Origin of the sequence: Paraburkholderia franconis, assembly GCF_009362735.1 — a bacterium.
GTDB lineage: Bacteria > Pseudomonadota > Gammaproteobacteria > Burkholderiales > Burkholderiaceae > Paraburkholderia > Paraburkholderia franconis.
Genome location: NZ_WHNP01000006.1, coordinates 50,347 through 107,204 on the forward strand (window position 1 = coordinate 50,347; position 56,858 = coordinate 107,204).

Annotated in this window: 54 protein-coding genes, 2 tRNA genes and 1 pseudogene (1 of these 57 running past the window's edge); 27 read left to right on the top strand and 30 right to left on the bottom strand. The window is 63.5% G+C overall.

All coding sequences use genetic code 11. The annotated features are described in order from the left end of the window. Positions 1–164 precede the first annotated feature (164 nt). The 8 genes and pseudogenes from GCT13_RS08420 (at position 165) to GCT13_RS08450 (ending at position 3,614) form a co-directional block, all read left to right on the top strand. Entirely contained in the window at positions 165–1,193 is a 1,029-nt protein-coding gene (locus GCT13_RS08420; RefSeq protein ID WP_152756871.1) for a hypothetical protein, read from the top strand. Next, positions 1,186–1,449 carry a hypothetical protein gene (locus GCT13_RS08425; protein ID WP_152756873.1) on the top strand — a complete coding sequence of 88 codons (264 nt, stop codon included), beginning with the start codon at positions 1,186–1,188 and terminating at the stop codon, positions 1,447–1,449. The genes GCT13_RS08420 and GCT13_RS08425 overlap by 8 nt, the downstream gene beginning before the upstream one ends. A 76-nt stretch (positions 1,450–1,525) precedes the next feature. Then, positions 1,526–1,726 (top strand): annotated as a pseudogene (locus tag GCT13_RS51145) (hypothetical protein); the annotation flags it as partial. 87 nt (positions 1,727–1,813) lie between these two features. Next, complete coding sequence (locus GCT13_RS49120; RefSeq protein ID WP_227746775.1) at positions 1,814–2,200, top strand: hypothetical protein; 387 nt, start codon at positions 1,814–1,816, stop codon at positions 2,198–2,200. Then, positions 2,197–2,460 (top strand): hypothetical protein, encoded by a 264-nt coding sequence (locus tag GCT13_RS08435; RefSeq protein ID WP_152756877.1) that lies wholly within the window; start codon positions 2,197–2,199, stop codon positions 2,458–2,460. The genes GCT13_RS49120 and GCT13_RS08435 overlap by 4 nt, the downstream gene beginning before the upstream one ends. Beyond that, complete coding sequence (locus tag GCT13_RS08440) at positions 2,457–2,849, top strand: hypothetical protein (protein ID WP_152756879.1); 393 nt, start codon at positions 2,457–2,459, stop codon at positions 2,847–2,849. Before GCT13_RS08435 ends, GCT13_RS08440 begins: the two co-directional genes overlap by 4 nt. Continuing rightward, positions 2,833–3,270, top strand: coding sequence for a hypothetical protein (locus GCT13_RS08445; protein ID WP_152756881.1), 438 nt, complete (start codon positions 2,833–2,835; stop codon positions 3,268–3,270). Before GCT13_RS08440 ends, GCT13_RS08445 begins: the two co-directional genes overlap by 17 nt. Next, a complete protein-coding gene (locus tag GCT13_RS08450; protein ID WP_321574256.1) occupies positions 3,267–3,614 on the top strand; it encodes a DUF4031 domain-containing protein in 348 nt (115 codons plus the stop codon). Before GCT13_RS08445 ends, GCT13_RS08450 begins: the two co-directional genes overlap by 4 nt. Positions 3,615–3,651: 37 nt before the next feature. Here GCT13_RS08450 and GCT13_RS08455 read toward each other — a convergent pair whose 3' ends face one another. Beyond that, complete coding sequence (locus tag GCT13_RS08455) at positions 3,652–3,924, bottom strand: hypothetical protein (RefSeq protein ID WP_152756883.1); 273 nt, start codon at positions 3,922–3,924, stop codon at positions 3,652–3,654. An 83-nt stretch (positions 3,925–4,007) separates the two neighbouring features. On the opposite strand from GCT13_RS08455, the gene GCT13_RS08460 reads away from it, so the two are divergent. Both GCT13_RS08460 and GCT13_RS08465 read left to right on the top strand, forming a co-directional pair. Continuing rightward, positions 4,008–4,244, top strand: a complete 237-nt coding sequence (locus GCT13_RS08460; RefSeq protein ID WP_152756885.1) for a DUF4224 domain-containing protein — start codon at positions 4,008–4,010, stop codon at positions 4,242–4,244. Further along, complete coding sequence (locus GCT13_RS08465; RefSeq protein ID WP_152756887.1) at positions 4,241–5,335, top strand: tyrosine-type recombinase/integrase; 1,095 nt, start codon at positions 4,241–4,243, stop codon at positions 5,333–5,335. Before GCT13_RS08460 ends, GCT13_RS08465 begins: the two co-directional genes overlap by 4 nt. 114 nt (positions 5,336–5,449) lie before the next feature. Here GCT13_RS08465 and GCT13_RS08470 read toward each other — a convergent pair. From GCT13_RS08470 to GCT13_RS08540, 15 genes are all read right to left on the bottom strand, one after another. Continuing rightward, positions 5,450–5,526, bottom strand: a tRNA-Pro gene (locus tag GCT13_RS08470). 69 nt (positions 5,527–5,595) lie between these two features. Continuing rightward, a complete protein-coding gene (locus GCT13_RS08475; protein WP_193727610.1) occupies positions 5,596–5,994 on the bottom strand; it encodes a MerR family transcriptional regulator in 399 nt (132 codons plus the stop codon). Between the two features lie 55 nt (positions 5,995–6,049). After that, the gene (locus tag GCT13_RS08480; RefSeq protein ID WP_152757291.1) at positions 6,050–6,460 is read right to left on the bottom strand and encodes an integration host factor subunit alpha; all 411 of its coding nucleotides are present in this window, start codon (positions 6,458–6,460) and stop codon (positions 6,050–6,052) included. A gap of 54 nt (positions 6,461–6,514) precedes the next feature. Continuing rightward, positions 6,515–8,947, bottom strand: a complete 2,433-nt coding sequence (gene pheT, locus GCT13_RS08485; protein ID WP_152756891.1) for a phenylalanine--tRNA ligase subunit beta — start codon at positions 8,945–8,947, stop codon at positions 6,515–6,517. A 167-nt stretch (positions 8,948–9,114) separates the two neighbouring features. Further along, positions 9,115–10,128 (bottom strand): phenylalanine--tRNA ligase subunit alpha, encoded by a 1,014-nt coding sequence (pheS, locus tag GCT13_RS08490; protein ID WP_193727611.1) that lies wholly within the window; start codon positions 10,126–10,128, stop codon positions 9,115–9,117. Positions 10,129–10,287: 159 nt separating this feature from the next. Further along, the gene (rplT, locus tag GCT13_RS08495; RefSeq protein ID WP_004192938.1) at positions 10,288–10,647 is read right to left on the bottom strand and encodes a 50S ribosomal protein L20; all 360 of its coding nucleotides are present in this window, start codon (positions 10,645–10,647) and stop codon (positions 10,288–10,290) included. Positions 10,648–10,677: 30 nt separating this feature from the next. Next, positions 10,678–10,875 carry a 50S ribosomal protein L35 gene (gene rpmI / locus GCT13_RS08500; protein ID WP_090872017.1) on the bottom strand — a complete coding sequence of 66 codons (198 nt, stop codon included), beginning with the start codon at positions 10,873–10,875 and terminating at the stop codon, positions 10,678–10,680. Positions 10,876–11,145: 270 nt separating this feature from the next. After that, the gene (gene infC / locus GCT13_RS08505) at positions 11,146–11,670 is read right to left on the bottom strand and encodes a translation initiation factor IF-3 (protein WP_081767593.1); all 525 of its coding nucleotides are present in this window, start codon (positions 11,668–11,670) and stop codon (positions 11,146–11,148) included. A 48-nt stretch (positions 11,671–11,718) separates the two neighbouring features. Next, positions 11,719–13,626 (bottom strand): threonine--tRNA ligase, encoded by a 1,908-nt coding sequence (thrS, locus tag GCT13_RS08510; RefSeq protein WP_152756895.1) that lies wholly within the window; start codon positions 13,624–13,626, stop codon positions 11,719–11,721. A 273-nt stretch (positions 13,627–13,899) separates the two neighbouring features. After that, positions 13,900–13,976, bottom strand: a tRNA-Val gene (locus GCT13_RS08515). Positions 13,977–14,096: 120 nt separating this feature from the next. After that, positions 14,097–16,337 carry a RelA/SpoT family protein gene (locus GCT13_RS08520; RefSeq protein WP_152756897.1) on the bottom strand — a complete coding sequence of 747 codons (2,241 nt, stop codon included), beginning with the start codon at positions 16,335–16,337 and terminating at the stop codon, positions 14,097–14,099. Positions 16,338–16,437: 100 nt separating this feature from the next. Further along, complete coding sequence (locus tag GCT13_RS08525; protein ID WP_152756899.1) at positions 16,438–16,791, bottom strand: RidA family protein; 354 nt, start codon at positions 16,789–16,791, stop codon at positions 16,438–16,440. 121 nt (positions 16,792–16,912) lie between these two features. Beyond that, a complete protein-coding gene (locus GCT13_RS08530; protein ID WP_152756901.1) occupies positions 16,913–17,833 on the bottom strand; it encodes an alpha/beta fold hydrolase in 921 nt (306 codons plus the stop codon). A gap of 223 nt (positions 17,834–18,056) precedes the next feature. Continuing rightward, entirely contained in the window at positions 18,057–18,698 is a 642-nt protein-coding gene (locus GCT13_RS08535) for a CoA transferase subunit B (protein WP_152756903.1), read from the bottom strand. 2 nt (positions 18,699–18,700) lie between these two features. Further along, the gene (locus GCT13_RS08540; protein ID WP_152756905.1) at positions 18,701–19,405 is read right to left on the bottom strand and encodes a CoA transferase subunit A; all 705 of its coding nucleotides are present in this window, start codon (positions 19,403–19,405) and stop codon (positions 18,701–18,703) included. Between the two features lie 290 nt (positions 19,406–19,695). On the opposite strand from GCT13_RS08540, the gene GCT13_RS08545 reads away from it, so the two are divergent. After that, positions 19,696–20,241 (top strand): PAS and helix-turn-helix domain-containing protein, encoded by a 546-nt coding sequence (locus GCT13_RS08545; protein ID WP_152756906.1) that lies wholly within the window; start codon positions 19,696–19,698, stop codon positions 20,239–20,241. Between the two features lie 62 nt (positions 20,242–20,303). Here GCT13_RS08545 and GCT13_RS08550 read toward each other — a convergent pair whose 3' ends face one another. Both GCT13_RS08550 and GCT13_RS08555 read right to left on the bottom strand, forming a co-directional pair. Beyond that, complete coding sequence (locus GCT13_RS08550; protein ID WP_193727612.1) at positions 20,304–20,732, bottom strand: acyl-CoA thioesterase; 429 nt, start codon at positions 20,730–20,732, stop codon at positions 20,304–20,306. A 242-nt stretch (positions 20,733–20,974) separates the two neighbouring features. Continuing rightward, positions 20,975–21,751 carry an SDR family oxidoreductase gene (locus tag GCT13_RS08555; protein WP_090872002.1) on the bottom strand — a complete coding sequence of 259 codons (777 nt, stop codon included), beginning with the start codon at positions 21,749–21,751 and terminating at the stop codon, positions 20,975–20,977. Between the two features lie 186 nt (positions 21,752–21,937). Between GCT13_RS08555 and GCT13_RS08560 the strand changes: the two genes are divergently transcribed. Then, a complete protein-coding gene (locus tag GCT13_RS08560) occupies positions 21,938–23,611 on the top strand; it encodes an electron transfer flavoprotein-ubiquinone oxidoreductase (RefSeq protein ID WP_152756910.1) in 1,674 nt (557 codons plus the stop codon). An 80-nt stretch (positions 23,612–23,691) separates the two neighbouring features. Here the strand turns inward: GCT13_RS08560 and GCT13_RS08565 are convergent, their stop codons facing one another. The 4 genes from GCT13_RS08565 to GCT13_RS08580 form a co-directional block, all read right to left on the bottom strand. Next, entirely contained in the window at positions 23,692–25,155 is a 1,464-nt protein-coding gene (locus GCT13_RS08565) for a tetratricopeptide repeat protein (RefSeq protein WP_152756912.1), read from the bottom strand. A 58-nt stretch (positions 25,156–25,213) separates the two neighbouring features. Beyond that, on the bottom strand, positions 25,214–26,314 hold the full coding sequence (gene aroC, locus GCT13_RS08570) for a chorismate synthase (RefSeq protein ID WP_152756914.1): 1,101 nt from the start codon (positions 26,312–26,314) through the stop codon (positions 25,214–25,216). A 143-nt stretch (positions 26,315–26,457) separates the two neighbouring features. Continuing rightward, complete coding sequence (locus GCT13_RS08575) at positions 26,458–28,395, bottom strand: MFS transporter (protein ID WP_152756916.1); 1,938 nt, start codon at positions 28,393–28,395, stop codon at positions 26,458–26,460. Between the two features lie 189 nt (positions 28,396–28,584). After that, entirely contained in the window at positions 28,585–29,052 is a 468-nt protein-coding gene (locus GCT13_RS08580) for a CBS domain-containing protein (protein ID WP_152756918.1), read from the bottom strand. A gap of 377 nt (positions 29,053–29,429) precedes the next feature. On the opposite strand from GCT13_RS08580, the gene GCT13_RS08585 reads away from it, so the two are divergent. The 3 genes from GCT13_RS08585 (at position 29,430) to GCT13_RS08595 (ending at position 32,091) form a co-directional block, all read left to right on the top strand. Continuing rightward, positions 29,430–30,791 carry an O-acetylhomoserine aminocarboxypropyltransferase gene (locus GCT13_RS08585; RefSeq protein ID WP_152756920.1) on the top strand — a complete coding sequence of 454 codons (1,362 nt, stop codon included), beginning with the start codon at positions 29,430–29,432 and terminating at the stop codon, positions 30,789–30,791. Next, positions 30,788–31,633: an alpha/beta fold hydrolase gene (locus GCT13_RS08590; protein ID WP_152756922.1), complete on the top strand. Its 846-nt coding sequence runs from the start codon at positions 30,788–30,790 to the stop codon at positions 31,631–31,633. Before GCT13_RS08585 ends, GCT13_RS08590 begins: the two co-directional genes overlap by 4 nt. Before the next feature lie 134 nt (positions 31,634–31,767). Further along, positions 31,768–32,091, top strand: a complete 324-nt coding sequence (locus GCT13_RS08595) for an Mpo1-like protein (protein WP_152756924.1) — start codon at positions 31,768–31,770, stop codon at positions 32,089–32,091. 79 nt (positions 32,092–32,170) lie between these two features. On the opposite strand, the gene GCT13_RS08600 is transcribed toward GCT13_RS08595, so the two are convergent. Continuing rightward, positions 32,171–33,490: a YihY family inner membrane protein gene (locus tag GCT13_RS08600; RefSeq protein ID WP_193727613.1), complete on the bottom strand. Its 1,320-nt coding sequence runs from the start codon at positions 33,488–33,490 to the stop codon at positions 32,171–32,173. 211 nt (positions 33,491–33,701) lie between these two features. Between GCT13_RS08600 and wrbA the strand changes: the two genes are divergently transcribed. The 4 genes from wrbA to GCT13_RS08620 all read left to right on the top strand — a co-directional run bounded on the left by wrbA (position 33,702) and on the right by GCT13_RS08620 (position 37,178). Further along, positions 33,702–34,304, top strand: a complete 603-nt coding sequence (wrbA, locus tag GCT13_RS08605) for an NAD(P)H:quinone oxidoreductase (RefSeq protein WP_152756928.1) — start codon at positions 33,702–33,704, stop codon at positions 34,302–34,304. A 2-nt stretch (positions 34,305–34,306) separates the two neighbouring features. Continuing rightward, positions 34,307–34,735, top strand: coding sequence for a DUF2069 domain-containing protein (locus tag GCT13_RS08610; protein WP_152757293.1), 429 nt, complete (start codon positions 34,307–34,309; stop codon positions 34,733–34,735). Positions 34,736–34,871: 136 nt separating this feature from the next. Beyond that, the gene (locus GCT13_RS08615; RefSeq protein WP_152756930.1) at positions 34,872–36,299 is read left to right on the top strand and encodes an FAD-binding oxidoreductase; all 1,428 of its coding nucleotides are present in this window, start codon (positions 34,872–34,874) and stop codon (positions 36,297–36,299) included. A gap of 27 nt (positions 36,300–36,326) precedes the next feature. Next, entirely contained in the window at positions 36,327–37,178 is an 852-nt protein-coding gene (locus GCT13_RS08620; protein ID WP_152756932.1) for a metallophosphoesterase, read from the top strand. Between the two features lie 42 nt (positions 37,179–37,220). Here GCT13_RS08620 and GCT13_RS48250 read toward each other — a convergent pair whose 3' ends face one another. Then, positions 37,221–37,379 carry a hypothetical protein gene (locus GCT13_RS48250; protein WP_193727614.1) on the bottom strand — a complete coding sequence of 53 codons (159 nt, stop codon included), beginning with the start codon at positions 37,377–37,379 and terminating at the stop codon, positions 37,221–37,223. 214 nt (positions 37,380–37,593) lie between these two features. Then, a complete protein-coding gene (locus GCT13_RS08625) occupies positions 37,594–38,532 on the bottom strand; it encodes a LysR family transcriptional regulator (RefSeq protein WP_152756934.1) in 939 nt (312 codons plus the stop codon). A gap of 162 nt (positions 38,533–38,694) precedes the next feature. Here GCT13_RS08625 and GCT13_RS08630 point away from each other — a divergent pair, with 162 nt between their 5' ends. Genes GCT13_RS08630 through GCT13_RS08650 form a run of 4 tightly spaced genes read left to right on the top strand, consistent with a single transcriptional unit; the run spans position 38,695 to position 43,598 of the window. Next, positions 38,695–40,284 carry an efflux transporter outer membrane subunit gene (locus GCT13_RS08630; protein WP_321574257.1) on the top strand — a complete coding sequence of 530 codons (1,590 nt, stop codon included), beginning with the start codon at positions 38,695–38,697 and terminating at the stop codon, positions 40,282–40,284. Positions 40,285–40,299: 15 nt separating this feature from the next. Further along, positions 40,300–42,531, top strand: coding sequence for an FUSC family protein (locus GCT13_RS08640; RefSeq protein WP_152756936.1), 2,232 nt, complete (start codon positions 40,300–40,302; stop codon positions 42,529–42,531). Then, on the top strand, positions 42,521–42,721 hold the full coding sequence (locus GCT13_RS08645; protein WP_152756938.1) for a DUF1656 domain-containing protein: 201 nt from the start codon (positions 42,521–42,523) through the stop codon (positions 42,719–42,721). Before GCT13_RS08640 ends, GCT13_RS08645 begins: the two co-directional genes overlap by 11 nt. A 13-nt stretch (positions 42,722–42,734) precedes the next feature. Next, a complete protein-coding gene (locus tag GCT13_RS08650) occupies positions 42,735–43,598 on the top strand; it encodes an efflux RND transporter periplasmic adaptor subunit (RefSeq protein WP_152756940.1) in 864 nt (287 codons plus the stop codon). An 11-nt stretch (positions 43,599–43,609) separates the two neighbouring features. Here GCT13_RS08650 and GCT13_RS08655 read toward each other — a convergent pair whose 3' ends face one another. The 3 genes from GCT13_RS08655 to GCT13_RS08665 form a co-directional block, all read right to left on the bottom strand. Further along, positions 43,610–44,479, bottom strand: a complete 870-nt coding sequence (locus GCT13_RS08655) for a nucleotidyl transferase AbiEii/AbiGii toxin family protein (RefSeq protein ID WP_152756942.1) — start codon at positions 44,477–44,479, stop codon at positions 43,610–43,612. Beyond that, positions 44,472–45,539: a type IV toxin-antitoxin system AbiEi family antitoxin gene (locus GCT13_RS08660; RefSeq protein ID WP_152756944.1), complete on the bottom strand. Its 1,068-nt coding sequence runs from the start codon at positions 45,537–45,539 to the stop codon at positions 44,472–44,474. Before GCT13_RS08660 ends, GCT13_RS08655 begins: the two co-directional genes overlap by 8 nt. A gap of 180 nt (positions 45,540–45,719) precedes the next feature. Then, positions 45,720–47,390: a methyl-accepting chemotaxis protein gene (locus GCT13_RS08665; protein WP_152756946.1), complete on the bottom strand. Its 1,671-nt coding sequence runs from the start codon at positions 47,388–47,390 to the stop codon at positions 45,720–45,722. A 15-nt stretch (positions 47,391–47,405) separates the two neighbouring features. Here GCT13_RS08665 and GCT13_RS08670 point away from each other — a divergent pair, with 15 nt between their 5' ends. The 3 genes from GCT13_RS08670 to GCT13_RS08680 all read left to right on the top strand — a co-directional run bounded on the left by GCT13_RS08670 (position 47,406) and on the right by GCT13_RS08680 (position 51,352). After that, positions 47,406–47,612 carry a hypothetical protein gene (locus GCT13_RS08670; protein WP_152756948.1) on the top strand — a complete coding sequence of 69 codons (207 nt, stop codon included), beginning with the start codon at positions 47,406–47,408 and terminating at the stop codon, positions 47,610–47,612. A gap of 240 nt (positions 47,613–47,852) precedes the next feature. Beyond that, positions 47,853–49,118: an MFS transporter gene (locus tag GCT13_RS08675; protein ID WP_152756950.1), complete on the top strand. Its 1,266-nt coding sequence runs from the start codon at positions 47,853–47,855 to the stop codon at positions 49,116–49,118. A 317-nt stretch (positions 49,119–49,435) separates the two neighbouring features. Then, positions 49,436–51,352 carry a propionate--CoA ligase gene (locus GCT13_RS08680; RefSeq protein ID WP_152756952.1) on the top strand — a complete coding sequence of 639 codons (1,917 nt, stop codon included), beginning with the start codon at positions 49,436–49,438 and terminating at the stop codon, positions 51,350–51,352. 37 nt (positions 51,353–51,389) lie between these two features. On the opposite strand, the gene GCT13_RS08685 is transcribed toward GCT13_RS08680, so the two are convergent. Then, positions 51,390–52,181, bottom strand: a complete 792-nt coding sequence (locus tag GCT13_RS08685; protein ID WP_152756954.1) for a 5'-methylthioadenosine/adenosylhomocysteine nucleosidase — start codon at positions 52,179–52,181, stop codon at positions 51,390–51,392. Further along, positions 52,178–54,544, bottom strand: a complete 2,367-nt coding sequence (locus tag GCT13_RS08690; protein WP_152756956.1) for a UvrD-helicase domain-containing protein — start codon at positions 54,542–54,544, stop codon at positions 52,178–52,180. Before GCT13_RS08690 ends, GCT13_RS08685 begins: the two co-directional genes overlap by 4 nt. A 372-nt stretch (positions 54,545–54,916) precedes the next feature. Between GCT13_RS08690 and GCT13_RS08695 the strand changes: the two genes are divergently transcribed. Further along, a protein-coding gene (locus GCT13_RS08695; RefSeq protein WP_152756958.1) for a valine--tRNA ligase crosses the window boundary here: on the top strand, positions 54,917–56,858 show its 5' portion. 932 nt of this gene lie beyond the right edge of the window; only the first 1,942 of its 2,874 coding nucleotides appear in the window; its start codon is at positions 54,917–54,919; its stop codon lies beyond the right edge, outside the window.

Sequence of the window (56,858 nt, forward strand, 5' to 3'; positions counted from 1 at the left end):
CGAGCTGCGCGCTGATGCATGACTGCGCGATGACTGGGCCGCGCCTGACGGAACGCGTTCAGGTGGGATCGACGCTCTACGAGAAGGGCACGCTGGCATCGCTCGCAATCGAAGCAATCAAGCGCGCTAGCCGCCTGATCTGATCTACCGCAAGGACAACGACTATGACCACCTACCCAACACTCGATGCCAACCTGGCAACGCTCCGCAATGCCATCGAAGGCGGCGTAAAGGCCGACTCCATGCAGGGCCTGAAACTGATGGAACTCGTCGACGCAATCGGCGAGCAGTTCAAAAGCGAATTGGCTGACGTCGCAGCAGTGGCGCCAGCCGTCGATGCGGGAGCGCTGACGTTCGATCAGTGGTGGTCGGGAATCGCGAAGGTGTTCACGCTGGGCAGCTACGACGAAAACATCGTGTTGGCCGCGAAGATCCTCACCGAGAACGCAGCGCGACGAGCATGGGAGAGCGCATATCGGCGTGGCTTCATGGCCGGATGGAATGGAGAAGGAGAGGCGCTATCTATTCGCGCATCCGACGCGGCGGCAGGCGAGCCAGATTGGCGTGAACTGTGCCGCCGTCTGTACGTTGAACTGTTCCACTGCAATCAGCAGATGACGCAGCATCGCGACGAGAACGGCGACGCCGTCTGGACGGTCGGCGTCCTAGTGCTCAACGCCCTAAGAGACGCGAGGGCCGCGCTGGAATCCCACCCCGCCAGCGAGCCGAAAGCGCCTTACCTGCCGTGCCCGATCTGCAATGGCGTCGAGGGTTGCGACCACACTGTGCCAGAGCGCAAACGAGCCAGCGAGCCGAAAGCGCCCTATTACCTTATCGAGCGCCGCAATAGCACGCCAACAATATGGTGGAAAGGGCCTCGTTGGGGCGATTTCACAGACGAGTCTGCAAAGGCAACGCGTTACGGCAGCAGAGCGGCAGCAGAACGACAAATGCGGGTTTGGGATGACGATAGCCTGTTCGTCACTGAGCATCTGGACATGGCCAGCCGGCCGAAAGCGCTGACGGATGAGCAGCGCGAAGCGCTTAAGCATCTCGTCGCACGAGGCTCGACATTCCCGGATCACAACGGTAGCAAGGGCCCGGTTACTCGTGTTGACTATGTGCGGCTTCAGGTAGCGGCCAAGGTGCTGAGCGAACTTCTGCGCGAATCGGAGAAATCCAACCATGCCTAAGATCCTCGGCCTGATCCACAACTGCAAGGACTGCCCAAGCTATCAGTATTACAGCGGAGGCGCATACGAGTGCTCGCAGGTTCGCCAGCGCCTTCCGGCAAACGAAGCGATCCCCGCATGGTGTCCGCTTCCGGATCACCCAGCCGTGGCAATGGTCCAGCAAGCGAACCGCATCCGCGAGCTTGAGCGCCGTCTTACCAAGCCGGAACCCATCCGCGAACCCGGCTATGACATCCACGGAGACAGACTCGGATGACCCTCCTAGCCGCCATCCTAATCGCAACGGTCATGGTTTATGGGCCGCAATGGAAGTATGCAGAGGAGCAAGCATGATGAGTGACGCAACGAAACTTCTGCCGTGCCCGTTCTGCGGTGGACCTGTCGAACTGGAGCGATGCGGCGATACACGCGATCCGATTTTGGGCGTGCGTAAGTGGTGGGGTGTGACGTGCCGTAACACTATCAATCGAGGCGGCACATGCGCGATCGAACAGGTCCCCAGCGCCAGCGAAGAAGCTGCAATCGCGAGATGGAACCGACGCGCACCTATCGCTGCCAATGGCGCGGAGCCGGTGGCTGGGTCGCCTGCATTCGCTCTGCGCGGCCTGTACAAGCCAGCGATGGAGTATTTCATCGATGGCAAACCGTCCACGCCCGACGAATACATCGCATGGCAAGCCGGGATCATCGAGGCTGTCACGCGGGCGAAGTTGCCTGATCCGAAATACTACGGCGGCTCTGCCGAAGAAGGCGACCAGCACGAAGTGAAGTGTGCCTACGTGGACGGCTGGAACAACTGCCGAGCTTCGATCCTCGCCGCCCCTGTCGATAGCGCGATGGCGAAGGATGCTGAGCGGTATCGGTGGCTGCGAACTCAGGTCGCATATGAAGGCTCCAGCGAATGGACGATTTCAGTTTGGGGAAGATACGCATCGTTCGAAGAAGCGCTTGACGCCGCTATCGCCGCGCAGATCGCGGCATCCGCAGAGAAGGGAGATAAGGCATGACGGTCGACGTTCAATTCTGGCTCGCGGAGCTTGACCAACACGGCAATCCGAAGCTCGTCGATGGCGCGCACAGCGCACGCGAGGGCGCCGATAAGGCGGCGTATCTCTACCAGCAACTCGGCTTTGCCAGGGGCAAGCGTCTGGCCGTCGCGCGCGTCGAGTTGAGCGAGCCGACGCCCAGCAGCAAGGGCGTCAATCAGGAAGCGCTCGCAGCGTGCCAAGGGATGATCGCGGCCACGAAATCGGGAGATAAGGCATGAAGGTGCGACACATCGCAGCGCGCGCCTCGATGCTCTCGCGTCGCATTGCAGCCGCATTCGAGCAACCTTTCGACTGGCATCCCAGCTACATCGAAGGCGGATGGGACGATGACGAGCGGTATTACGACGACAGCTGGGACGATTTCGACGACGCATGCCCGCATGGGCGCCTGTACTGCGAAAACTGCGAAATCTGCGACGACGTGGACATCGACGTCGACACCTGCACACGCTGCGGACGCGCATTTGGCGTGCACGCTGGCTTGTCCGCATGGGATCGCGATCGGGAAGGCAGTGTCGCGCCGCAGCTTTGTCATCGATGCTGGCGTGATCAAGGGTATTCGTGGCCGGAGGCACTGACCGGAGGATGCGATGCCAATCAAGCCTGAGAACCGCGGCCGCTACCCGGCGAACTGGAAAGAGATCCGCGAGCGCATCTTGCGTCGGGCTCTGCACTGCTGCGAGCAATGCGACGCGCCCGACGGCGAGATCATAGTCCGCGGAAAAGGAAAGGACGCCGGCACGTACATGAACCACGAAGCGAAGGTATTCGACGCTGAGACGGGCGAATACCTTGGTCAGTGGCGCATGTCCGATTACGAGTGCAACGGGGATGGCGTGAAGATCGTGTTGACCATCGCGCATCTCGACCACGTTCCGGAGCATTGCGACGACAGCAATCTGAAGGCGCTGTGCCAGCGCTGTCACCTGGCATACGACGCCGAGCACCATCGCGCGAATGCTCAAGCAACGCGACGCGCGCGCAAAGCAATCGGCGATCTTTTCGAATCCCAAGGAGGTGCGGCGTGACGGTCTATGTCGACGACATGAAAGCGAAGTACGGTCGCATGGTCATGTGCCACATGATTGCGGATACCGACGAAGAGCTGCACGCGATGGCCGATCGGATCGGCGTCGCGCGCCGCTGGTGGCAGGCCCCGCCGAGGCACGACAGCCACTACGACATTGCGCTGAGCAAGCGCGCCGCAGCGATCGCCGCCGGCGCCGTCGAGATCACTTGGCGCCAGTGCGGGGCTATGAACATGCGGCGACGTATCACGGGCGAACTCGGGTCGCATGCAGATGCGATGGACTGGCAGACGAAGTATTTCGCGGCGCGCCGAGAAGCGAATCTTCAGGGGCAAACGATATGAGCATCCGCACGCTGATTGAGATCCGCCACGACCGGGGTCACTGCCGCACGAGAATCTGCACCCAACTCGCTACGGCTGCGACCGCAGTCGCGATGGCCGCCCACATCGCCCAACGTGCAGCATCACGCGAGGCACGGGCCGCCGCCAGAGCAGTGTCGAGCGCAACCTTTTGCCGCTCCATTTCTTTGCGATACAGCCAAGCCTGGACGACGGGAGTATTGCCTCCCCAGTTTCGCTCATCGTTCAGACCGCGTACCTCCGCTTCGTCCATTCCGTCCAGTTCGCGATACAGGGAAGCTTTGTTATCCACGGCACCTCCAAAAAACAGAAATCTAGCATGACCGAAACAGCACAACGAGTAATCGAAACAACGAGAAAACACTGGGGTGTCACATGGCAGCAGTCCTAGATCAACCGCTTGAATTGACCGAGACAGAGATTGTCCGGATGACAGGGTATAAGCGCCCGACGAAGCAGATCGAATCGCTGAAATCCCTTGGCATCCCCGCGCGCAAGCGCCCGGATAACAGCGTGCTCGTGCTGCGTGTGCACTGCCTCTATCCGATCGCATCGCCAGAGCGCATCGCCGCCGACAAACCAAAACTCAAACCCATCGCGCGCAAGAAATGAATCGTCGCCGCAAAACACATCGAGGCCTGCCGCGCCGCGTCCAGGCCAAGCACGGTGCGTACTATTTCTTCGCGCCGGCACCGACGCGCAACCCGTGGACGGGGAAGTTTCAGACGTGGATTCGTCTGTGCTCGATCGCCGATGGCGAGCCCGTCATGTATTCGAAGCTCGGCGAGCTGATGGGCGACAAGAAGCTCGTCGACGGCACTATGCCGAGCCTGTGCGCCGACTGGAAGGATCGGAAGCTCGATCGCTACAGCGACGAGGTGCAGAAGGAATATCGGCGCATGGCCGATGTGATCGCAACGGCTTTCGAGGATTACACCGTCGCCGATGTCACGACGAAGGATTGCGCCGACTTCCTGCGCGACAACTTCCGCTCGAAGCACAACACCGCGCAGAAGTACGCGAATGTGATGCGGAAGATTTTCAAGTTCGCGATCAGCGAGCGCGGATTCCGCCAGGACAACCCGTGCGATCAGCTCGACCTGACCGACTATCAAACGAAGCGTCGCGAAGTGCTTCCCGCTCACGAAGCGATCAAGGCTATTCGCGAGGCTGCGCTGATCGGTAAAGACGGGTTGCCGACCGAGTCGGGTCCGATGTTCCAGTGCATCGTCGACATGTCCTATCTGGTGTGGCAACGCGCAATCGACATCCGGACGCTACTTGAAACGCAGATCGACACGAACACGATTCGCTTCAAGCCATCGAAGACGGCCGGCACCAGCGGAAAGGTGCTCGACGTCGAGATCACGCCTCAGATCCGCGCGGTGATCGAGCGCGCGAAGGCGATCAAGAAGAAGTATCGAATCATCAGCCCATTCCTGTTCCCTACGCAGAAAGGCGGAGCGTATTCGAAGACGGGGCTGCACTCGATGTGGCGCCGCGCGAAAGAGCGCGCCAACGTGACCGACGGGATTCAGTTCAAGGATCTGCGCGCGCTGGGCGCTACGGACGCGGCGAAGGCCGGAAAGGACAGGGCAGAAATTCAGACGCGACTCGCCCACACGACGGGCAAAACGACCGAGATCTACATCAAGGAAGCCATACCCGAAAAGTCTGGACTGGACCTGAAATTGCCTTGGTGAGCGCTCTGAGTTTTAGACAAACGTCTAATATTCTGTCTAAAAACCACTGTACGGACGAACAGTACGCAGAAAAGAAAAAACCCGCGACAGCCTTAACTGACGCGGGTTTCATTCTGGTCGGGGCGAGAGGATTTGAACCTCCGACCACCTGCACCCCATGCAGGTACGCTACCAGGCTGCGCTACGCCCCGAAAGCGTGAAAGTATAACAGACACTTCACGCGAATAGAACTGCAACAATCGACAACCGCAATAAATTCTTCAGTGCCCGAGCAGGTCGATCACCTGCAACAACTCCTTGCGCAACTGATCGACGTCGACGTTAGCGGTGGTCGGCTGGACGACTGTGCCTTCGACTGCCTCGTCCTCGCCTTCCGGGCCCTGCACGGCGCCATGCGAATCGAGCCGGTTGCGCGCACCGTTGATCGTGAAACCCTGCTCGTACAACAACTCGCGGATTCGCCGGATCAGCAGCACTTCATGATGCTGATAGTAGCGCCGATTGCCCCGGCGCTTCACCGGACGCAACTGCGTGAACTCCTGCTCCCAGTACCGCAGCACATGTGGCTTCACGCCGCACAGTTCGCTGACTTCACCGATCGTGAAATAGCGCTTCGCGGGAATCGGAGGCAAGACGACTTTTTCCATCGTCGCTGTCATCGTCAGTTAGCGGTCGGTCAGACCGTCGTAGTGGTTGCGCGGACGCGCGATGCGATCAGCGCGCGAAAGTCTCTTCGGCGCCGTTCTCAACCAATGCCTTCAGCTTTTGACTTGCATGGAACGTCACGACGCGGCGCGCGGCGATAGGAATTGCCTCGCCCGTTTTCGGATTTCTGCCGGGACGCTGCGGCTTGTCGCGCAACTGGAAGTTGCCGAAGCCGGACAGCTTCACGCTGTCGCCGCTCTCCAGCGCGTCGCGAATCACCTCGAAGAACGCTTCGACCATGTCCTTCGCTTCCCGCTTGTTGAGCCCGACATTGTCGAACAGCAGCTCGGCAAGCTCAGCCTTGGTGAGCGTCGGTGCTTCGACCGACGCGGTGGAGGTCGATGAAGGAATATCGCGAATCATGGCGCTACGTTGCGCCGAAAGAAGGGCTTCGAAATCACTCGAGTTCATTTCATTCATATCTGTCAAATGGCGCGTCAACCACAACGGAACATGCGGAGCAACCGTTATCGGCTATCCGCGCAACCGGGCGCCATACACTCGAGCAAGACGATCCACCAAAGTCTGAATGGCCAAATCGACCGTTTCATCCTGAAGGGTCCCACCAGTATCTTGCAAGGTTACACGGAACGCAAGGCTTTTCTCGTGCGCCGCCAGCCCGCCGGAAGTATTTGATTTTGCACGAAATTCATCGAAGAGCGCAACCCTCTGAATGGTCTTGCATGCGTCTTCGGACAACGCCTTTTGCATCTCGTCGAAGAGCGCCTGGACCTCGATTTTCTGGTCCACGACGATCGCGATATCGCGCCGTACCGGTGGGAATTTCGATACTTCCGTCGGACTCGGCAGCGTGCGTTGCATCAACGCTTGTGCTTCGACTTCGAACAGGATCGGCGCATGCAGCAGATCGTACTTCTGCATCCAGCGCGGATGCAGTTCGCCGATCCATCCGATTGCGCAGCCATCGAGCTCGACACGCGCGCTGCGTCCCGGATGCAGCGCCGGATGCTCAGCCTTCACGAAACGGGCAACGGCAGGTGCAAGCAGCGCTTCGAGATCACCCTTCACATCGAAGAAATCGACGGCACGCGTTGCCGCGCCCCACTGCTCTTCGGCGACGGGACCATACGCGAGCGCGCCGATCATCTTCGGTTGCGCGAATCCTTCGACAGCGAGTTCACCGGCCTTGACGGAGGGGTCCTGCAGGAACACGCGGCCCGCTTCGAACACGCGGATACGATCCGCGCGACGGTTCAGATTATGGCGCAGCACGTTGATCAGGCTGCCGAACAGCGTCGTGCGCATCACCGACAACTGGCTCGCGATCGGATTCAGCAGACGCACCGGGTTGTCGTTGCCGGCGAAATCCTGCTCCCATTCGGCATCGACGAAGCTGAAGTTCACCGTTTCCGCGTAGTCGCGCGCGGCCAGCGCATGACGCAGCGCATGGATCGAACGCTGCGTCTCGTTCGTGTGGCGCATTTCGCTGCGCGCGACGGGCGGGTGCGCCGGAATCTTCTCGAAGCCGTAAATGCGCGCGACTTCTTCGATCAGGTCTTCTTCGATTTCGATATCGAAGCGATACGGCGGGGGCGTCACGAGGAAGTCGTCGCCTTCGCGCTCGAACGGCAAGCCGAGGCGCGTGAAGATCTGCGCGATCTCATCGGCGCCGATCGCAACGCCGATGATGCGGTTAGCGCGCGCGACCCGCATCTTGACGGGCTCACGCTTCGGCACATTGACGATCTGGTCGTCGACGGGACCGGCCTCGCCGCCGCAGATATCGAGGATCAGTTGCGTGATGCGCTCGATATGCTCGACGGTCGTCGCGTAATCGACGCCGCGTTCGAAGCGATGACCCGCGTCCGTCGAGAAGTTGTACCGGCGCGAGCGACCGCGAATGCTATCCGGCCACCAGAATGCCGCTTCGAGATAGATGTTCGTGGTATCGAGCGTGACGGCCGTGCTGTCGCCGCCCATGATGCCCGCGAGGCTTTCGATATGGCGGTCGTCGGCGATCACGCCGACCGTCTCGTCCACCTCGACCGTGTTGCCGTTCAGCAGCTTCAGCGACTCGCCGCGCTTGCCCCAGCGCACGTCCATGCTGCCGTGGATCTTGTCCAGATCGAACACGTGCGACGGACGGCCGAGCTCGAGCATCACATAGTTCGAGATGTCGACCAGCGCGGAAATGCTTCGTTGACCGGAACGTTCGAGGCGCTCGACCATCCACGCCGGCGACTTCGCGCGCGCATTGACGCCGCGGATCACGCGCCCGGAGAAACGGCCGCACAAATCCGGCGCCGAGATCTTCACGGGCAGCGATTCGTTCAGCTTCACTTCGACGGGCTTGATCTCCAGCGGACGCAGCGGTGCGCCCGTGATCGCAGCCGTCTCGCGCGCGACGCCGAACACCGACAGGCAATCGGCCTTGTTCGGCGTCAGCTTGATTTCGAAGACAGTGTCGTCGAGGTTCAGCGTTTCGCGGATATCCTGGCCAATCGGCGTATCTTCCGGCAGGATCAACAGGCCGCTATGATCGTCCGACAGCTTCAGTTCGCGCGCCGAGCACAGCATGCCCTCGCTCTGCACGCCACGCAGCTTCGACAGCTTGATCGCGAACGGCGCGCCGCCCTCTTCCGCGGGCGGCAACTGCGCGCCCACCAGCGCAACGGGCACCTTGATGCCGGGCGCCACGTTGGGTGCGCCGCACACGATGTTCAGCGTCGCGCCCGTGCCGGCGTCGACCTGACACACGTTGAGCTTGTCGGCGTCCGGGTGCTTGACGACTTCGAGCACGCGGCCCACCACGATCTTCGACGTCGGCGGCGCAGCGGGGCGCAGGTCTTCGACTTCGAGACCGGCCATCGTCAGGGCGTGCGACAACTCTTTCGTCGTCAGATGCGGATCGACAAAGGTTCTGAGCCAGGATTCCGGGAATTGCATGGTTCTGTACGTTCTAAACAGGTTGTGTCCGCATCCGGCCGATACGTCGGCACCGGGCCGGAGGCGCTGTCTGCGGCGGGGCAGTCATGATGCTGGACGCCGGGCCGCTCTCGTAGCGTGCTTAATGCTTGAGCCTGATGACGCTCGTGCGCAGGCTCTTGCCTGCGTCAGGCGAACTGGCGCAGGAAACGCAGGTCGTTTTCAAAGAACAGACGCAGGTCCTGAACACCATAGCGCAACATGGTCAGACGCTCGAGGCCGCTGCCAAACGCAAAGCCGATGTATCGCTCCGGGTCGAGGCCCATGTTGCGGACCACCGTCGGGTGAACCTGGCCCGAGCCCGAAATTTCGAGCCACTTGCCGGCGTTCTTGCCCTGCTCGAACATCATGTCGATCTCGGCGGACGGCTCGGTGAACGGGAAATACGAAGGACGGAAGCGCACGAGAATATCGTCGCGCTCGAAGAATTTCTTGAGGAAATCGGTGTAGACGCCCTTCAGGTCGGCGAAGCTGATGTTCTCGTCGATCCACAGGCCTTCCACCTGGTTGAACATCGGCGAGTGCGTCGCGTCGCTATCGACGCGGTACGTGCGGCCCGGCACGATCACCTTGATGGGCGGCGTATTGGTGCGCGCGTAGCGGACCTGCATCGGGCTGGTATGCGTGCGCAGCAGCAGCGGACGGCCTTCGGCGTCCTTGCCGTCGACGTAGAAGGTATCTTGCATCGAACGCGCCGGATGGTTCTCGGGGCTGTTCAGCGACGTGAAGTTGTACCAGTCGGTTTCGATTTCGGGGCCGTCTGCGACATCGAAGCCGATCGTGCGGAAGATCTGCTCGACGCGCTCCCACGTGTGCATCACGGGGTGCAGGCTGCCCGTGCCCGTGCCGCGGCCGGGCAGCGTGACGTCGATGGCTTCGGCGGCAAGACGCTGGTTCAGCAGCGCGTCGGCCAACGCCTGCCGGCGCGTCGTGAGCGCGGCTTCGACCTGCTGCTTGGCGATGTTGATCCGCGCGCCTTCCGTCTTGCGCGCTTCGGGATCGAGCTTGCCCAGCCCCTTCAACAGTTCCGTCAGGGCACCCGACTTGCCGAGAAAGCGTGCCTTCTCGTTTTCGAGCGTGGTGACGTCGGAGGCTTGTTCAAAGGCGCTTTGCGCGTCGGCGACAATCTGGTCCAGATCCATTGATCCCATCTTTTCAACGTCAGTATTCAATCGAAGTAAAACTGGCTCGACCAACAAAAAAGGGGCTCGGTGAGGAGCCCCGTTTTTGTTGCAGCGTCACCGGGACTACCGGACTGTTCGCTGCAACGAACCACGCAGTACTAGATGCTAACAGCGCAATCAGGCTGCAACGGCGGCCTTCACCTGCTTGACGATCGCAGCAAAAGCAGCCTTGTCGAACACAGCCATGTCGGCCAGCACCTTGCGGTCGAGTTCGATCGACGCCTTCTTCAGGCCGTTGATGAACACGCTGTACGTCATGTCGTGCTGACGCACCGCCGCGTTGATACGCGTGATCCACAGTGCGCGGAACACACGCTTCTTGTTGCGGCGATCGCGGTAGGCGTACTGGCCTGCGCGCATGACCGCCTGCTTGGCGATGCGATAGACGTTATTGCGGCGGCCGCGGTAGCCCTTGGCCAGGTTGATGATCTTCTTGTGGCGGGCCCGTGCGGTAACCCCACGTTTGACTCGAGGCATGTTTCGCTCCTATGAGTGTCGGTTAAGGGGTTAGGCGAACGGCAGCATCGCGCGTACGGAGTTCAGATCAGCATCATGAACTGCCGTGGCGCCGCGCAGGTGACGCTTGTTCTTGGTGGTCTTCTTGGTAAGAATGTGGCGCTTGAAGGCTTGACCGCGCTTGACGGTACCGCCCGGACGAACCACAAAGCGCTTTGCAGCGCTCTTCTTGGTCTTCATCTTCGGCATGACAGACAACTCCATTATTTGATGGACATGGGTGTGCGGTCGGCTCAGAAAGCCCTCACCCGCCCTTCGAAACCCACTCCACTTGGTATGCAGCAAGCCTGAACCACTGGCCACTGCTTTTCGGGAAAGACGCCCGCTGTACAACAAAATGCGGTTGGCTTTCCGAAACCTGCTTCGTTGCCGTCCTACTGAAACGGCCCACTGACTCTCAAACTTTCCAACCTTTCGACAAACGCGCTGCGCATGTTCAGATGCGCAGCGGACGTCTGCTTACTTCTTTTTCTTCGGCGCCAGCACCATGATCATCTGACGACCTTCCATCTTGGGCATTTGCTCGACCTGACCGACTTCATCCAGATCGGTACGCAGACGTTCGAGCATGCGCATGCCGATTTCCTGGTGAGCCATTTCGCGGCCACGGAAACGCAACGTGATTTTCGTCTTGTCGCCATCTTCGAGGAAGCGGACAAGGTTACGCAGCTTGACGTTGTAGTCACCGTCATCCGTGCCGGGGCGGAATTTGACTTCCTTGACCTGGATGACCTTCTGCTTGAGCTTGGCCTCGTGCTGCTTCTTCGCTTCCTGGTACTTGAACTTGCCGTAGTCCATCAGGCGGCAGACAGGCGGAACCGCTTGCGGCGCGATTTCGACCAGATCCACATCCTGCTGTTCCGACAAGCGGAAAGCTTCAGCGAGTTTTACGATGCCGAGCGGTTCGTTGTCGACTCCGACCAGACGCACTTCAGGCGCAGTGATTTCACCGTTGATGCGATGCGACGACTTATCAGTAGCGATGTTACGTTTCCTCTAAAGATTAAAAAACGAGCCGCGCTGCCAGGTGGTTTAGTTGAACGTCTGTACGTCCTGACGCAGACGCTCGCTGAAGGCATCGACGGACATCACGCCCAGATCGACACCGCCACGGGCACGCACGGCTACCGTTTGTGCATCACGCTCCTTGTCGCCGACGACCAACAAATACGGCACCTTTTCAAGCGTGTGCTCGCGTATTTTATAGCTAATCTTCTCATTGCGCAAATCGGCTTCCACTCTAACCCCTTGTTTTTGCAACGATTGAGCTAGAGATTGGGCGTATTCCGCCTGACTTTCAGCGATATTCATCACCACAACCTGCATCGGCGCCAGCCATACAGGCATTGCACCAGCATGGTGCTCGATCAGAATACCGAGGAAGCGCTCCATTGATCCGACGATTGCCCGGTGCAGCATGATAGGCCGGCGGCGGCTGTTGTCTTCTGCCACGTACTCGGCGCCCAGACGCTCCGGCAGGACCATGTCGAGCTGCAGCGTGCCGCACTGCCACGAGCGGCCGAGCGCGTCCTTGATGTGATATTCGACCTTCGGACCGTAGAACGCGCCCTCGCCAGGCAATTCTTCCCACGTCACGCCGCAGGCGGTCAGCGCGTCACGCAGACCCTGCTCGGCGCGATCCCAGATTTCGTCCGTGCCCGCGCGCGCATCGGGGCGCAGCGACAGCTTGATCTCGACATTGTCGAAGCCGAAATCCTTATAGACGCTCATTGCCAGCGTGTTGAACGCAATCGATTCGCTGATGAACTGGTCTTCCGTACAGAAGATGTGCGCATCGTCTTGGACAAATCCGCGCACGCGCATCAGACCATGCAGTGCGCCCGACGACTCGTTGCGATGGCACGAACCGAACTCCGCATAACGCAGCGGCAGATCGCGATACGAGCGCAAGCCGTGATTGAACACCTGCACGTGCCCCGGGCAGTTCATCGGCTTGATCGCGTAGTCGCGCTTTTCCGACTCGGTCGTGAACATGTTTTCACGATAGTTCTGCCAGTGACCCGACGCTTCCCACAGCGAGCGGTCCATGATCATCGGCGTCTTGATCTCGAGATAGCCCGCTTGGTTCACGCGACGGCGCATGTACTGCTCGACCTGCTGCCACAGCGTCCAGCCGCGCGGATGCCAGAACACCATACCCGGCGACTCGTCCTGCATGTGGAACAGGTCCAGTTGCTTGCCGAGCTTGCGGTGATCGCGCTTTTCCGCCTCTTCCAGCATGTGCAGATACGCGTCCTGGTCTTCCTTCTTCGTCCAGGCCGTGCCGTAGATACGCTGCAACTGCTCGTTCTTCGAGTCGCCGCGCCAGTACGCACCGGCGACCTTCATCAGCTTGAAGACCTTCAGCTTGCCCGTCGAGGGCACGTGCGGGCCGCGGCACAGGTCCGTGAAGCCGCCGTGCGCGTACAGCTTGATTTCATCGCTGGCGGGAATCGATTCGATGATCTCGGCCTTGTACTTTTCGCCGATGCTCTTGAAGTACTCGACGGCCTCATCGCGCGACACGACGCGGCGCGACACCGGCTCGTCTTTCTTTGCGAGCTCCTGCATGCGCTTTTCGATCTTCTCGAGATCTTCGGGCGTGAAGGGACGGCTGTACGAAAAGTCGTAGTAGAAGCCATTGTCGATCACCGGCCCGATCGTCACCTGCGCTTCCGGGAAGAGATCCTTCACCGCGTAAGCGAGCAGGTGCGCCGTCGAGTGGCGAATGATGTCGAGACCGTCTGCGTCCTTGTCCGTGACAATCGCGAGCGACACGTCGTGGTCGATCAGCGCGGACGTATCGACCAGTTCGCCGTCGATCTTGCCGCCGAGCGCAGCCTTCGCGAGACCGGGGCCAATCGATGCAGCCACTTCGGCGACAGTCACGGGGTGCTCGTACTGTCGAACGGAACCATCGGGCAGTCGTATCGAAACCATTGCGTTCTCCGTAATGCCGGCAGGCGGCGGCACATGCAACAAGCGCTAAAGACAAAAAAAATGCGGCCCCGCTTTCGAGGGGCCGCATTCACATTTCTGCAAACTACTGCAAACAACAAGGGCGAAAGTGGTCCTCGACTAGCGTCGCTCCGAAACAGTTCCGGTCAACGTTCGCGGTGTCATAACCATGTTCGCCTGATTCGCTCTTTACGCCGAAGCGTTCATTGCTACTCGCGTTTGCGAAACCTCGGCAAGCCGAAGTTTCAGATTCGTTGGTAGGCTCGATTGGACTCGAACCAACGACCCCCACCATGTCAAGGTGGTGCTCTAACCAGCTGAGCTACGAGCCTAGAGAAACGAGATTATATGGAGCACGGAGAAAGTTGGCAAGCGTTTTTATGCATCGGCATCAAAATTCTCTGCACGTGCGCGCGCACGGCAATAGGCGTCACGAGCGCATTGCCAACGCTTTACTTGCGCGTTGCCCTGACGACACCCGCCACTTCACCCAGCATCGCGCACGCGCGCTGGATCTGCGCGGCACTCGACACTTCCACGGTGAACTGCATGAACGCCGCGTTGCGCCGTGACTGCGACTTCACGCCGATCACGTTCATCTTCTCGCGCGCAAACACTTCGGAAATGTCGCGCAGCAAGCCCTGCCGGTCGGTTGCCTCGATCGACAGGTCGACGGGATACACCGACTTGCCGCGCCCGCTCATCACATCGGCGGACCACGCGGTTTGCAGCACGCGCTCTGGCGCGCGCTCTGCCATGCGCCGGAACGTCGGGCAGTCACTGCGATGAATCGACATGCCTTTTCCGCGCGTCACGAAACCGGCGATGTCATCGGGCGGCGCGGGACGACAGCAGCGCGCGAGCTGCGTCAGCAGCGCATCGACGCCGACGACGAGCACGCCCGTCGACGCGCCATGCGCGACGCTCGCGCCGCTGCTGCGCTTCTCGAACTGCTCGGGCGCCTCGACGACAGGCTCGGCGGGCGGCGCATCGCTCAACGCCTGTTCGACGAGCCGCAAGCTGAACTCTTCCTTGCCGACCACCGAGAACAGATCCTCGGGCGACTTGAAGCCAAGCTTCGCCGCCAACTGATCGAGACTGACGGACGTTTTGCCTTCGCGCTGCAAGGTCTTTTCGACCATCGCGCGCCCGGTGGTGACGTTCTCCTGCGCTTCGACGGCATTGAACCACGCGCGCACCTTTTGGCGCGCGCGGCTGCTTTGCAGGTAGCCGAGTTGCGGATTGAGCCAGTCGCGCGACGGCCCGCCCTCCTTGACGGCGACGATCTCGACCGTCTGCCCGTTTTGCAAATGCGTATTCAACGGCACCATCGCGCCATCGACGCGCGCCCCGCGGCAACGATGCCCCAGTTCGCTATGCAGGTGATACGCGAAGTCGAGCGGCGTCGAGCCCTGCGGCAACGGAATCACGCGTGCCTGCGGCGTGAGCGTGTAAATGTGGTCGTCGTCGAACGTCGCCTGGCGCAACTGCTCCCATGGCTTTGCGGCGCCCTTATCGCCGTGCTTGCCTTCGGACACATCGTCCTTCCACGCAAGCAGTTGACGCAGCCACGCAATCTTCTCGTCGTATTTCTCGCTGGCGCTGAACTGGCCGCCATAGCCGCGCGTGCCGGCTTCCTTGTAGCGCCAGTGCGCGGCCACGCCATATTCGGCGAACCGATGCATCTCCTGCGTGCGGATCTGCACTTCGAACGCGCGGCCATCGTCGCCGATCACAACCGTATGCAGCGACTTGTAGCCGTTCGGCTTGGGCCGCGAGATGTAGTCGTCGAACTCCCTCGGCACCGGCTGCCACAGGTTGTGCACGATGCCGAGCACCGTGTAGCAATCCTTGATGTCGGGCACGATCACGCGAAACGCGCGCACGTCGTAAAGCTCGGAAAAGTCGAGCTCTTTGCCGCGCATCTTGCGCCAGATACTGTAGATGTGCTTCGGCCGGCCGCTCACTTCGGCCTCGATGTGCGCGGCCGCCAACTCCCGCTGCAGCTGTGCGATCGCTTCGGCGACATAGGTTTCGCGTTCGACGCGCTTCTCGTCGAGCAGCTTCGCGATGCGCTTATAGGTCTGCGGCTCTTCGAAGCGGAACGCGAGATCTTCGAGCTCCCACTTCAGTTGCCAGATGCCGAGGCGATTCGCGAGCGGCGCGTAGATGTCGAGCGTCTCGCGCGCCACGTCGGGCGACGGCGTGATCTTCGCCGCCGCGTAATAGCGCATCGATTGCAGCCGCGACGCGAGCCTGATCAGCACGACGCGAATGTCCTGCGCGAACGCGAGCAGCATCTTGCGCAGCGCTTCGACCTGCGCGCGGCGCGCGGCCTGCGCGTCGCGGCCCGCCTCGGGCATCGCGTTCTGCGCGGCGCGCATACTCACGGTGCCGAGGCGCAACAGCTTGCGCACGTCGCTCACCAGTTGTGCGACTTCCTCGCCGAAGTTGTCGGCGATGGTCTGCTCCGGGTTCGCGAGATGCGGCGTCAGCGAGAACAGCGCCGCCGCCAGCACGGCCGGCGGATCGACGTTGAGCGTGCGCATGATGGAAGCCGTACCCGCCGCATGATCGGCGAGCAACTCACCCGACGACAGCCGCGCGTCACGCGCGTGCTCGCGCACGAACGCAAGCGCGTCGTCAAAGGACGGCGTCGGGTTCGGAGCGGTCGTGACGGTGTCGCTATTCATCGTGCAGCGGGCCCGCGGCTCGCGCGGGCGAATGAGGCCAATGCAAATGCGTGAAACGTATGTCGCGTATGTTGCGCGTATCTCGCGTGTATGGCCCGCATCAATTGCGCTGGGCGGCGACCACGACCACTTCGACGAGGCACTTCGGATTCGCGAGCTTCGCTTCGACGGTTGCGCGCGGCGGCGTGTTGCCTTGCGCGACCCAGTCATCCCACACGGCGTTCATGCCGGCGAAGTCCGCCATATCCGCGATGTAGATCTGCACCGAAAGCAGATGCGCCTTGTCGCTGTTGACTTCACCGAGCAAACGGTCGATGTGGCCGAGCACTTCGCGCATTTGACCGGCGATGTCCTGATCGGTCTCTTCGGCGATCTGGCCAGCCAGATAGACCGTGCCGTTATGCACAGCGGTTTCCGAAAGGCGCTTGCCGACGTGATGACGAATGACTGACATGAAATTTCCTGTCCGTTGTGAATGAAGAATGAAACGACGCCATGCGATGTTCGTTTTGCGCGCACTATGCGCAGATCGCGATCGAACAGCGATCGATCTACGCCCGCGCACCAATCTCATATTATGACGCGTCGGTGCTATTCCCGATGAAGAACCGCTTCGCAATATCGATCTGATCGGCGGAAAGAAAGGCCGGTGCATGGCCTACGCCGGGGATTTCGACGCTGGACACGTTGTGCCCCTTCTCGATCATCTTCGCGACGGTTTCGCGCGACAGCAGGTCCGATTGCTCGCCGCGCACGATGAGCACGGGCCCTTCGAACGAAGCAAGCGACTGCCACAACGCCGCCTCGCCGAGTGCCGCCAGTTCGGGCGTGGTTTGCGTGAACGGCTCCGCGATGCGCGGATCGTAGCGAAAACGCCAGGCGCCATCGCGCTCGTGCACGAGAGGCGTGTTGATCTCGCGCCATTCGTCCGAAGTCAGCGGCCCGAACGATTGTGCGAGCAACGCGGCGTGATCGATCGCCTCCTGCTGTGTGGCGAACGACACCGGCTGCCCGAGATAGCTGCCGATGCGCTCGATGGCGACCGGTTCCACATGCGGACCGACATCGTTGACAACCATCTTGCGTATCGGCGAGTCCTTCAGCCCGGCGAACGCCATGCCGATCAGCCCGCCCATCGACGTGCCGAACCAGTCGACTGTCTCGACGCCGAGCCGCGCGATCAGCGTGACCATATCGCCGACGTATTGCGGGATGCCATAGTAAATGGGGTTGGCGAGCCACGAAGACAAGCCACGCCCGACCACATCCGGACACACGACGCGATACACCGGCGACAGCGCCGCCGCGAGCCGGTCGAAGTCGCGGCCGGAACGCGTCAGCCCATGCACGCACACGAGCACGCGAGGGTTATCGGGTGCGCCCCATTCGGTGTACGCGATGCGATGCAGCCCCGCAGGACTCGCGCATTGCACATAGCGCTGACGGGGCACGGTGGTGTCGACAACGGGCGAAACGGCGACGGGCGTGGCGGTCATCAGAGTTCCCTCGATCGAAAGGCTGCAGCGTGCATGAAAGACGCACGGAATACGACCGATTCTAAACCGCTTCGTCTCGCGCGCTCATCGGCATGAAGGCATAGGACGGAAGCACAAGCCAGCAAGCGCGGGCCTCGAGGCATAAGGAAAAAAGAAGCGGGCGCGACTTGCATCGCGCCCGCTTCCCGACCACCGCTTTCGACGCAAGGTCGAACGAAGAGACTCAGCTCACTGCGCTCGTATCGAGCGGCGCGCCCGTCTTCGCCTTGATCTCGTCGACGGTCACACCGTCAGCCAGCTCGACCAGTTTCAGGCCGCCATCGACCACGTCGATCACGCCCAGGTCCGTGATGATGCGATCGACCACGCCGACGCCCGTCAGCGGCAGCGTGCATTCTTCGAGGATCTTGTGCTGGTCGCCCTTCGCGACGTGCTCCATCAGCACGACGACGCGCTTGACGCCCGCCACCAGATCCATCGCGCCGCCCATGCCCTTGATCATCTTGCCGGGGATCATCCAGTTCGCCAGATCGCCCTTCTTGCTGATCTGCATGGCGCCGAGGATCGCCAGGTTGATGTGGCCGCCGCGAATCATCGCGAACGAATCGGCCGACGAGAAAATCGACGAGCCCGGCAGCGTCGTCACCGTCTGCTTGCCGGCGTTGATCAGGTCAGCGTCCACTTCTTCTTCGTACGGCGACGGGCCGATACCGAGCAGGCCGTTTTCCGACTGCAGCCACACTTCCATGCCCGCGGGCACGTGGTTGGCGACGAGCGTCGGCAGACCGATGCCGAGGTTCACATAGAAGCCGTCTTGCAGTTCCTGTGCCGCGCGCGCGGCCATCTGGTCACGATTCCAAGCCATGTTTACTCTCCTTTCGCGCGGACGATGCGTTGTTCGATGCGTTTTTCCGGGTGTGCGTTGAGCACGAGACGCTGCACGAAGATACCCGGCGTGTGGATCGCATCCGGATCGAGTTCGCCCGTCTCGACGATCTCTTCGACTTCCGCGACCGTGATCTTGCCCGCCATCGCGCACATCGGATTGAAGTTGCGCGCAGTGCGGCGATAGATCAGGTTGCCCGACTTGTCGGCCTTCCACGCCTTGACGAGCGCAACGTCGGCCGTCAGCGACGGTTCGAGCACATAGTGGTTCTCGCCGAACTGGCGCGTCTCCTTGCCTTCCGCGATGATCGTGCCGTAGCCCGTGTTCGTGTAGAACGCCGGAATGCCCGAGCCGCCCGCGCGCAGCTTTTCGGCGAGCGTGCCTTGCGGCGTGAATTCCAGCTCGAGTTCGCCCGCCAGATACTGGCGCTCGAATTCCTTGTTCTCGCCGACGTACGACGAGATCATCTTCCTGATCTGGCGCGTTTCCAGCAGCAGGCCGAGGCCGAAGCCGTCGACGCCCGCGTTGTTGCTGATGCAGGTGATGCCCTTCACGCCGGAGTCGCGCAGGGCGGCGATCAGCGCTTCAGGAATGCCGCACAGCCCAAAGCCGCCGACGGCGAATGTCTGCCCGTCCTTGACGATGCCTTCGAGCGCGGCAGCCGCGCTTGCGTAGACTTTATTCATCAGTGTGTCCCTTCCTTGATTGGATACCCGAAATTGGGATCGATGCGACGCCGTTCCTGTGTCGACTCGCGCCCGCTCCTGCTCGCCCGTGCGCTTGCATGAGCCGGCTGCCGGGGCGCTGCGGGCACAGCCCGAAACGTCATTCTAGTCATCTGCGGCGAACGGTGGCGCGATGCGGACAAAACCTCGCCGCGCCAGCCGCGCATCTTGTGATGTGCCGAAAGGGTACGATGCGGCGCTGTTGCGGCACAATACGCAAAAATACATAAGTAGTCGCACCCTCTGATTTCATGCCCGAACTGGATTACCAAACCGCTTTTCACCTTGCGCCGATCGGCCTCGTGCTGTCGCGCGAGCGGATCATCGAAGACTGCAACGAGCAGGTCGCCGCCATCTTCCGCCGTTCGCGCGAGTCGTTGTTGGGGCAATCGTTCGCGGTGCTGTATCCGTCGCCGGATGAATTCGAGCGCATCGGCGAGCGCATCCCGCCCATCATGACGGCGCAAGGCAGCTACGCCGACGACCGCATCATGAAGCGCGCGAACGGCGAGCTGTTCTGGTGCCATGTGACGGGGCGCTCGCTCGATCTTTCGGTGCCGCATGCAGCGGGCGTCTGGACCTTCGAGGATCTGAGCGCGACGCGGCGCGTCGCCGTCGAGCTGACGCCGCGCGAGCGCGAGATCGCCGCGCAGCTGGTGACGGGGAAAACGAGCAAGCAGATCGGCCGGATTCTCGACATCAGCTCGCGGACAGTGGACGTCTACCGCGCGCGGCTGATGCGCAAATACGGCACGGGCAACGCGACTGAACTGCTGCAGCGCCTGCTCGGCAATTGACTTTCGACTGCAAGGAAGCGCCGGCTGCGAGAGCCGGCGCGCATCAATCGGGAAGGTAAGGCTCAGGCCTTGACGAGCTGTGCGCTTTCGATGGTCGAGCGCAGCAGATCGGGAAGCGGCACCGACTTGCCTGCCGCGTAGTCGATCCACACGCACTTCGCGGAGCCGCGCGCGTAGAGCGTATCGGGGTCGTCGGCGCGAAACAGCTCGAAGCGCGTATCGAAGCTGCTACGGCCCGGCGTGCCCACCGTCATCCGGCCGATCACGTCGCCAGGATAGTGCAGCTGCTTCAGGAATTCCATCGACGCATTGACGATCACGGGCCCCTGCCCTTCGCCGTTGCCGCCCGCGATGCCCAACTGCTCGAACCAGGAAATCCGCACCTGCTCCATGTAGCGGAAATAGACCGTGTTATTCACATGGCCGAACGCGTCCATGTCGCCCCAGCGGATCGGCATCGACATTTCAAAAACGGGGTGGTAATCGCTCATCGCACTTCTTCTACGGTTTGAATCTGAATCGGAAAACGAAACTGCCCGGGCCGCGTCCGGCAACGGACGCACAATCCGCGAATTGCAGCGGCTAAAAAGTTTGAGGCTTGTGCAACGTCAGCTGTGTGCAACGTCAGCGCTGTACGGACGCTGCACATGGGCGTCAATGATCGCGCTTTTCGCGCGTTTCTGCTCCGAAGCTAACAGGCAAGCGTGTCAGTCAAACGATTGCCTGCCAGCGTTTACGAAAGACCGAAACCATCGTCGGCGGCGATCACCGAGCCGTTGATGAACTGCGATTCGTCGGCGGCGAGCAGCAGCAACAGTCCGTCGAGATCTTCCGGCTTGCCCACGCGATGCCGCGGCAGCATCGAAATCAGCTTTTGCCCCTGATCGGTCGACCAGTGATGGTGATTGATCTCGGTATCGATGTAACCGGGGCAGATCGCGTTGACGTTGATGCCGTGGCGGCCCCATTCCTGCGCCATCGCTTTCGTCATGTGGACCACGGCTGCCTTGCTCATCGAGTAGAGCCCGATTTGCGGCAACACGCGCAAGCCCGCCACCGACGCGATATTGATGATCCGGTACGGCGGTTTGTTCGAGCCGCCGCCTCGCATGATCATCCGCTTGGCCACTTCCTGCGCGACGAAGAATGCGCCGCGCGTATTTGTGTCGAACACGTATTCGAAGTCGGCGGGGGTCACGTCGGTCAGCTTTTGCGTCGTCGATACGCCCGAGTTGTTGACGAGAATATCGATCGTGCCCGCCTCCGTCTCCGCGTGCGCGACGGCCGACTTGATGCTCTGATAATCGGTCACGTCGAGCGAGACGACGTGCGCAGCCCCGCCCGACGCCTCGATTTCGGCGCGCAATTCCTTCAGACGTTCGATGCGTCGGCTTGCCAGCACGACCTTTGCGCCCGCTTGCGACAGCACCATGGCAAACCGCTTGCCCAGTCCACTCGATGCGCCCGTAATCAGCGCCACCTTGCCTTCCAGATTGATCGAACGGCCCATTGTCGTTTTCCTTGGAACATGGATGTGACGGGATGCATGCCCACGCGCCGCGCAGGCATTGGGGTCAATCCTCGGTCACAGTAATAGTACGGTCGTGCTAATCTTGCCTCTTTGTGTTGCAGCGCAGGGATCGTTCAATGACAATACGATCCCGAAAAAAGCATTCTAACGGTAAGAGGAGCATCAATGACCCCCGCAAGCCTGATCGAGCAGTACGGCCCACGCGAATCGATGGAATATGACGTCGTGATCGTCGGCGGCGGCCCGGCGGGCCTGTCGGCGGCCATTCGTCTGAAGCAGCGCGCGGCGGAAAAAGGCGTCGAGATTGGCGTCTGCGTGCTCGAAAAAGGCTCGGAAATCGGGGCGCATATCCTCTCGGGTGCCGTGATGGACCCGCGCGCGTTGAATGAACTGATTCCCGACTGGAAGGAAAAAGGCGCGCCGCTGGACGTCGAGGTGACGGAAGACCGGTTCCTGTTCCTCTCCGAAACCGGTGCGAAGTCCGTGCCGAACTGGGCGCTGCCGGATAACTTCAAGAATCACGGCAACTACGTGATCAGCCTTGCCAATGTCACACGCTGGCTCGGTCAGCAGGCCGAAGCGGTGGGCGTCGAGATTTTCCCGGGCTTTGCAGCGGCGGAAGTGCTGTACAACGACGACGGCTCGGTCAAGGGCGTGGCGACGGGCAACCTCGGCATCGGCAAGGATGGCCAGCCGACCGAGAACTTCCAGCTCGGCATGGAACTGCACGCGAAGTACACGCTGTTCTGCGAAGGCGCGCGCGGTCACCTGGGACGCCAACTCTCGGACAAATTCAAACTGCGCGACGGCGCCGATCCGCAGGTGTACGGTATCGGCATCAAGGAACTGTGGGAGATTGATCCGTCGAAGCACAAGCCCGGTCTCGTGATTCACACGGCCGGCTGGCCGCTCGACACGCAGACGTACGGCGGCTCGTTCCTCTACCACATCGACAACAACCAGGTGATGGTCGGCTTTGTCGTGGGCCTCGGCTATTCGAATCCGTATCTGTCGCCGTTCGAGGAATTCCAGCGCTACAAGACGCATCCGGAAATCCGCAAGTTCCTCGAAGGCGGCAAGCGCGTGTCGTATGGTGCACGCGCGATCACGGCAGGCGGGCTGATGTCGCTGCCGAGGCTCGTGTTTCCGGGCGGCGCGCTCGTCGGCGATGACGCGGGCTTCCTGAACGCGTCGCGGATCAAGGGCTCGCACGCGGCGATCAAGACAGGCATGCTGGCCGCCGATGCCGCATTCGATGCGGTGCAGGCGGGCCGTCAGTCAGATGAACTCACCGCGTATCCGGAGTCGTTCAAGACGTCGTGGCTGCACACCGAACTGCACAGGGCACGCAATTTCAAGCAATGGATGAGCAAGGGCCTGTATCTCGGCACGCTGATGGTCGGCATTGAGCAGAAGCTGCTGGGCGGCAACGTGCCGTGGACGCTGCATCACCAGCACTGGGATCACGAGATGCTGAAGCCGGCCTCGCAGTGCAAGCCGATCGACTATCCGAAACCTGATGGCAAGCTCACATTCGACCGGCTCTCGTCGGTGTTCATCTCGAACACGAATCACGAAGAGAACCAGCCCGCGCATCTGACGCTGAAAGATCCGTCAGTGCCCGTCAAGGTGAACCTGCAAACGTACGCGGGCCCCGAGGGCCGCTACTGCCCCGCCGCCGTGTACGAGTTCGTGAAGAACGACGACGGCAGTGAGCGCCTCGTGATCAACGCGCAGAACTGCGTGCATTGCAAGACGTGCGATATCAAGGACCCGACGCAGAACATCGTGTGGGTCACGCCGGAAGGCGGTGGCGGTCCGAACTATCCGAACATGTGACGCGGGCAGCGTCTCGGCAAACAAAAAACGCCGCTCCCGGAGCGGCGTTTTTGTACGACGGCTTGCCAATGCAACGCGATTCACGCCGCGAGCGTCTCCAGCCGCGCCCGCATCCGTTCGAGCACGGGCGCCCACACGCCGACGGACGACTGGCGAAACAGCTCGACCGTCTGATACCACGGCGTACGCTCCGTCTCCTCGCCCCAGAACCACGCGGACACGTAATGGATCATCAGCCACGTCGGCACGCCGAGCGCGCCTGCCAGATGGGCAGGACCGCTGTCGATGGTCACGAGCGCATCGAGATTCACGAGCAGCGCCGCCACATCGTCGAAGCCCGCTACGAAGTGCGCGGTCGGATCGACGATATCGACGCCCTGCGCTCGCCATTGTTCGACGGCCGCCTGACGCCCCGGCGAGACCGCAAAGTACGTAATGCCAGGCACGTTCAGAAGCGGGTCGAGCAGTTCGACGGGAATCGAGCGCCGCGCATCGCGGATATGATCGGGATTGCCGTTCCACACGAGACCGACGGTCTTGTTCCCCGCCTTCGTAGCGCCCGAGACGCGCTCGCGCCACAGCTCGGCACGCACCGGATCGGCGCTCAGATACGGACGCCCCCACATCGACGGATCGTCGATGCCGAGCCGCAGCGGAAGACTCATCAGCCCGCAGTGATAATCCGGCTTTGTTTCGAGGCTCGTTTCGATCCTGATGCCAGGAGGCAGCATGCGTTCGAATAGATGCTGCATCGGCCCCGCATAGCCGAAGATCACGCGGCCGCCTTCGCGTTGCGCGCGTTCGGCGAGCAGACGGAGAAAGCGCACCGACCACAGGCAATCGCCGTTGCCCTGCTCGCCATACACGACGAGCGTCTTGCCCGCCAGCGATTCGCCGCGCCAGTTGGGGCTGATCGCCGCAAGCGCCACTTTCGCGCCGTTCACATCGTCGGCGAATGCGACGCGCGCTTCATAGTCGAGCCAGCCTTGCGCGTATCGCCCTGCGCGCATTTCCAGCTCGGACAGATCGAACAGCGCGTGCGCATTGTTGGGCGTCAGTTCCAGCACGCGTCGCAGCAGCGCTTCGGCTTCGGGGAAACGGCCCTGCTCCTTGATGCATAACGCGAGCTTGTGCAGCACGATGTGGTTGCCCGGCGCGGCCCGTGCGGCTTCGTGCAGCAGACGCTGAGCTTCGGCGAAATCGTCGCGTTGCTGGAAGGCGGCCGAGCGCCAGACGAGCGCGTTCGCGTCGTTGGCATCGCGCGCCAATAGCAGGGCCGTCGCCGATTCGACGAGCATCCAGTCCCGCAGAATGAAGGCCGTCTGCGCGATCTCGTGCAGAAGCCGCGCGTCGCAGTTCGCGTCGAGGCGGTATGCGCGCACGAGCGCATCGACCGCCTGGCGCAGTCGTGCCTTGTCGCCGTTCGCCGCGGCGAGCAGCGCATTGCCGAGCGCGAGCCAGTCAGTTGCGACGGCATCGGGTGCCGACGTGCGCGCATGGAGCTGCGCCAGTGCGTCGGCGCGCGTGGAGTCGTTGTGATTCATGTTGACCGCCCCGTCGATAGCCAGCGAACCTGCAGAGCCGAGTTTCGACGATTCGACTTCACGGCGCGCTGGCCGCGATCTTCGGCGTATCGACGACGACGTCGGCGCACTGCGCGCGATGCCGAAGCGCATGGTCGATCAGCACGAGCGCAAGCATAGCCTCGGCGATCGGCGTCGCGCGAATGCCGACGCACGGATCATGGCGCCCGAACGTTTCGACGACGGCAGGCTGCCCGCTCTTGTCGATCGAACGGCGCGGCGTGCGGATGCTCGACGTCGGCTTGATCGCGATCGACACCGTGATGTCCTGCCCCGTCGAAATGCCACCGAGTACGCCGCCCGCATGATTGCCGACGAAACCTTCCGGCGTCAGTTCGTCGCCGTGCACCGAACCGCGCTGCGCGACGCTCGCAAAGCCCGCGCCGATCTCGACGCCCTTCACCGCGTTGATACCCATCATCGCGTGCGCGATGTCGGCGTCGAGCCGGTCGAAAAGCGGCTCGCCAAGGCCGACGGGCACGCCCGACGCCACCACGTTGATGCGCGCGCCGATCGAATCGCCGTCCTTGCGCAGCGCGTCCATATACGCTTCGAGTTGCGGCACGATGTCCGCGTTCGGCACGAAGAACGGATTCTCGCGCACGTGCTGCCAGTCGACGAACGGCACGTCGATCTCGCCGAGCGCGGCCATATAGCCGCGAATCTCGGTGCCGAATTTCTCGCGCAGCCATTTCTTCGCGACGGCACCCGCCGCCACCGTGGGCGCCGTCAGGCGCGCGGACGAACGGCCGCCGCCGCGATAGTCCCGGATGCCGTACTTCTGCCAGTACGTGTAATCGGCGTGGCCCGGACGGAAGGTTTCGGCGATATTGCCGTAGTCCTTGCTGCGCTGGTCCGTGTTGCGGATCAGGAGCGCAATGGGCGCGCCCGTCGTCTTTCCTTCGAAGACGCCCGAAAGAATCTCGACCTTGTCTTCTTCCTGGCGCTGCGTCACGTGCCGCGACGTGCCGGGCTTGCGGCGATCGAGTTCGAACTGGATGTCGGCCTCGGCGAGCGACATGCCCGGCGGGCAGCCGTCGATCACACAGCCGATAGCCGGGCCATGCGATTCGCCGAAGGTCGTGACGGTGAAGAGCGTACCGAGGGTATTGCCGGACATGAGCGTCGTCCAAAGAAATGCGGGGAGAGCGTTATTATGCCAGCCCGGCCGCCCCGCCGTGGCGCGCGGGGACTCAGGCGATCGTTATAGGACAAACGCACGAAAGCGCGTTGCGCTCGCGGCGGGCGGCCTCGCCCGAAACGTCATTTCCGGGCGCCGCGCAGTTCGGACACGATCTGCTGCAGGACTTCCGGCGTCGCCTGCGCGGGATCGAGCGGCTCGCCGACGGCCAGCGTCAGACGGCTCATCACGCCCTTGTGGATCGGACGCGGAAACCGCGCATCCGCGCTGCGCGACCAGACGCTGCCCCACAGGCCGCGCAACGCCATCGGCACGACGGGCGCGGGCGCGCGCCGCAGGATTTCCGACACGCCGTGGCGGAACGGATTCATCTCGCCCGTATTGGTCAGCTTGCCTTCGGGAAAGATGCAGACCAGATCGCCATCGTCGAGCGCCTTTGCACAGGCATCGTAGGCACGCTTGAGCAGTTCCACGTCTTCGTGCGCAGCGGCAATCGGAATCGCCTTCGCGTGTCTGAACAGCCAGCCGGCAAACGGCGTGCGGAAGATCCGATAGTCCATCACGAAGCGGATCGGCCGCGGACTTTCCGCCATGATCACGATCGCATCGACATAGCTCACGTGATTGCATACGAGCACGGCCCCGCCCTCGTCAGGAATGCGTTCGGCGTGAACGAGACGAATCCTATAGAACGTGTGCACGAGCAGCCACGCGACGAAGCGCAACAGGAACTCCGGCACGAGCGAATAGATGTAGACGGCAACGATCACGTTGAGCAGCGCCGTCAAGAGAAAGAGCCCCGGAATGCCGACACCCGCAGACGTCAGCGCGACGGCCATCAGCGACGACACGATCATGAACAGCGAGTTGAGGATGTTGTTCGCCGCGATGATCCGCGCGCGATGGCTCGGCTGGCTGCGGCTCTGGATCAGCGCATAGAGCGGCACGCTGTAGAAGCCGCCGAACATCGCGAGCAGGAACAGATCGGCCAGCACGCGCCAATGCGCGGGCAGCGTCATGAATTCGGCCACCGTCAGCAAATGCGCGGCTTTCGGCAACGCGTGGCTCGCGAAGAACAGGTCGATCGCGAACACGCTGATGCCGATCGAGCCGAGCGGCACGAGGCCGATCTCGATGCGCTTCTTCGACAGCCGCTCGCACAGCAGCGAGCCCGTGCCGATACCGATCGAAAACGTCGCGAGCAGCACGGTCACGACATCGGGGTTCGCGGACAGCACGTCCTTCGCGAAACGAAAGAACGACGACAGAAATGTCGCGCCGACAAACCACAACCAGGAAATGCCGAGCAGGCTCAGAAAGACGGTTCGGTTTTCGCACGCCAACTTAAGATTGCGCCAGGTCTCGCTGATCGGATTCCAGTTGATGCGCAAATCGGGTTGCGATGGTGCCGATTGCGGCACGAAGCCGGACGCCACGCGCCCGATCAGCGCGATCGCCACGCAGCCGAATGCGAGGATTGCCGCGCCGTGCACCTCCGAGCCCGCCGCCGCGCCGCCCGCGATCGTGCCGAGCAGAATCGCGACGAATGTGCCCATCTCGACCATGCCGTTGCCGCCGACCAGTTCCGTCTTGTCCAGATGCTGCGGCAGATACGCGTATTTGACGGGGCCGAACACCGTCGAATGGACGCCCATCAGGAACGTGCACAGATACAGCAGTAGCGCGTCGTGCAACCAGAAGCCCGCGCCGCCGACCAGCATCACGCCGATCTCGAACGTTTTCACGAAGCGCGTGAGCATCGCCTTGTCGTACTTGTCGGCGACCTGGCCGGACGTCGCCGAAAACAGGACGAACGGCAGAATGAAGATCGCCGAAATCAGAAAGGCTGCGGTGTTCGCATTCACGCCTGAGAATCGCGCGGCCTGATACGTGACGAGCGACGTAAAGCCGATCTTGAACACGTTGTCGTTCATCGCGCCGAGAAACTGCGTCCAGAAAAACGGTGCGAAACGGCGCTCGCGCAACAGACGGAACTGCGAGCCGTGTTCGCGCGCGGTGCGCCTTGCGTGTTGGGCGGTGGACAACGGACGATCGCTCATCGAATGCTTGACAGAGGGCGGGCTTCGCGCAGATTCACAGCGGTACCGCAGGAACGGCGGACACAAAAAAAGCGCACGCTTTTCGCGCGCGCTTCGAGGATGGCTCAGTCATGCGACAGCGGCATGTCGGCGCGCCGCACGCCCGCCAGATCGACCGAGGCAACGAGGCCAACGACAGGCCAACGAAAATCAGCGCGAGGGCTGCTCCTGCTGCGGCTCGTCTTCCGCGGGCCAGTCGCGAATATAGGCCTTGAGCATCCGGTTCTCGAAGCCCTGCTCTTCGACTACAGCTTTGGCGACGTCGTAGAACGAGATCACGCCCATCAGCGCGCGGCTTTCCATGACGGGCAGATAGCGCACGTGATGCTCGAGCATCATGCGGCGCACTTCGTTGACATCCGTTTCGGGCGTGCACGTAAGCGGGTGATCGTCCATGATCTTGCGGATCGTCGTGCCGCCGACGCTGCCGCCATTGCGGCTCAGCACGAGGATGATCTCGCGGAAGGTCAGCATGCCGACGAGATCGCCATACTCCATCACAACGAGCGAGCCGATGTCGTGCTCCGCCATTGTATCGACGGCCTCATTGAGCGGCGTATCGGGTGTGACTGTGAACAGGGTGTTGCCCTTGACCTTCAGAATGTCGCTGACTCGCATGATTTGTCTCCTGTCGACCAGAGTTGGCGCCTTGGCGCGTTACCTTGCTCTGGTCCCATGCAACATGGTGGCAGATGAGGCCCGGTGAAGCATTAAGGGCATGACTGACTTTCGATGCTAGCGGAAAGGCCCGCAAAAAGAAAGCGGACCGGACGGACGATAGCGCGCCACCGAACGTCCGACAGACAGCGCTCGCAGGCATGTCGGAACAGTTGTCGAGCGCGGACCGTGCGATCCGCAACACCGCTGCGCTTAGGGGAATCACGCCCGCAAGCGCGTCGCCATGCGGGCGAAAACGGAGTGGTTCGCGCGCGGCCCGGTGATACGATGGCCGTCACTTTCACCTTCGCCGGGCCGCCGACGCCCGGCCGTCCACGATGCCCGCCAACCGTTTCGACACGCTTGCGCTGCATGCGGGCGCCGCGCCCGACCCCGCGACGGGCGCGCGCGCGACGCCCATCTATCAGACCACGTCGTTCTCGTTCCGCGACTGCGATCATGCCGCCGCGCTCTTCAATATGGAGCGCGCGGGCCATGTCTATTCGCGCATCTCGAACCCGACAGTCGCCGTGTTCGAAGAGCGCGTCGCCGCGCTCGAAAACGGCGCGGGCGCGATCGGCACGGCGAGCGGCCAGGCAGCGCTGCACCTCGCCATCGCGACGCTGATGGGCGCGGGCTCGCACATCGTCGCGTCGAGCGCGCTGTACGGCGGCTCGCACAACCTGCTCAGCTACACATTGCCGCGCTTCGGCATCGAAACGACGTTCGTGAAGCCCGGCGATATCGACGCATGGCGTGCCGCGCTGCGCCCGAACACGAAGCTGCTGTTCGGCGAGACGCTCGGCAACCCGGGGCTCGACGTTCTGGACATCGCGGTAGTCGCGCAGATTGCGCATGAGCACCGCGTGCCGCTGCTAGTCGACTCGACGTTCACCACGCCGTATCTGTTGAAGCCCTTCGATCACGGCGCGGACTTCGTCTACCACTCGGCGACCAAGTTTCTCGGCGGTCACGGCACGACGATCGGCGGCGTGCTCGTCGACGGCGGCACGTTCGACTTCGAGGCTTCGGGACGCTTCCCCGAATTCACGGAACCCTACGAAGGCTTTCACGGCATGGTCTTCGCCGAGGAAAGCACCGTCGCACCCTTCCTGCTGCGCGCGCGACGCGAAGGACTGCGCGACTTCGGCGCGTGTCTGCATCCGCAAGCCGCCTGGCAACTGCTGCAAGGCATCGAAACCCTGCCGTTGCGGATGGAACGACATGTAGCGAATACGCGCAAGGTCGTCGAATTTCTCGCCGCGCACGCCGCCGTCGAATCCGTCGCATATCCGGAACTGCCCACGCATCCGGACCATGCGCTCGCGCAACGCCTGCTGCCGCGCGGCGCGGGCGCCGTGTCCAGCTTCAACCTGTGCGGCGATCGCGCCGCCGGCCGCGCGTTCATCGAGGCGCTGTCGCTGTTCTCGCATCTGGCGAATGTCGGCGACGCCCGCTCGCTCGTCATCCACCCGGCATCGACGACGCATTTCCGCATGGACGCCGCCGCCCTCGCCGCGGCGGGCATTGCGGAGGGCACGATCCGCCTTTCGATCGGCCTCGAAGACCCCGACGATCTGATCGACGATCTCAAGCGCGCGCTGAAAGCCGCGCAGAAGTCCGCGGGCAACTCCTCCCGTCAATCCGACCCACAATCCGCCAACAAGCCGGCGGCCACTGGACGCAAGGAGTCCGCATGATCGTCGACGTGAACGGCAAACTGGCCTATGCGTACACGGGCGGCAAGGCATTCGATGCCGCGTTGCCCACGGCCGTCTTCATTCATGGCGCCGAGCACGACCACAGCGTGTGGGCGCTGCAGACGCGCTACTTCGCACACCACGGCTTCAGCGTGCTCGCCGTCGATCTGCCCGGCCATCATCGCAGCGCCGGCCCCGCGCTGACCAGCATCGGCGCGATGGCCGACTGGCTGGCCGCGTTGCTCGACGCGCTGGGCGTCGCGCGCGCGTTCGTCGCCGGACACAGCATGGGCTCGCTCGTCGCGCTCGATTTCGCGGCCCGCTACCCGTCGCGCGCGACGCACCTTGCCCTCGTCGCGACGGCCGTGCCGATGGCCGTCTCCGACACGCTGCTCGACGCCGCCCGCGAGCGCGAGCCGGACGCGATCGAATTGGTGAACCAGTGGTCGCATTCGACCATCGCCGCCAAGCCCTCGTGCCCCGCGCCCGGCTTCTGGTTGCACGGCATGAACCAGCGGCTGATGGAGCGCGTGTCGGCAACGGGCGAGCCGCAGCTCTTTCACACCGACTTCAGCGTCTGCAATGCATACACGGACGGCCTCGCCCGCGCTGCGCAAGTGACGTGCCCAGTGCGCCTGATCGTCGGCCGGCGCGATCTGATGACGCCACCGCGCGCAGCCAGGGCGCTCGCCGACGCGCTGCGCGAAGCGGACGTGCCCGTCGACACGATCACGCTCGACGCCGGTCACGCGCTGATGTCCGAGCAGCCCGACGCGACACTCGACGCGCTCTACACGTTCGCGACCACACGCACTTCGAACCGTCCACCTGCATCACATTAACCGCGCCGGAAAGCGCACGCCATATGCCGGATGGCCAGGTTGCACGTGCCTGTCGATAGCAGCACAATGAATCCATGCCTGCGCGGGTCGGACAGTACCTGCGCCGCCGATGCGGGCAGGCAATGGAGGCGATCATGAGCCATCAGACAACGCACGACGAGCACTTTGCGAGCTTCGCGGAGTTCTATCCGTACTATCTGACCGAGCATCGCAACACGATGTCGCGGCGGCTGCATTTCATCGGATCGCTCGGTGTGATCGGCTGCGTCGCGATGGCCGTCGCGACGGGCGACTGGCTATGGCTGCCCGCTGCCGTCGTGTGCGGCTACGGGTTCGCCTGGGTCGGGCATTTCTTCTTCGAGAAGAACAGGCCCGCGACATTCCGGCATCCCGTCTACAGCCTGATGGGCGACTGGGTAATGTTCAAGGACATCTGCACCGGGCGCATTTCGCTCTAGCGTCGGCGCCGGTTGAAGTGCGCGGAACGACGCAAAAAAGTGCGAAAGGATCAAAGGCAACCGTTGACGGCAAGCAGCTTCAAGCCGTCTGCTGCGGCAACGCGGGCGTGCCGTTCGCGCCCGTCTGAGGCTGCTGCGCAATTCCCCGAGAAGCCGCCCGCGCCGCCAGCAAGCTCGCAAGCGACACATTGAGCCGTTCGGTATCGAGCGCGGCGAGCAGCATCGCGCTGTCGACGCGCGTCGAATCGAGTTTCAGCTGATAAGCCAGCTCGTCGTGGTCGATCACGAACAGGTCGAAGAGCCGCTTGACCGTGATCTGATTCGGATTCGCGACCAGCAGGAAATGCGGCCGCTGGCCATTCTCGTCGAGCTGGACGATCCAGTCGATCGACTCCAGTTGTTGCAACAGGCGCACGGTCGTCGCCAGATCGCGCCGCAATGCGCGAGCGAGTTCGGGCACCGTGTAGCCGTGCGTGCCCGCGTCGCGCGCTTCGGCGAGGCGCGCAAGCAGTTCGAGCGAATCGAGCAGATCGCTGCCAGGAAAGTCCCGGCGATGAAACTGCCCGATGCGTATCGCGGGCAGCGCCGACGCGATCATCGCGCCCGCGAGCGTGATGAACCAGCTGAGGTACATCCACAGCAGAAAGAGCGGCACGACGGCGAACGCGCCGTACACGGCGGTATAAGTGGGAATGCGCCGGATGTAGAAGCCGAAGCCGCGCTTCGCGAACTCGAACGCGATGGCCGCCGTCACGCCACCGACAATCGCGTCGCGCCACTCGACGCGGCAGTTCGGCAAGAACACATAGAGCAGCGTGAACGCGAGCACCGTCAGCGGCAACGCCGCGCCCGCCAGCGCCCATTCGATCAGCGGCGTGATGCGTTGCGCGGCCGTATAGCTCATCGACTGCGTGAACAGATACGACGAGATCGACAGGCTCACGCCGATCAGAATCGGCCCGAGCGTCAGGATCGCCCAGTAGACCAGCACGCGCTGCGCGAACGGCCGCGCCTTGCGCACGCGCCAGATCACGTTGAACGCGGATTCGACCGTCATCATCGTCATCACGGACGTGACGAACAGCACGATCATCCCGAGCGTCGTCAGCCCCTTCGCCTTCGACGCGAACTGGTTCAGATACTTGAAGATCTGGCTGCTGACCTGATCGGGCATCAGGTGTTCGGCGAGAAAGGTCTGCAGCGACGCCTGAAATTGCGCAAAGATCGGGAACGCCGTGAAGAGCGCGAACGCGACCGTCGCGAGCGGCACCAGCGACAGCATCGTCGTGAACGTCAGACTGCCAGCCACCTGCGGGATGCGATCCTCGCCGCTACGCTTCGCGGCGAATTCCGCGAGACGCTTGAGCGCGTCGAGATCGAGACGCAACCTGGACAACAAGACAACCTCCTCCGGCTTTCGACTTCGATTTCGACTTCGATACACATGCGCGTGACGGCCGACGCATCATCAGGCGTTCGACGAACCCACGGTTGATTCATCCGAAAGCAGTCACCCGAAAGCGGACCGCAAGCAACAGAGATGAACGCCGACAGACTCGCGGCACCGTCAATGGACCCACCCCTATAATACCCGTTCACTGCAAACGCCTATGAAAGACATCCTCGTGCTTTACTACAGCCGGCACGGCGCCACGCGCGAACTCGCGCTGGCGATCGCGCACGGCATCGACAGCGTTCCCGGCATGCAGGCGCGCGTGCGCACGGTGCCGCCCGTCTCGACCGTCTGCGAGGCCACGCAGCCCGACATTCCGGAAGAAGGCCCGCCCTACGCGGAACTGCGCGATCTCGAAGAATGCGCGGGACTCGCGCTCGGTTCGCCGACGCGCTTCGGCAACATGGCCGCGCCGCTCAAATACTTTCTCGACGGCACCACGCCGCAGTGGCTCTCGGGCGCGCTCGCGGGCAAGCCGGCCTGCGTGTTCACGTCGACGGGCAGTCTGCATGGCGGCCAGGAATCGACGCTGCTGTCGATGATGCTGCCGCTCCTGCATCACGGCATGATGATTCTCGGCATTCCGTACACCGAAAGCACGCTGACCACGACGCTCACGGGCGGCACGCCGTATGGCGCGTCGCATTTTGCGCGCGCCGACTCGGCGGGCCAAGGCATTTCCGCCGACGAGAAAACGCTCGCGAGCGCGCTGGGCGCGCGCATCGCCCGCGCGGCGGCGTCGATGAGCGAGCGGCCGTGAATATGCCGCGCGACGCAGCTGACACGGGCGCGCGAGGCAATCGCGCTGCCGCATCGGGCGCGGCGCTTGCGCTCATCGCGTTGATCGCGCTGTGCGTCGCGTGGGAATGGTGGCTTGCGCCGTTGCGCGCAGGCGGCTCGCTGCTGGTGCTCAAGGCCGTGCCGCTGTTGCTCGCGCTGCCGGGCGTGTTCCGCAAGCGGCTCTACACGCTGCAATGGGCGTCGATGCTGAGCCTGCTGTATCTGATGGAAGGCATCGTGCGCGGCATGTCCGACCGCGGCTTGAGCGCTCGCCTCGGCTGGTGCGAGGTGCTGCTCGCCGCGACGTTCTTCGTCTGCGCGCTCGTCTATGTCGCGCCATTCAAGCGCGCGGCGAAACGACATGCGCGCGAGAATGTACCTGCAAGCGGACCTGCAAGCGGTTCCGCCTGAATTGCCCGCCGCCGCGCGACGCCAGCCCCGCCGCGCAGCGCCCCGATGACCCGGTGGCTGCCATAGCCACAGTGGCCCAACCCGCGCGAGATTCGCGCACCAGCCGCACATGCGCTACCCGTTCTGACCGACCAACATGAATTCCGCCGCTACTTCGCCCTTCGTCGCCGCGTGCATCGATGCCATCGGCGCCGCGCACGTCCTCACCGATCCGCACGACACCGCGCCCTTTCTGACCGACTGGCGCCGACGCTACACGGGCAGCGCGTGCGCGGTGCTGTGTCCGTCGACGGCTGACGAGGTCGCCGCGCTCGTGCGGCTCGCGAACGAGCACCGCGTCTCGATCGTGCCGCAAGGCGGCAATACGGGCCTCGCGGGCGGCGCCACGCCCGATGCGAGCGGCGCGCAAGCCGTGCTGAGCCTCAAGCGGCTGAACCGCGTGCGCGACGTCGATCCGCACAACAACACGATCACCGTCGAAGCGGGCGTCGTGCTCGCGGACATCCAGGCGCGCGCCGAAGCGGCGGGACGCCTGTTCCCGCTGAGCCTCGCGGCGGAAGGCAGCTGCTCGATCGGCGGCAATCTGTCGACGAACGCGGGCGGCACGGGCGTGCTGCGCTACGGCAATACGCGCGAACTGTGTCTCGGCCTCGAAGTCGTGACGCCGCAAGGCGAGCTGTGGGACGGGCTGCGCGGACTGCGCAAGGACAATACAGGCTACGATCTGCGCGATCTCTTCATCGGCGCGGAAGGCACGCTCGGCATCATCACGGCTGCCGTGATGAAGCTGCATCCGCAGCCGGCCGCGCGCGTGACCGCGCTCGCCGCACTGCCGTCGCCGCATGCCGCGCTGGATTTTCTGTCGCTCGCGCAGCGTCACGCCGGGCCGCTGCTGACGGGCTTCGAGCTGATGTCGGATTTCTGCCTGCAACTCGTGGGCAAGCATTTCGCGCAGATGCGCTATCCGTTCGCGCAACGGCATGCGCAGATCGTGCTGCTCGAACTGTCGGACAGCGAGAGCGAGGAGCATGCGCGCGCCCTCTTCGAGCGGCTGATGGAAACAGCGCTCGAAGACAATCTCGTCGAAGATGCCGTGGTCGCGGAGAATCTCGCGCAGTCGAAGGCGTTCTGGAATCTGCGCGAGCACATTCCGCTCGCGCAGGCCGAAGAAGGACTGAACATCAAGCACGATATTGCCGTGCCGATTTCGCGCATCGGCCACTTCATCGACGAAACCGATGCCGCGATCGCGAAGGCCGTGCCGGGCGCGCGCATGGTCACGTTCGGCCATCTCGGCGACGGCAATCTGCACTACAACGTGCAGGCGCCGGAAGGCGTCGACGCAAAAGCGTTTCTCGCCCAGTACCAGAGCGCGATGAATCAGATCGTCTACGACAGCGTGCATCGGCATCGCGGCAGCATCAGCGCGGAGCACGGAGTCGGGCAGCTAAAAATCGACGAAGCCGCGCAATACAAGTCGGACGTCGAAGTGCGTCTGATGAAGACATTGAAAGCAGCGTTCGATCCGCTCAACCTGATGAATCCCGGCAAGGTGCTACGCTAACGGCATGGGTATCGACGAGAGGCGTTTATGAAGATCCGCGTGCTGTCCGACCTGCATCTCGAGTGCGACGAGCCGGAAGTGATCCCGCATGCAAAAGCCGATCTCGTCGTGCTGGCGGGCGACATTCACAACCACGCCGAAGGGTTGCGCTGGGCGGCCGAAACGTTCGACGGCACGGTGCCCGTCGTCTACGTGCCGGGCAATCACGAATACTATGACGGCGAGTTCGGCGCGCTCGAAGCGGCGATGCACGACGCGGCCGCGAGCGTCGACAACGTGCACTTTCTCAACAACGCGACGCTCGTCGATCCCGATGGCGGATGGCGCGTGCTCGGCACGACGCTGTGGACCGACTTCGACCTGTATGGCGCCGATGAAGATTCGCGCGCGACATCGATTGCGGCCGCCGAGCGCGTAATGCTCGACTATCGCGGATTGATTCAGGTGACGTGGACGGCGGGCAACGATGCCGACGATGCAACCGACCCGCAACGCGTGAACCGCGTACAGGACAACACGCCGCGCAACCTCACCGCCGCCGATACGCTCGCGCTTCACCGGCACGCGCGCGCGTGGCTGGAAACGGAACTGGCCAAACCGTTCGGCGGCAAGACGATCGTCGTCACGCATCACGCGCCGCATTTACGCAGTCTCGCCGAGCGTTACGCGGACGACCCCGTGTCGGCGGGCTTCGTGAATCATTTGCCGTCGCTCGTGCGCGCGCCTGTCACGCTGTGGGTGCACGGACACACGCACACGGCCTTCGATTACGTGGAGAACGGGACGCGCGTCGTCTGCAATCCGCGCGGCTATATCGACCGCCGCACGCGTCGGCTCGAAAACACCGAGTTCGCGTGGGACAAGGTCGTGGAACTCTGAAAGTCCGCTTAAAGGTCTGCCTGAAGGCCTGCTACCCACCGGCTACATGCTGCTGGCATCGCGCGAGCGCCGTGCGGGCCGCCCGGCGCGCACGGGCACGAGCCGCGCCTGAGGCCGCAACCGCCGGAGAATGTCGCGCGACGCCGCGATTCCAATCAGTCCGAGCATGACGGCGACGCCGATCATCAGATGCGTATCCATGATTCCCTCTTCGTTTCAGATGTGCCTGCGTGCCGGAAGATCTCGGCCTTGACGAAACGTTAGCAAACCCGATGCCGCGAGGAAGTAAGGAAGTGTTGCCGCGCAACGGCGGGATGTAACAGAGCGTCAAAGGTCTTTCCTGCGCATTTCCTGCATCACGCATGCACCACACGCCGCACATCGGATGCATCACTTCGCGTCGTGCCGGGCGGTGTCAGGTGCGCGCGAATTTGCGCAGTTCGGCCTGATCGGCGGCAAGCGTCGCGGGCAGTTCGTCGCGCAGGAATTCGACCCACGTGCGAATCTTCGCGTCCAGATACTGCCGCGACGGATACAGCGCGTACACGTTCATCTCCTGCGAGATGTACTCCGGCAGAATCCACACGAGCTCGCCGCTGCGCAGGCCCGCAATCGCCGAATAGATCGGCAGCACCGCGACGCCCATCCCTTCGCGCACGGCCACGGCCATCGCTTCCGCGACGTTGATCTGGAACGTGGTCGCGCCGAGATGCAGCGTCTCCTGGCCATTGGGACCGTCGAACGTCCATTCGTCGGCGGGCATGACGGGCGTGATCATCTGCAGGCACGTATGGCCGCGCAGATCGGCGAGCGTCTGCGGCACGCCGTTGCGCTCCAGATAATCGGGCGACGCGCACGCGATGCTGAACGCGCTGCCCAGGCGCTGCGACACGAGCCCGGAGTCCGGCAGGCTCTGCGCGAGCACGAGCGCGACGTCATAGCCTTCGTCGAGCAGATCGGGCATGCGCTGCGCGAGCGTCAGTTCGAGATGGACGTCGGGATAGCGCTGCTGATAGCGGCCGACGGCGGGCACCACGTAGTGCTGGCCGAAGCTCGTCATCGCATGGACTTTCAGCTTGCCCGACGGACGCGCGTGCGCGTCGCTGGCTTCGGCTTCCGCCTGGTCGACGTACGCGAGGATCTGCTCGCAGCGCTGCAGATAGCGCTCGCCCGCTTCCGTGAGCGCGATGCGGCGCGTCGTGCGGTTCAACAGACGCGTGCGCAGATGCGCCTCGAGATCGGAGACGGCACGCGACGCATAGGCCGTCGTCGTGTTGAGATGCTGCGCCGCGCCCGTAAAGCTGCCCGCTTCGACGACGCGGACAAATACGCGCATGTTCTGAAGCGTATCCATATTTCGAATCCAATCTCTCTGTACGGGAAGGATTGTTGCACGATTTGGAAAGACGATTATCTCATTCTCCGTAAGTATGCGTTGCACCCTTACGGGTTATTCCTTAATTACCCGAAAAATATAATGACACTCTAGGTTATATAGTCTTTTGGAGAGCAAATCGTGCAGTTTCCGGTAAGAAAAGGGATCGCCGCGCTGTCGGTTCTTACGATCTCGTTGATAATCGCCGGCTGTGCGAGTACCGGGCACATTGCTCCCGAATCCACCCGCACCGATCCCGCCACGCTCGATGTCGGCGCCGCGATCCGCGCGGCCAATGCCGACGCCCAATGGCCCGCCGCCGACTGGTGGCGCGCCTATAACGATTCGCAGCTGAACGCATGGATCGAAGCGGCGCAGGCGGGCAATCCGTCGCTCGCCGCGGCGCAGGCGCGCGTGCGCGAGGCGCAGTCGATGGCGGGCGTCGCGAAGTCCGCGCTGCTGCCGCAAGTCAACGGCAGCATGCAGATCCAGCGCAAGCAATGGCCGGACAACGTCTTTTACGGCCCCGGCCCGCTCGCCGGCCAGGAATCGTGGAACAACACGGCCGAGCTCGGCCTGTCGTACCACCTCGACCTGTGGGGCAAGGACAAGAACGCCGCCGAACAGGCACTCGACGTCGCGCATGCCCGCGCCGCCGACTACCGCGCCGCGCAGCTCGAACTCGAATCGAACATCGTGCGCGCCTACATCGATATGTCGCTGAACTACGCGCTGCTCGACATCGCGAAGTCGACGCTCGAACAGCAGCAACAGGTCGCCGCGCTGGCGAACCGGCGCCTGAAGGGCGGCATCGGCACGCAGCTCGAAGTCGCGCAGGCGGAAGCGCCGCTGCCCGAATACGAACGCCAGATCGACGCGATCGAGGAATCGATCGCGCTCGGCCGCAACCAGCTTGCCGCGCTCGCGGGCAAGGGGCCCGGCGCGGGCGATTCGATCACGCGCCCGCAGCTGGCGCTATCCGCGTTCGCCGGCCTGCCGTCGACGCTGCCCGCCGAGCTGATCGGCCATCGCCCCGACATCGTCGCCGCGCGCTGGACGGTCGCCGCGCAGGCGCGCGGCATCGACGTCGCGAAGGCCGACTTCTATCCGAACATCGACCTGCTCGCGTCCGTCGGCGGTTATGCGGCGATGGGGCCGCTGTTCGGCTTTCTGAAGTCGGCGTCGGGCGGCTGGACGGCGGGCCCCGCGCTGTCGCTGCCGATCTTCACGGGAGGACGTCTGCGCTCGCAACTGGGCGCGGCATCGGCGGGCTACGACGTGGCCGTCGAGCAATACAACCAGACGATCGTCACCGCGCTCAAGGAAATTGCCGACGAGGTCGTGCGCATGCGCTCGCTCGATACGCAGCTGAAGGACGCGCAGCGTTCCGTCGCGACGGCGAACAAGAGCTACCAGCTTGCGCGCGAGGGTTATCGGCGCGGCCTGACCGACTACGTGAACGTGCTGATCGCGCAGACGCAATTGCTGCGCGCGCAGGAAGGCGTCGCGAAGGTGCAGGCCGAGCAGTTGTCGGCGCACGCGACCCTCGTCACCGCGCTCGGCGGCGGCCTGATCGATCCCGCCGATGGTCCGACGCAAAAGGACGTGCTGCCCGCGCATGGCAAGGACAGGACGGCGGATCGCGCGGGCGCTTCCACGGCTGACGCGCCGAAGGACGCGTCGAAGCGCACATCGAACAGCGCGGCGACGGGCGCGTCCGCCGTCCGCTAACGGGAGAAGCCGCCGATGTCCACCAACCACTCCGTCTCCCGCACGCCCCGGACACCCGGCGCGCTCTACGCCGCGTTCGTCGACTGGGCGTGCACCGACGGCCGCACGTGGATCTACCTCTTCAAGGCGCTCGCCGCGTGTTTTCTCGCGCTCGGCATCGCGATGCGGCTCGACCTGCCCCAGCCGCGTACCGCGATGACGACCGTGTTCATCGTGATGCAGCCGCAAAGCGGGATGGTGTTCGCGAAGAGCTTCTACCGGATCTGCGGCACGCTGATCGGTCTCGTCGTGATGCTCGCGCTGATCGGCCTGTTCGCGCAGCAGCCGGAACTTTTCATCATGTCGACGGCGATCTGGGTCGGCATCTGCACGGCGGGCGCCGCGCGCAACCGCAACTTCCGCTCGTACGGCTTCGTGCTGGCGGGCTACACGGCGGCGCTGATCGGCATTCCCGCCTCGCAGCATCCCGATGGCGCGTTCATGACGGCGCTCACGCGGGTCGCGGAAGTCGTGGTCGGCATCGTCTGTTCGGGCGTCGTGAGCGCGCTGGTGTTCCCGGAGCACGCGGGCGAGCAGATGCGCAGCACGGTGCGCACGCGCTTCTCTTCGTTCGTCGACTACGTGTGCGCGGCGCTATCGGGCAAGGCCGATCGCGCGCGCATCGAGGACACCAATGCGAAGTTCGTCGCCGACATCGTGGGCTTCGAGGCCGTGCGCAGCGTCGCCGTGTTCGAGAATCCCGATTCGCGGATGCGCAACGGCCGCCTGTCGCGTCTGAACAGCGAGTTCATGACGGCATCGACGCGCTTTCACGCGCTGCATCAGCTGATGAACCGTCTGCGCGCAGCGGGCGCGACGGCCGCCGTGGCCGCGCTCGAACCGTACTTCCGCGAGATCGCGCCGTTGCTGAGCAAATCGGGCGAGCCCGTGCTCACGGCCGCCGACGCCGCGCACGCCGCCGCGCAGCTCGAAACCTACAAGGCCGAACTGCCGAAGCGCGTGCGGGCGACGCGCACCGAACTCGAAGGCGACGCCGACGTGCCCTTGCTCGATTTCGACACGGGCGCGGAACTGCTGTACCGCTTCGTCGACGATCTGCACGCGTATGCGGCGACCTACGCGTCGCTCGCCGTCGCGACGCATGAACGCGAGCGCTGGATCGAGCGCTACGAACCGAAGACGAACGGCATCGCGGCGGGCGTCGCGGGTCTGCGCGCGGCGATCGTGATGTCGATACTCGGCGCCTTCTGGATCGCCACCGCCTGGCCGAGCGGCGCGACGCTCACGCTGGACGCAGCCGCCGTCTGCGCGCTCGCATCCTCGTCGCCGAATCCGACGCGCACGGTGTTCCAGATGGCTGCTGGCACGACGCTGTCGTCGCTGCTCGCGATGGTGCTGACGTTCGGCATCTATCCGCATATCGACGGCTTTGCGCTGTTGTGCGCGGCGCTCACGCCGTTCCTCGCGCTCGGCGTGTGGATGACAACGCGCCCGAAGCTGGCCGGCTATGGCGTCGGCTATTGCATCTTCTTCTGCTATCTCGCGGGCCCCGACAACGTGATTCATTACGACCCGAGCAGCTTCATCAACGATGCGCTCGCGCTCGTGATCTCGATGCTGGTCGCGTCGATCGCGTTCGCCGTGCTGTTGCCGCCGTCGACGCCATGGCTGCGCAACCGTCTGCTGAACGACCTGCGCGCTCAGGTGGTGCTCGCGTGCCGAGGGCGCATCGGACCCCGGTGGGAGCGTCTGTGGCGTCTGCGCGCACGCTTCGAGAGCGGCACGCGCGACCTGATGCACCAGATCAACGCACTCGCGCCGAACGAGCCCGACGTGAAGCGCGACACGATGCGCTGGATGTTCGCGGTGCTGGAAATCGGCAACGCGACGATCGACTTGCGCGGCGAAATCGCGACGCTGCCGCGCGATGCGCGCTACGCGCCGTCGATGCCGTGGCGCGTGACGCTGCGCTCGACGTGCGACGCAATCGCGCGTCTCTTCGCGCGGCCGCGCGCCAGGCGCCTCGACCACGCACTCGCCGCGACGGCCGATGCGATCGCCGCCGTCCAGCAGACGCTCGCGACGTTCGCGCCGCCGCGCGAAGAGCGTCATCGGTTGCAACGCATCTTGAGCCACCTGCATTTCATCCGGAGCGCGCTGCTCGATCCGCAATCGCCGCTGGGGCAGCTCGGCGCCGATGGCGACGCGAGCAGCGGCGCGCCACAAGGAGTTCGCCATGCCACGTGAGATCGCCGTCCTCGACGCGTACATGCCCGCGATCGTGCTGCTGTTCATTGCGGGCGCCGCGATCACGTGGGTGCTGGACCGCGTGATCGCCTATACGGGCGTGTATCGCATCGTATGGCACCCGTCCCTGTTCCGCGCGAGCCTGCTCGTGTGTGTGTGCGGCGTGTTGGGCCTCGCCGTTTATCGTTGACCAGAGTCGAATCATGACTATCAGAAACATCATTGGGTTTATCGCGACAGCCATCGTGTTCGTCGTCGCGATCTTGATCGGGCGTACGCTGTGGGTGCATTACATGGACGAGCCGTGGACGCGCGACGGCCGCGTGCGCGCCGAGGTCGTGAACATTGCGCCCGATGTGTCGGGCGCCGTCGTCCAGTTGCCCGTGCGCGACAACCAGTTCGTCCACAAGGGCGATCTGCTGATGCAGATCGATCCGTCGCACTATCAGATCGCCATCGAGCAGGCGCAGGCCGCCGTCGCCGCGCGCAAGGCCGAGTTGCAGATGCGCCGTGACGATGCGCAGCGTCGCGCGGATATGGACAGCCTCGTCGTATCGAAAGAAAGCCGCGAGAACGCGACGCACACCGCAACGGCTGCCGAGGCGCAGTATCAGCAGGCGCTCGCCGCGCTCGATGCGGCGAAGCTCAACCTCGAGCGGACTCGTGTCGTGTCGCCCGTCGACGGCTACGTGACCAACCTGAACGTCTATCGCGGCGACTATGCGATTGCGGGATCAGCGAAGCTCGCTATCGTCGATAGCCACTCGTTCTGGGTCTATGGGTACTTCGAGGAGACGAAGCTGCCTCACGTGAAGGTCGGCGACAAGGCCGATATCCGGCTGATGAGCGGCGGCACGCTGAAAGGCCACGTCGAGAGCATCTCGCGAGGAATTTACGACCGGGACAACCCGGAAAGCCGTGAATTGCTGGCCGATGTGAATCCGACGTTCAACTGGGTGAGACTGGCGCAGCGCGTGCCGGTGCGGGTGAAGATCGATTCGGTGCCGGACGGTGTGCTGCTTTCTGCGGGGACGACCTGTACTGTCGTGGTGACGCCTTCTTTGTGAGCCATGCCCTTTCAGGGCTCGGCCATGAAGCCGTCACGGAACGCGTCGACGTCTGCCTCCAGCCTGTCTGCGAAGCCGTCTTCGAATGGGGCGGCGGCCGCGCGTGCCAGCAGGTCCCTCACAAGCGTCTGGTAAGTGCGTTCGTCTCCGAGCAGCGAGCGAACCTTGTCACGCGTCGACGGCAACGCGAGATTCCGTGCGTCACGTCCGAGCAGCGCGCACGAAGCCGTCGAGTCGTTAAACGCATAGGCTTCCATCAGATCGGCTGCGTCGGTCCACACGCGCTCTTCGTTACCCGCCCACAGATAACTTCGCAGAATGAGCAACAGGTCGGAGGCGTCCTTGTTTTCCTGTCGTCTACGGTCTTCCCAGGCTAGCAGTTTGAGCAGCGTAAGCGCCGGGAGCGTGACGACGGGCACCACCAGATCGGCTTCGATTTCGATCTGAGACGCCGTGTCGACGGCCTCGCTGAAGCCGAGCACCGTGAGAACGAACTCCCCTTCGGGCGGCCATGCGATCGAACCCTTCGGTACTTCGATGTCGCCGAAAGGCACCAGGTCGAGCGGGATCGTCATGCCTGTGTCGGCGTGCCCGAACAACAGCCGCTGCGGAGCGCGATGGTCCTGACGGAAGCCCTCCACGTTCACGAGCTCGCCGATCAGCACCTCGTACGATGCCCAGTTGACTGCGCAGACGGCCACATCGACGTCTCGCGTGGCTCGCTCGGCGCGAATGCCGTACACATGCCAGAGAACGATGTCGCGCGCCGTTGCTCCCGCGATCACGAACGGCGTGCCCAGACGCTTCGTCGCATCGCAGACTCGCCTGAGCAGCGCCGAAGTGGCGGGGTGCATGGGACGCTCTTCGCTGACTCTAAGCATGAAGATTTCCGACGTAGCGCTCGTATAGGTGTCTCGCGACGGACAGGTTCCGGCTATCTCCGGATGCGATCAGATCGGCGTACACAAGCAATGGATGCACGACGGGGAGTGACGGCGACGTGTCCCATCCATAATCGGCCGGTTCGCGCCAGAAGGATGCAAGAACCTCCACTTCGCCGTCTGGACTCGGGCGCAGGCGCGCCTCCTTCAAGAAGTCTGCACCCAGGTTCTGACGCGCGTAGATCGTCACACGAACCGCCTTGAGCTCTTGCGCGACGAGATCCGCCGCGGCCTCGCCGCCAAGCCGGGCATCGAACTTGAGGAAGTCGAACGCACGCCACCAGTCCGGCGACGTGGCGGTATACGTCGACAATGCCAGCTTCGGCCTCAGGCGCGTAGGGTACAGGCTCACCCATTCATCGACATATTTCTGCCAGTCCGGGAAGATTCGCTCGCCGTTTCGGCGCGTGACGAGCAGACCACGCGCCAGCAGATCGTCGACCACCTGATTCACCGTGCTCAAGGCTGCGCCGGACGCTTCCGCGATCTTGCGGTATGGCTCGCTCGCGAGACCCGGTTGCGTGGCGAGCGCGAACATCACCTGCAAGCCTTTGCTGGTCGTGGACCGCGAAGTCTGCGTGCCCGTTGCCCACGGCAGTCGCGGGCGGCCCACGATCATGATCGTGGCCTCGGGCTCCCGGATGAACGCGTTGCCGACCGCATCGAGAAAGGGGATGTTGCGATCGATCAGGTCCATCGCCAGGTCGGGGTCGACATATGGCGCGACCAGCATGAGCGGACGGCCGTCGACACTGGCGGATTGCAGGCGGTCGGAGACGAGAAGAACGTTGGCGCGGTTGGCACGGGAAGCCACATGAACGGGCATCACCAGCTTCTTGCCGTCGATATCGAACTGGATGGCGCCGTCGGCTTCCAGGCTAATTCTGGAGGCGGCGACCGGTTTAGCCTTGTAAATGCGCGTCGAAGACTGGAACGCGCTACACGCTCCAGCCAGAATTTGCTGCCCGGTTATCGACAGAACGTCGGGTCGCGAGATCATCCGGCACCTTTTGTACGATTTCTGAGTAGTGTACGAAAAAATCGTACAGAGTCAAGAAATCGTACACGGCGGATGTAACCCATTGAAAAACAAAGATATCGAAAACTCTTTGTATGTTTTTCTGTCCCTGTACGAAAAAATCATACCCTATGATTTTTTCGTACACTGCCCCTTTCAGCGTCACTCCCGTAATGAGAACTTCGCCACCGCCGCCTTCAACGCATGCGCCTGATCATCGAGCGCCCGAGCCGCCGCCGTCGCCTGCTCGACGAGCGCTGCATTCTGCTGGGTCCCCGCATCCATCTGCGAAACGGCGAGATTGATCTCTTCGATTCCGGAGCTCTGCTCGGCGGAAGCGGCCGAGATCTCCCCCATGATGTCGGTGACACGCTTCACGGCCTTCACGACTTCATCCATCGTCTGCCCCGCGTCCTGCGCGAGCTGCGAGCCGTTGCTCGCGCGCTCGACCGACGTGCTGATCAAGCCCTTGATCTCCTTCGCCGCGGCGGCGCTGCGTTGCGCGAGGTTGCGCACTTCGCCCGCCACTACCGAGAATCCGCGGCCTTCTTCGCCGGCGCGCGCCGCTTCGACGGCAGCATTGAGCGCGAGGATGTTCGTCTGGAACGCGATCCCCTCGATCACGCCGATGATGTCGCCGATGCTCTTCGCGCTGTCGTTGATCTCGCCCATCGTCGACACGACGCGGCTCACCACTTCGCCGCCCTTCTCCGCGATCGCCGATGCATTGTCGGCCATCGTGCGCGCCTGCTTCGCGTTGTCCGCGTTCTGGCGCACCGTCGATGTCAGCTCTTCCATGCTGCTCGCCGTGCGCTCGAGCGCCATCGCCTGCTGCTCGGTACGCTGCGACAGATCGAGATTGCCCATCGAAATCTCGCCCGATGCGGACGCAATCGCCTCGGCGCTCGCCGCGATATGCGCGACCGTCGACGAAAGGCCGTCCTGCATGTCGCGCAGCGCGAACAGCATGCTGGACTTATCGCGCTTGCCGAGCACGATGTCGTTCGACAGATCGCCCGCCGCGATGCGGCTGGCGATCTCCTTCGCGTACACGGGCTCGCCGCCCAGCTGGCGCGAGAGACGCCGCACCACCCATTCGCTGATCACGAACGCGAGCACGATCAGCGCGACCGTCATCACGGCCATCATCACGAATGAGGACTGATAGATGAACGACGACGCGTCGATGGTCGCCTTCGCCGCCTTGCCGCGCTGCGCGACGAGTTCGTCGACGAGCTTTTCGAGCTTGCCCGTCTCGACGAGTAGCGACACGTCCTGCGTGCCGACCTGCCAGTTCATCTGCGACAGGTCGAGCGGCTGCGCCTTCACGAGCGTCACGAAATCGCGCAGATGCCCGCTCCATACGCCGATCGCGTCGGCGAATTTCTTCTGCTGCGCGGCGACCTCGGCGGAATCGGCGTATTGCTGGAGCGTATTGAGTTCGGCCGACAGACCCGCCAGGTCTTTGTCGATGTCGGCGCCGAGCTCGTCGCGTTCCTTCGCGGTCGTTGCCGTCAGCAGCATCTTCTGGGCGCGGCTCGCGCGCAACAAGTAGCCGCGCGCTTCCTCGGCGGCCCGGCTCGCGACGTGGCCCTGCTCGTAGATCGAGCGCATCTGGCCGTTGAGCCGGCTGATCTGGGTCAGCGAGAACACGCCGATCGCCAGCGTGCCGACGAGCAGCACGGCAAAGGCGAAGCGCAACGTCGTCTTCACGGACCATCCACGCGGCTTGCCGCCCGCTGCCCGCTGCCCCGAACGCGCCGGCCCACCGGCCGCTTCGCCATCCGCCACGAACCCCGCGCCCGGCTGGCCACCCAGCGAAACTGCTTTCATATTTCCCGTCCCCACATGACTAACAACAACCGGAAAGGTCGGTTCCGGCATGCCTTCTTTTCTCTCCGGGTTGACGGCATCGCCGACGGTGTTCTTGAGGCCCGCCGTCCTGTCATCGCCCGGTCCTCGGCGCGCCGCTTCGTGGGCCGCGCGCCGCGCCGGATTTATACACGGCCAAAATTCGCCCGGCGCGTTTCCGACGCGTTGCGCTCACTTGCCTGATCGGCTGGCGCGAATATCGGCGGCGCGAAAGGCGCTCCACGACAGTGCTCACGGGAGCCGCCCCGCACCGGAAGCAGGCATGCTCACCCGAATTGCGTGTCTGGTTCACGACAAAACTTGGCCGGACAATTGGCGGGAGACACACTACACTTCGTCAAACGCTAAAAACATCGGCCGCCGCCGACGGTTTGCCCGACCGCCGACGCTGGCATCCCGAGTCACTCTCTCCAGACCGACCACATGGAATCCAGCCTCGACAAAGGCGCCCTGGCTGGCGCCGCCGGCGCTTCCGGCGCCACTGCTTCAGCTTCCGCCGCGGCAGGCAAGCCGCAGGCGCGCACCGTCTATTCGATTCTCGGCGCGATCAGCTTCTCGCATCTGATGAACGACATGATCCAGTCGTTGATCCTTGCGATCTATCCGATGCTGAAGGACAACTTCTCGCTGTCGTTCGGGCAGATCGGCCTGATCACGCTCACGTATCAGATCACGGCGTCGCTGCTGCAGCCGCTCGTCGGCATCTATACGGACAGGCATCCGAAGCCCTACTCGCTGCCCGTCGGCATGGGCTTCACGCTGTCGGGTCTGCTGCTGATGTCGGTCGCGCCGAATTTCGGCGTGCTGCTCGTCGCTGCGGCGCTGGTCGGCTGCGGATCGTCGGTGTTCCATCCGGAATCGTCGCGCGTCGCGCGGATGGCGTCGGGCGGCAAGCATGGTCTCGCGCAGTCGCTGTTCCAGGTGGGCGGCAACGCGGGCTCGTCGCTCGGGCCGCTGCTCGCCGCGCTGATCGTGATTCCGCACGGACAGCGCAGCATCGCGTGGTTCTCGGCGGCGGCGCTCGTCGGCATTCTCGTGCTCACGCAGATCAGCCGCTGGTACAAGCAGCATCCCGCGACGAAAAAAGCGCGCGCGGGCCACGTTCCGCACGCGACGCTCCCGCGCGGCAAGGTTGCGTTCGCGATGAGCATCCTCGTACTGCTGGTGTTCTCGAAGTACTTCTACCTGACGAGCATCAACAGCTACTTCACGTTTTATCTGATCGACAAGTTCCACCTGCCCGTGCAGGCCGCGCAGGTGCATCTGTTCGTGTTCCTCGCGGCCGTCGCGGCGGGCACGGTGATCGGCGGCCCCGTCGGCGACCGGATCGGCCGCAAGTACGTGATCTGGGTATCGATTCTCGGCGTCGCGCCGTTCACGCTGCTGCTGCCGTACGCGAACCTGTTCTGGACGGGCGTGCTGACGGTGATCATCGGCATCGTGCTCGCATCGGCGTTCTCGGCGATTCTCGTCTACGCGCAGGAGCTGATTCCGGGCAAGGTCGGCATGGTCGCGGGGTTGTTCTTTGGCTTCGCGTTCGGCCTGGGCGGCATCGGCGCGGCCGTGCTCGGCCAGCTCGCCGACTCGACGAGCATCGCGTATGTCTACAAGGTCTGCTCGTTCCTGCCGCTGCTGGGCATCCTGACGGTGTTTCTGCCGGATATCGAAGGGAAGCGGGTAAGAGGGTGAAGAGCCAGGCACGCGCCAGATCGCCGCAGACATCCGGCTCGACGCCAGGGCTCGACAAGGCGCCGCTCATCGCGGCGCCTTTGTTTTTGCGGCTCACGGCGCGACGTTCGACGAATCGTGCACTGCAGCGCTCATGGTGAACCCCCGTTGTCCGCGAGCCCGCGCCTGCTCTATGCTGTGCTGACGTGCGCATGCACAGGCCGAGGGGTTCGCCACAACGGCCCCAACGGGTTCACCCCGTCGCCGTTCGCCCGCCGCCACGCCGCCGTTGCCGTTCATTCGCCCGCTCACCCACGCAGCCCGAAGGATCGTCGCCGATGACCACCTACCGCGAATTCCACCGCCGCTCGATCGAGGCCCCCGAAGACTTCTGGCGCGACGAAGCGAAGCGCATCCATTGGGAAACGCCGTTCGATACCGTACTCGACCGCTCGAATCCGCCGTTTGCGCGCTGGTTCGTCGGCGGACGGACGAACCTCTGTCACAACGCGGTCGACCGGCATCTCGCGCAGCGCGCACAGCAGAACGCGCTGATCTACGTGTCGACGGAAACGGGCATCGAGCGGCGCTACACGTATGCCGAACTGCACGCGGAAGTGAACCGGATGGCGGCCGTGATGCGCTCGCTCGGCGTCGGGCGCAGCGACCGCGTGCTGATCTATCTGCCCATGATTCCCGAAGCCGTGTTCGCGATGCTCGCGTGCGCGCGGCTGGGCGCGATCCACTCGGTCGTGTTCGGCGGATTCGCCGCGCCGAATCTCGCCGCGCGCATCGACGACGCGAAGCCCGTGCTGATCGTGACGGCCGACGCCGGCGCGCGCGCAGGCAAAGTGATCGACTACACGCCGCTCGTCGACGAAGCGCTGGCGCGCGCGACGCACAAGACGCCGAAGGTGCTGCTGATCGACCGGCAGCTCACGCCCGAGCGGCTCAACGCGCCCTATCTCGTCGCGTACGAGCCGCTGCGTGAGCAGTTCTTCGACGCACATGTGCAATGCGAATGGCTCGAATCGACGGAGCCTTCGTATGTGCTGTACACGTCGGGCACGACGGGCAAACCGAAGGGCGTGCAGCGCGACGTCGGCGGCTATGCGGTGGCGCTTGCGGCATCGATGGAATACATCTTCGAAGGCAAGGCGGGCGACACGATGTTCACGGCGTCCGATGTCGGCTGGGTGGTCGGCCACAGCTACATCGTCTATGCGCCACTGATCGCGGGCCTCACGACCGTCATGTACGAAGGCACGCCGATCCGCCCCGATGGCGGCATCTGGTGGCGGCTCGTCGAGCAGTACAAGATCAACCTGATGTTCACCGCGCCGACCGCGATCCGCGTGTTGAAGAAGCAAGACCCGGCGTTCCTGAAACAGGCCGATCTGTCGAGCCTGCGCACGCTCTTTCTGGCAGGCGAGCCGCTCGACGAACCGACGGCTGCATGGATCGCCGATTCGCTCGGCAAGCCTGTCGTCGACAACTTCTGGCAGACGGAAACCGGCTGGCCGATTCTCGCGATCCAGCGCGGCGTCGAGGCGCTGCCGCAAAAGCTCGGCTCGCCGGGCGTGCCCTGCTACGGTTACGGCCTGACGCTGCGCAACGAGCACACGGGCGAGCCCTGTCCGCCCGGCGAAAAAGGCGTGATCACGCTCGGCTATCCGCTGCCGCCTGGCTGCATGTCAACGGTGTGGGGCGACGACGCGCGCTTCGTAAAAACGTACTGGGAAAGCGTGCCGAACCAGCAGGTGTATTCGACGTTCGACTGGGGCATCCAGGACGAGGACGGCTACGTGACGATCCTCGGCCGTACCGACGACGTGATCAACGTCGCGGGCCATCGCCTCGGCACGCGCGAAATCGAAGAGGCGTTGTCGAGCCACAAGGCCGTCGCGGAAGTCGCTGTCGTCGGCGTAACGGATCAGGTGAAGGGACAGGCGGCGATTGCGTTTGTCGTCGTGCGCGATGCGCTCGCGTACGAGTCCGACGATGCGCGCGCAAAGCTCTCAGCCGAGTTGTGCGCGACCGTCGATCGCCAGCTCGGCGCAATCGCGCGGCCGGCTCATGTCGTGCTCGTATCGATGCTGCCGAAAACGCGCTCCGGCAAGCTGCTGCGCCGCGCGATTGCGGCGCTCGCCGAAGGCCGCGACCCGGGCGACTTGCCGACGATCGAAGATCCGTCGGCGTTGCAGCAGATCCGCGATGCCGTGACGCCCGGCGGCACCAACGCGCGGGGCGGCTGAGCGTTGCGCGAGAAACGGCGTGCTTATGGCGTGCTTCTCAACCGCGCGCCGCGAGAAACCGCCTGAGAATCCCGCTCGAATACGTGCCCGCGATTTCGGTGAGGAACGACACGAACGACGCGGGCGCATGCGCGTCCGCAGTGTCGGAAATAGTCCGCACGATCGCGCACGGAACGCCGTATTCGTAGCAGACCTGCGCGATCGCCGCGCCTTCCATCTCGACGGCGAGCGCGTCGGGCAACGCTGCGCGCAACATGTCGACGGAAGTCGCGCTCGCAACGAACTGGTCGCCGCTGATAATCAGGCCGCGATGCACGGTCGGCAGCGCCTCCGTCAGGAAACGCTGCGACAGCGCGGCGCCCTCTTCGTCGATGAAATGCTCGCACGCGGCCGCCAGCGCGGTCGTCAAAGGCGCGTCGGCGTCGAAGCGCGACATGCCCAGCAGCGGCACCTCGAAGCGCGGAAACAGCGGCGACGCATCCATATCGTGCTGCATCAGCGATTCGGCCACGACGATATCGCCGATCCGCACCGTCGGCCCGACGCCGCCCGCGACGCCCGTGAACACGACGGCTTCGACTTCGAACGCGTGAATCAACGCGCTCGCGGTGGCGGCCGCCGCGACCTTGCCGACGCGCGCAAGCGTCACGACGCACGGCGCGCCATGCACCGTGCCGACGTGATAGTCGCGTTTGCCGTGCGTGATGGTTTCGACGGCGCCTTCAGCGCGCATCGCCGCGACGAGATCGCCGAGCTCCTGGGGCAGCGCCGCCATCACGGCGAGCGGACGACGCGGGATCGTCGCTTCGAAAGACAGCGGCGCGCTCATTCGACCGCCTGCAGCTTTGCAACGGCCAGCGCGAGCCACTTCTCGCCGTGCCGCTTGAACTTGACCTGCGCCTTCGCGTCGGCGCCGCCGCCTTCGAGCGCCGTGATCGTGCCTTCGCCGAACTTGGTGTGGAACACCTGCTGACCGATGCGGAAGCCCGCTTCCGCCGCGCGTTGCTGGTTCGCGAACGCGGGCAGCGGCGCGCTCGATGCCGTCGATGCGCCGCCGCCATAACCCTGCTGACGATCGGGCCGCGCGAACCAGTCGCGTCCCCAGCCCGCATTGTCGGAGCGGCCGCCCCAGCGCGCGCCCGCTTCGACTTTCGGCGTGAGCCACTTGAGCGTTTCCTGCGGCAGTTCGTCGAAGAAGCGCGAGCGGATGTTGTAGCGCGTCTGTCCATGCAGCATCCGGCTCTGCGCGAACGACAGATACAGGCGCTCCTTCGCGCGCGTGATCGCGACGTACATCAGGCGGCGCTCTTCTTCGAGCCCGTCCGCTTCGATCGCGCTGTTCTCGTGCGGAAAGAGCCCCTCTTCGAGACCGGTGATGAACACCGCGGTAAATTCGAGGCCCTTCGCCGCGTGCACCGTCATCAGCTGCACTGCTTCCTGACCGGCCTGCGCCTGGTTGTCGCCGGCTTCGAGCGACGCGTGCGACAGGAAGCCCGCGAGCGGCGTCATCGTGTCGGGGTTCTGCGCGGGGTCGGCGGGATTCGCGGCGTCGAGCACGTCGACGCCGGGATCGTCGGTGGCGACCACGAGTTCCGGTGAGGCCGTCGCGCCCGGACGCAGCGGAATCGAGCGCGCGGGCGTGTCGAGCCCGTAGCCTTCTTCGCTGACGAAGGCTGTGGCCGCGTTCACTAGTTCCTGCAGGTTCTCCAGCCGGTCCTGCCCTTCGCGCTCGTTCTGATAGAACTCGGACAGCCCGCTCGCGCGCACCACATGCTCGACCGTTTCGGGCAAGCTCATCTGCGCCGTTTCGGCGCGCATCTTCGCGATCAGGTTCGCAAACCCACCGAGGCTCGTACCCGCCTTGCCCGTCACGTACGGAATCGCCGCCGCCATCGAGCAGTTGTACAGGCGCGACGCGTCCGCGAGCTGCTCGATCGAGCGCGCGCCGATGCCGCGCGCCGGGAAATTGACGACGCGCGCGAACGCGGTGTCGTCGTTCGGGTTGTCGATCAGGCGCAGATATGCAAGCGCGTGCTTCACTTCCTGGCGCTCGAAGAATCGCAGGCCGCCGTACACGCGATACGGAATGCCTACGTTCACGAGCGTATGTTCGATCGTGCGCGACTGCGCGTTGCTTCGATACAGCACGGCGATCTCGCTGCGCGACAGGCCCGTATTGATCAGCGCGCGAATCTCTTCGACGATCCAGCCCGCTTCCTGCGAATCCGTCGTCGCCTCGTAGACACGCACGGGCTCGCCATGCCCCGCGTCCGTGCGCAGGTTCTTGCCGAGGCGCCGCGCGTTGTGCGCGATCAGATGGTTCGCCGCATCGAGAATATGGCCGTGCGAACGGTAGTTCTGCTCGAGCTTGATCAGATGCCGGACCTTGAACTCGTGCTCGAAGTCGCGCATGTTGCCGACGTTCGCGCCGCGAAATGCGTAGATCGACTGGTCATCGTCGCCGACGGCGAAGATCGCGTTGTGCTCGCCCGCGAGCAGCTTCAGCCACGCGTATTGCAGCTTGTTCGTGTCCTGGAACTCGTCGACGAGAATGTGCCTGAAGCGCGCCTGATAGTGCGCGCGCAGCGGCGGGTTGTACGACAGCAGTTCGTAGCAGCGCAGCAGCAGCTCCGGAAAATCGACGACGCCTTCGCGCTGGCATTGCTGGTCGTACGCTTCGTACAGTTCGACGAACTTGCGGTTGAAGTTGTCGGAAGCGTCGGCATCTTTCGGACGCAGCCCCTGCTCCTTCGCGTTGTTGATGAAGTACTGCAGGTTCTTCGCCGGATATTTCTCGTCGTCGATATTCAGGCCCTTCATCAGGCGCTTGATCGCGGAAAGCTGATCCGATGTGTCGAGAATCTGGAACGTCTGCGGCAGGCCCGCGTCGCGGTGATGCGCGCGCAGCATGCGGTTGCACAGGCCATGGAACGTGCCGATCCACATGCCGCGCGTATCGATCGGCAGCAGCGCCGACAGGCGCGACATCATTTCGCGCGCGGCCTTGTTCGTGAAGGTGACGCCGAGCAGGGTCGCAGGCGTTGCGAGACCGTGCTGGATCAGCCACGCGATCCGCGTGATCAGCACGCGCGTCTTGCCGCTGCCTGCGCCCGCCAGAATGAGCGCCGGTTCGTTCGGCAGTGTGACGGCGGCGTGTTGTTCGGGGTTCAGGTTCGCGAGCAGTTCGGGCATGGATGACGAGAAGAAACTACGATTGCGGCGGGTGGTCCGTCATTATAAGACCGCGACGCTCGGAGCCTGGTGCGCCGCTGACGCGCGTGGATCTGTCGGTCTTCGATTCCGCCGGGATCGCGCTCCTGATCGCGCCCTGTCTTGCGCCCTGTCTCACTTGCTGTCTGACGTGCTGTCTTGCGCCCTGTCTCACGCCCTGTCTCACTTCCTGTCTCACTTGTTGTCTGACGTGCTGTCCTGCGCCCCATCCCGCGCCCGTCTTGCCCTCGTCTTGAGCGCGAGCAACGGCCAGCGCGGACCGCCGCCTCACGCCACCCTTTATAATTCAAGGTTTCGGGCATCTTTCCACGTATTTTCCGGCAGATTTTGACGATGACGACAAGCGACAGCACGCTGGCCAAGAGTTTCGAGCCGCAGACGATCGAGGCCCAATGGGGCCCTGAATGGGAAAAACGCGGCTACGCCGCTCCGGCGTTCGAACCGGGCCGCAAGAACTTCTCGATTCAACTGCCGCCGCCCAACGTCACGGGCACGCTGCACATGGGCCATGCGTTCAACCAGACGATCATGGACGGCCTGACCCGCTATCACCGCATGCTCGGCGAAAACACGCTGTGGGTGCCGGGCACGGACCACGCGGGCATCGCGACGCAGATCGTCGTCGAACGGCAACTGGACACGCAAGGCATTTCGCGCCACGACCTCGGCCGCGAAAAGTTCGTGGAGCGCGTGTGGGAATGGAAGCAGCAGTCCGGCTCGACGATCACGAACCAGGTGCGGCGCCTCGGCGCGTCGATCGACTGGTCGCGCGAATACTTCACGATGGACGACAAGATGTCGGCTGCCGTGCGCGACGTGTTCGTGCGTCTGTATGAACAGGGCCTGATCTATCGCGGCAAGCGCCTCGTCAACTGGGACCCGGTGCTGCTCACGGCCGTGTCCGATCTCGAAGTGGTCAGCGAGGAAGAGAACGGCCATCTGTGGCACATCCAGTACCCGCTCGCCTACGGCTCAGGCCATCTGACCGTCGCGACGACGCGTCCCGAAACGATGCTCGGCGACGTCGCCGCGATGGTTCATCCCGAAGACGAGCGCTACGCGCACCTTATTGGCAAGACGGTCAGGCTGCCGCTCACGGACCGCGAAATTCCCATCATCGCCGACGACTACGTGGATCGCGAGTTCGGCACGGGCGTCGTGAAGGTGACGCCTGCGCACGATTTCAACGACTACCAGGTCGGCCAGCGCCACAAGCTGCCGCAGATCGAAATCCTCACGCTCGACGCAAAGATCAACGACAACGCGCCCGAAAAATATCGCGGCATGGATCGTTTCGACGCGCGCAAACAGGTCGTCGCCGATCTCGAAGCGCTCGGGCTGCTCGAATCGGTGAAGCCGCACAAGCTGATGGTGCCGCGCGGCGACCGCACGGGCGTCGTGATCGAGCCGATGCTCACCGACCAGTGGTTCGTCGCGATGAGCAAGCCCGCTCCCGAAGGCACGTTCAATCCGGGCAAGTCGATCGCCGAAACGGCACTCGACGTGGTCCGCAACGGACAGATCAGATTCGTGCCGGAGAACTGGACGACCACGTACTACCAGTGGCTCGAAAACATCCAGGACTGGTGCATCTCGCGTCAATTGTGGTGGGGCCATCAGATTCCCGCGTGGTATGGCGAGAACGGCGAGATCTTCGTCGCGAAGACGGAAGAGGACGCACGCGCGCAAGCCGATGCGAAGGGCTACAAGGGCGCGTTGAAGCGCGACGAGGACGTGCTCGACACGTGGTTCTCGTCGGCGCTCGTGCCGTTCTCGTCGCTCGGCTGGCCGAACGAGACGCGGGAGCTGGAAGCGTATCTGCCGTCGTCGGTGCTCGTCACCGGCTTCGACATCATCTTCTTCTGGGTCGCGCGCATGGTCATGATGACCACGCACTTCACCGGCAAGGTGCCGTTCGACACCGTTTATGTGCACGGTCTCGTGCGCGACGCCGAGGGTCAGAAGATGTCGAAGAGCAAGGGCAACACGCTCGACCCGATCGATATCGTCGACGGCATCGGCCTCGACGCGTTGGTCGCGAAGCGCACCACGGGGCTGATGAATCCGAAGCAGGCCGCGTCGATCGAAAAGAAGACGCGCAAAGAGTTTCCCGAAGGCATTCCGGCGTTCGGCACGGATGCGCTGCGCTTCACCATGGCGTCGATGGCGACGCTCGGCCGCAACGTGAACTTCGACCTCGCGCGCTGCGAAGGCTATCGCAACTTCTGCAACAAGCTGTGGAACGCAACGCGCTTCGTGCTGATGAACTGCGAAG

Coding starts and splice junctions, on each gene's coding strand:
- GCT13_RS08540 (WP_152756905.1), bottom strand. CDS start 19,405: ATGAATAAAGTCTACGCAAGCGCGGCTGCCGCGCTCGAAGGCATCGTC.
- GCT13_RS08615 (WP_152756930.1), top strand. CDS start 34,872: ATGAATTCCGCCGCTACTTCGCCCTTCGTCGCCGCGTGCATCGATGCC.
- GCT13_RS08645 (WP_152756938.1), top strand. CDS start 42,521: ATGCCACGTGAGATCGCCGTCCTCGACGCGTACATGCCCGCGATCGTG.
- GCT13_RS08685 (WP_152756954.1), bottom strand. CDS start 52,181: ATGAGCGCGCCGCTGTCTTTCGAAGCGACGATCCCGCGTCGTCCGCTC.
- rplT (WP_004192938.1), bottom strand. CDS start 10,647: ATGCCTCGAGTCAAACGTGGGGTTACCGCACGGGCCCGCCACAAGAAG.
- GCT13_RS08655 (WP_152756942.1), bottom strand. CDS start 44,479: ATGCTTAGAGTCAGCGAAGAGCGTCCCATGCACCCCGCCACTTCGGCG.
- GCT13_RS08595 (WP_152756924.1), top strand. CDS start 31,768: ATGAGCCATCAGACAACGCACGACGAGCACTTTGCGAGCTTCGCGGAG.
- GCT13_RS08480 (WP_152757291.1), bottom strand. CDS start 6,460: ATGAATGAAATGAACTCGAGTGATTTCGAAGCCCTTCTTTCGGCGCAA.
- GCT13_RS08565 (WP_152756912.1), bottom strand. CDS start 25,155: ATGAATCACAACGACTCCACGCGCGCCGACGCACTGGCGCAGCTCCAT.
- GCT13_RS08690 (WP_152756956.1), bottom strand. CDS start 54,544: ATGCCCGAACTGCTCGCGAACCTGAACCCCGAACAACACGCCGCCGTC.
- GCT13_RS08475 (WP_193727610.1), bottom strand. CDS start 5,994: ATGACAGCGACGATGGAAAAAGTCGTCTTGCCTCCGATTCCCGCGAAG.
- GCT13_RS08620 (WP_152756932.1), top strand. CDS start 36,327: ATGAAGATCCGCGTGCTGTCCGACCTGCATCTCGAGTGCGACGAGCCG.
- pheT (WP_152756891.1), bottom strand. CDS start 8,947: ATGCAATTCCCGGAATCCTGGCTCAGAACCTTTGTCGATCCGCATCTG.
- GCT13_RS08445 (WP_152756881.1), top strand. CDS start 2,833: ATGCCAATCAAGCCTGAGAACCGCGGCCGCTACCCGGCGAACTGGAAA.
- wrbA (WP_152756928.1), top strand. CDS start 33,702: ATGAAAGACATCCTCGTGCTTTACTACAGCCGGCACGGCGCCACGCGC.
- GCT13_RS08610 (WP_152757293.1), top strand. CDS start 34,307: ATGCCGCGCGACGCAGCTGACACGGGCGCGCGAGGCAATCGCGCTGCC.
- thrS (WP_152756895.1), bottom strand. CDS start 13,626: ATGGTTTCGATACGACTGCCCGATGGTTCCGTTCGACAGTACGAGCAC.
- GCT13_RS08670 (WP_152756948.1), top strand. CDS start 47,406: ATGACTAACAACAACCGGAAAGGTCGGTTCCGGCATGCCTTCTTTTCT.
- pheS (WP_193727611.1), bottom strand. CDS start 10,128: ATGGATCTGGACCAGATTGTCGCCGACGCGCAAAGCGCCTTTGAACAA.
- GCT13_RS08585 (WP_152756920.1), top strand. CDS start 29,430: ATGCCCGCCAACCGTTTCGACACGCTTGCGCTGCATGCGGGCGCCGCG.
- GCT13_RS08590 (WP_152756922.1), top strand. CDS start 30,788: ATGATCGTCGACGTGAACGGCAAACTGGCCTATGCGTACACGGGCGGC.
- GCT13_RS08550 (WP_193727612.1), bottom strand. CDS start 20,732: ATGAGCGATTACCACCCCGTTTTTGAAATGTCGATGCCGATCCGCTGG.
- GCT13_RS08650 (WP_152756940.1), top strand. CDS start 42,735: ATGACTATCAGAAACATCATTGGGTTTATCGCGACAGCCATCGTGTTC.
- GCT13_RS08535 (WP_152756903.1), bottom strand. CDS start 18,698: ATGGCTTGGAATCGTGACCAGATGGCCGCGCGCGCGGCACAGGAACTG.
- GCT13_RS08660 (WP_152756944.1), bottom strand. CDS start 45,539: ATGATCTCGCGACCCGACGTTCTGTCGATAACCGGGCAGCAAATTCTG.
- GCT13_RS48250 (WP_193727614.1), bottom strand. CDS start 37,379: ATGGATACGCATCTGATGATCGGCGTCGCCGTCATGCTCGGACTGATT.
- GCT13_RS08465 (WP_152756887.1), top strand. CDS start 4,241: ATGAATCGTCGCCGCAAAACACATCGAGGCCTGCCGCGCCGCGTCCAG.
- GCT13_RS08665 (WP_152756946.1), bottom strand. CDS start 47,390: ATGAAAGCAGTTTCGCTGGGTGGCCAGCCGGGCGCGGGGTTCGTGGCG.
- GCT13_RS08530 (WP_152756901.1), bottom strand. CDS start 17,833: ATGACCGCCACGCCCGTCGCCGTTTCGCCCGTTGTCGACACCACCGTG.
- GCT13_RS08680 (WP_152756952.1), top strand. CDS start 49,436: ATGACCACCTACCGCGAATTCCACCGCCGCTCGATCGAGGCCCCCGAA.
- GCT13_RS08420 (WP_152756871.1), top strand. CDS start 165: ATGACCACCTACCCAACACTCGATGCCAACCTGGCAACGCTCCGCAAT.
- GCT13_RS08520 (WP_152756897.1), bottom strand. CDS start 16,337: ATGAATAGCGACACCGTCACGACCGCTCCGAACCCGACGCCGTCCTTT.
- GCT13_RS08525 (WP_152756899.1), bottom strand. CDS start 16,791: ATGTCAGTCATTCGTCATCACGTCGGCAAGCGCCTTTCGGAAACCGCT.
- GCT13_RS08555 (WP_090872002.1), bottom strand. CDS start 21,751: ATGGGCCGTTCGATCAATCTGGAAGGCAAGGTGGCGCTGATTACGGGC.
- aroC (WP_152756914.1), bottom strand. CDS start 26,314: ATGTCCGGCAATACCCTCGGTACGCTCTTCACCGTCACGACCTTCGGC.
- GCT13_RS08545 (WP_152756906.1), top strand. CDS start 19,696: ATGCCCGAACTGGATTACCAAACCGCTTTTCACCTTGCGCCGATCGGC.
- GCT13_RS08625 (WP_152756934.1), bottom strand. CDS start 38,532: ATGGATACGCTTCAGAACATGCGCGTATTTGTCCGCGTCGTCGAAGCG.
- GCT13_RS49120 (WP_227746775.1), top strand. CDS start 1,814: ATGGAGTATTTCATCGATGGCAAACCGTCCACGCCCGACGAATACATC.
- GCT13_RS08675 (WP_152756950.1), top strand. CDS start 47,853: ATGGAATCCAGCCTCGACAAAGGCGCCCTGGCTGGCGCCGCCGGCGCT.
- GCT13_RS08460 (WP_152756885.1), top strand. CDS start 4,008: ATGGCAGCAGTCCTAGATCAACCGCTTGAATTGACCGAGACAGAGATT.
- GCT13_RS08435 (WP_152756877.1), top strand. CDS start 2,197: ATGACGGTCGACGTTCAATTCTGGCTCGCGGAGCTTGACCAACACGGC.
- GCT13_RS08440 (WP_152756879.1), top strand. CDS start 2,457: ATGAAGGTGCGACACATCGCAGCGCGCGCCTCGATGCTCTCGCGTCGC.
- GCT13_RS08575 (WP_152756916.1), bottom strand. CDS start 28,395: ATGAGCGATCGTCCGTTGTCCACCGCCCAACACGCAAGGCGCACCGCG.
- rpmI (WP_090872017.1), bottom strand. CDS start 10,875: ATGCCGAAGATGAAGACCAAGAAGAGCGCTGCAAAGCGCTTTGTGGTT.
- GCT13_RS08425 (WP_152756873.1), top strand. CDS start 1,186: ATGCCTAAGATCCTCGGCCTGATCCACAACTGCAAGGACTGCCCAAGC.
- GCT13_RS08640 (WP_152756936.1), top strand. CDS start 40,300: ATGTCCACCAACCACTCCGTCTCCCGCACGCCCCGGACACCCGGCGCG.
- GCT13_RS08580 (WP_152756918.1), bottom strand. CDS start 29,052: ATGCGAGTCAGCGACATTCTGAAGGTCAAGGGCAACACCCTGTTCACA.
- GCT13_RS08560 (WP_152756910.1), top strand. CDS start 21,938: ATGACCCCCGCAAGCCTGATCGAGCAGTACGGCCCACGCGAATCGATG.